Source organism: Kitasatospora sp. NPDC008050 (assembly GCF_042957465.1).
Lineage (GTDB): Bacteria > Actinomycetota > Actinomycetes > Streptomycetales > Streptomycetaceae > Kitasatospora.
The window spans coordinates 430,974-477,324 of sequence record NZ_JBIBIJ010000007.1 but is presented as its reverse complement, the minus strand read 5'-3'; the positions used below and the strand labels follow the sequence as shown (position 1 = coordinate 477,324).

General features: G+C 73.1%; 43 protein-coding genes (1 of these 43 running past the window's edge). 16 read left to right on the top strand and 27 right to left on the bottom strand.

Annotated features, from left to right (window positions below; genetic code table 11):
• The 3 genes from ACFZB9_RS17695 to ACFZB9_RS17685 all read left to right on the top strand — a co-directional run.
• The coding region (locus tag ACFZB9_RS17695) for an RHS repeat-associated core domain-containing protein (RefSeq protein WP_391448052.1) at positions 1-3,933 on the top strand (3,933 nt) is incomplete at its 5' end.
• A gap of 122 nt (positions 3,934-4,055) precedes the next feature.
• Positions 4,056-4,556 carry a hypothetical protein gene (locus tag ACFZB9_RS17690; RefSeq protein ID WP_391448050.1) on the top strand — a complete coding sequence of 167 codons (501 nt, stop codon included), beginning with the start codon at positions 4,056-4,058 and terminating at the stop codon, positions 4,554-4,556.
• A gap of 72 nt (positions 4,557-4,628) precedes the next feature.
• Entirely contained in the window at positions 4,629-5,036 is a 408-nt protein-coding gene (locus ACFZB9_RS17685; protein ID WP_391448049.1) for an AAA family ATPase, read from the top strand.
• 5 nt (positions 5,037-5,041) lie between these two features.
• Here ACFZB9_RS17685 and ACFZB9_RS17680 read toward each other — a convergent pair whose 3' ends face one another.
• The gene (locus tag ACFZB9_RS17680; protein WP_391448047.1) at positions 5,042-5,482 is read right to left on the bottom strand and encodes a group III truncated hemoglobin; all 441 of its coding nucleotides are present in this window, start codon (positions 5,480-5,482) and stop codon (positions 5,042-5,044) included.
• Between the two features lie 89 nt (positions 5,483-5,571).
• Here ACFZB9_RS17680 and ACFZB9_RS17675 point away from each other — a divergent pair, with 89 nt between their 5' ends.
• Positions 5,572-5,802 (top strand): RNA polymerase subunit sigma-70, encoded by a 231-nt coding sequence (locus ACFZB9_RS17675; RefSeq protein WP_391448045.1) that lies wholly within the window; start codon positions 5,572-5,574, stop codon positions 5,800-5,802.
• A 2-nt stretch (positions 5,803-5,804) separates the two neighbouring features.
• Complete coding sequence (locus ACFZB9_RS17670; RefSeq protein ID WP_391448043.1) at positions 5,805-6,398, top strand: Clp protease N-terminal domain-containing protein; 594 nt, start codon at positions 5,805-5,807, stop codon at positions 6,396-6,398.
• Positions 6,399-6,417: 19 nt separating this feature from the next.
• Here ACFZB9_RS17670 and ACFZB9_RS17665 read toward each other — a convergent pair whose 3' ends face one another.
• The gene (locus tag ACFZB9_RS17665; RefSeq protein ID WP_391448041.1) at positions 6,418-7,452 is read right to left on the bottom strand and encodes an LLM class flavin-dependent oxidoreductase; all 1,035 of its coding nucleotides are present in this window, start codon (positions 7,450-7,452) and stop codon (positions 6,418-6,420) included.
• 364 nt (positions 7,453-7,816) lie between these two features.
• Between ACFZB9_RS17665 and ACFZB9_RS17660 the strand changes: the two genes are divergently transcribed.
• Positions 7,817-8,806: an aldo/keto reductase gene (locus ACFZB9_RS17660; protein ID WP_391448039.1), complete on the top strand. Its 990-nt coding sequence runs from the start codon at positions 7,817-7,819 to the stop codon at positions 8,804-8,806.
• Positions 8,807-8,845: 39 nt separating this feature from the next.
• On the opposite strand, the gene ACFZB9_RS17655 is transcribed toward ACFZB9_RS17660, so the two are convergent.
• The 6 genes from ACFZB9_RS17655 to ACFZB9_RS17630 form a co-directional block, all read right to left on the bottom strand.
• A complete protein-coding gene (locus ACFZB9_RS17655; protein ID WP_391448037.1) occupies positions 8,846-9,931 on the bottom strand; it encodes an LLM class flavin-dependent oxidoreductase in 1,086 nt (361 codons plus the stop codon).
• 4 nt (positions 9,932-9,935) lie between these two features.
• Positions 9,936-10,832 (bottom strand): ABC transporter substrate-binding protein, encoded by an 897-nt coding sequence (locus ACFZB9_RS17650; protein ID WP_391448035.1) that lies wholly within the window; start codon positions 10,830-10,832, stop codon positions 9,936-9,938.
• On the bottom strand, positions 10,829-11,629 hold the full coding sequence (locus ACFZB9_RS17645) for an ABC transporter ATP-binding protein (RefSeq protein ID WP_391448033.1): 801 nt from the start codon (positions 11,627-11,629) through the stop codon (positions 10,829-10,831). Before ACFZB9_RS17645 ends, ACFZB9_RS17650 begins: the two co-directional genes overlap by 4 nt.
• Positions 11,626-12,474, bottom strand: a complete 849-nt coding sequence (locus tag ACFZB9_RS17640; RefSeq protein ID WP_391448031.1) for an ABC transporter permease — start codon at positions 12,472-12,474, stop codon at positions 11,626-11,628. The genes ACFZB9_RS17645 and ACFZB9_RS17640 overlap by 4 nt, the downstream gene beginning before the upstream one ends.
• Positions 12,474-13,523, bottom strand: a complete 1,050-nt coding sequence (locus tag ACFZB9_RS17635; RefSeq protein ID WP_391448030.1) for an NrtA/SsuA/CpmA family ABC transporter substrate-binding protein — start codon at positions 13,521-13,523, stop codon at positions 12,474-12,476. The genes ACFZB9_RS17640 and ACFZB9_RS17635 overlap by 1 nt, the downstream gene beginning before the upstream one ends.
• Before the next feature lie 106 nt (positions 13,524-13,629).
• A complete protein-coding gene (locus ACFZB9_RS17630; protein ID WP_391448028.1) occupies positions 13,630-14,637 on the bottom strand; it encodes an ABC transporter substrate-binding protein in 1,008 nt (335 codons plus the stop codon).
• 367 nt (positions 14,638-15,004) lie between these two features.
• On the opposite strand from ACFZB9_RS17630, the gene ACFZB9_RS17625 reads away from it, so the two are divergent.
• Positions 15,005-15,820: an IclR family transcriptional regulator gene (locus ACFZB9_RS17625; RefSeq protein WP_391448026.1), complete on the top strand. Its 816-nt coding sequence runs from the start codon at positions 15,005-15,007 to the stop codon at positions 15,818-15,820.
• 59 nt (positions 15,821-15,879) lie between these two features.
• Here ACFZB9_RS17625 and ACFZB9_RS17620 read toward each other — a convergent pair whose 3' ends face one another.
• The 6 genes from ACFZB9_RS17620 to ACFZB9_RS17595 all read right to left on the bottom strand — a co-directional run bounded on the left by ACFZB9_RS17620 (position 15,880) and on the right by ACFZB9_RS17595 (position 21,620).
• Positions 15,880-16,728 (bottom strand): winged helix-turn-helix domain-containing protein, encoded by an 849-nt coding sequence (locus tag ACFZB9_RS17620; protein WP_391448024.1) that lies wholly within the window; start codon positions 16,726-16,728, stop codon positions 15,880-15,882.
• A gap of 98 nt (positions 16,729-16,826) precedes the next feature.
• The gene (locus ACFZB9_RS17615; protein WP_391448022.1) at positions 16,827-16,955 is read right to left on the bottom strand and encodes a hypothetical protein; all 129 of its coding nucleotides are present in this window, start codon (positions 16,953-16,955) and stop codon (positions 16,827-16,829) included.
• A 196-nt stretch (positions 16,956-17,151) separates the two neighbouring features.
• Positions 17,152-17,757, bottom strand: a complete 606-nt coding sequence (locus ACFZB9_RS17610; protein ID WP_391448021.1) for an ATP/GTP-binding protein — start codon at positions 17,755-17,757, stop codon at positions 17,152-17,154.
• Positions 17,738-18,085: a DUF742 domain-containing protein gene (locus tag ACFZB9_RS17605; RefSeq protein WP_391448088.1), complete on the bottom strand. Its 348-nt coding sequence runs from the start codon at positions 18,083-18,085 to the stop codon at positions 17,738-17,740. Before ACFZB9_RS17605 ends, ACFZB9_RS17610 begins: the two co-directional genes overlap by 20 nt.
• Positions 18,086-18,306: 221 nt before the next feature.
• Positions 18,307-18,714 (bottom strand): roadblock/LC7 domain-containing protein, encoded by a 408-nt coding sequence (locus ACFZB9_RS17600; RefSeq protein ID WP_327065898.1) that lies wholly within the window; start codon positions 18,712-18,714, stop codon positions 18,307-18,309.
• Positions 18,711-21,620, bottom strand: a complete 2,910-nt coding sequence (locus ACFZB9_RS17595; RefSeq protein ID WP_391448019.1) for a nitrate- and nitrite sensing domain-containing protein — start codon at positions 21,618-21,620, stop codon at positions 18,711-18,713. Before ACFZB9_RS17595 ends, ACFZB9_RS17600 begins: the two co-directional genes overlap by 4 nt.
• A gap of 474 nt (positions 21,621-22,094) precedes the next feature.
• Between ACFZB9_RS17595 and ACFZB9_RS17590 the strand changes: the two genes are divergently transcribed.
• Positions 22,095-23,921, top strand: a complete 1,827-nt coding sequence (locus tag ACFZB9_RS17590; protein WP_391448086.1) for an AMP-dependent synthetase/ligase — start codon at positions 22,095-22,097, stop codon at positions 23,919-23,921.
• 195 nt (positions 23,922-24,116) lie between these two features.
• Positions 24,117-25,433 carry a chitinase gene (locus ACFZB9_RS17585; protein WP_391448017.1) on the top strand — a complete coding sequence of 439 codons (1,317 nt, stop codon included), beginning with the start codon at positions 24,117-24,119 and terminating at the stop codon, positions 25,431-25,433.
• 98 nt (positions 25,434-25,531) lie between these two features.
• Here the strand turns inward: ACFZB9_RS17585 and ACFZB9_RS17580 are convergent, their stop codons facing one another.
• From ACFZB9_RS17580 to ACFZB9_RS17570, 3 genes are all read right to left on the bottom strand, one after another.
• Entirely contained in the window at positions 25,532-26,326 is a 795-nt protein-coding gene (locus ACFZB9_RS17580; protein ID WP_391448015.1) for an SGNH/GDSL hydrolase family protein, read from the bottom strand.
• Positions 26,327-26,560: 234 nt separating this feature from the next.
• Entirely contained in the window at positions 26,561-26,920 is a 360-nt protein-coding gene (locus ACFZB9_RS17575) for a glyoxalase (RefSeq protein WP_391448013.1), read from the bottom strand.
• Positions 26,921-27,092: 172 nt separating this feature from the next.
• Positions 27,093-27,701: an NUDIX domain-containing protein gene (locus tag ACFZB9_RS17570; RefSeq protein WP_391448011.1), complete on the bottom strand. Its 609-nt coding sequence runs from the start codon at positions 27,699-27,701 to the stop codon at positions 27,093-27,095.
• 297 nt (positions 27,702-27,998) lie between these two features.
• On the opposite strand from ACFZB9_RS17570, the gene ACFZB9_RS17565 reads away from it, so the two are divergent.
• Both ACFZB9_RS17565 and ACFZB9_RS17560 read left to right on the top strand, forming a co-directional pair.
• The gene (locus ACFZB9_RS17565) at positions 27,999-29,168 is read left to right on the top strand and encodes an exonuclease SbcCD subunit D (protein WP_391448009.1); all 1,170 of its coding nucleotides are present in this window, start codon (positions 27,999-28,001) and stop codon (positions 29,166-29,168) included.
• Positions 29,165-32,335 (top strand): AAA family ATPase, encoded by a 3,171-nt coding sequence (locus ACFZB9_RS17560; protein ID WP_391448007.1) that lies wholly within the window; start codon positions 29,165-29,167, stop codon positions 32,333-32,335. The genes ACFZB9_RS17565 and ACFZB9_RS17560 overlap by 4 nt, the downstream gene beginning before the upstream one ends.
• 22 nt (positions 32,336-32,357) lie before the next feature.
• Here ACFZB9_RS17560 and ACFZB9_RS17555 read toward each other — a convergent pair whose 3' ends face one another.
• The 3 genes from ACFZB9_RS17555 to ACFZB9_RS17545 form a co-directional block, all read right to left on the bottom strand.
• Positions 32,358-32,576: a hypothetical protein gene (locus tag ACFZB9_RS17555; RefSeq protein ID WP_391448005.1), complete on the bottom strand. Its 219-nt coding sequence runs from the start codon at positions 32,574-32,576 to the stop codon at positions 32,358-32,360.
• A 14-nt stretch (positions 32,577-32,590) separates the two neighbouring features.
• Positions 32,591-33,013 carry a YjbQ family protein gene (locus tag ACFZB9_RS17550; protein WP_391448003.1) on the bottom strand — a complete coding sequence of 141 codons (423 nt, stop codon included), beginning with the start codon at positions 33,011-33,013 and terminating at the stop codon, positions 32,591-32,593.
• 108 nt (positions 33,014-33,121) lie between these two features.
• The gene (locus ACFZB9_RS17545; protein WP_391448001.1) at positions 33,122-33,388 is read right to left on the bottom strand and encodes a hypothetical protein; all 267 of its coding nucleotides are present in this window, start codon (positions 33,386-33,388) and stop codon (positions 33,122-33,124) included.
• Positions 33,389-34,007: 619 nt separating this feature from the next.
• On the opposite strand from ACFZB9_RS17545, the gene ACFZB9_RS17540 reads away from it, so the two are divergent.
• Entirely contained in the window at positions 34,008-35,072 is a 1,065-nt protein-coding gene (locus ACFZB9_RS17540) for a glycosyltransferase family 2 protein (protein ID WP_391447999.1), read from the top strand.
• 157 nt (positions 35,073-35,229) lie between these two features.
• Positions 35,230-35,898 carry a lysophospholipid acyltransferase family protein gene (locus ACFZB9_RS17535; RefSeq protein ID WP_391447998.1) on the top strand — a complete coding sequence of 223 codons (669 nt, stop codon included), beginning with the start codon at positions 35,230-35,232 and terminating at the stop codon, positions 35,896-35,898.
• On the opposite strand, the gene ACFZB9_RS17530 is transcribed toward ACFZB9_RS17535, so the two are convergent.
• The 6 genes from ACFZB9_RS17530 to ACFZB9_RS17505 form a co-directional block, all read right to left on the bottom strand.
• Positions 35,871-37,793, bottom strand: a complete 1,923-nt coding sequence (locus tag ACFZB9_RS17530; RefSeq protein WP_391447996.1) for an ABC transporter ATP-binding protein — start codon at positions 37,791-37,793, stop codon at positions 35,871-35,873. The genes ACFZB9_RS17535 and ACFZB9_RS17530 overlap by 28 nt on opposite strands.
• 149 nt (positions 37,794-37,942) lie before the next feature.
• Positions 37,943-38,716 (bottom strand): SDR family NAD(P)-dependent oxidoreductase, encoded by a 774-nt coding sequence (locus ACFZB9_RS17525; protein WP_391447994.1) that lies wholly within the window; start codon positions 38,714-38,716, stop codon positions 37,943-37,945.
• 109 nt (positions 38,717-38,825) lie between these two features.
• Entirely contained in the window at positions 38,826-39,875 is a 1,050-nt protein-coding gene (locus ACFZB9_RS17520; RefSeq protein WP_391447993.1) for a glycosyltransferase family 2 protein, read from the bottom strand.
• 113 nt (positions 39,876-39,988) lie between these two features.
• Positions 39,989-40,879 carry an SDR family oxidoreductase gene (locus tag ACFZB9_RS17515; RefSeq protein WP_391447991.1) on the bottom strand — a complete coding sequence of 297 codons (891 nt, stop codon included), beginning with the start codon at positions 40,877-40,879 and terminating at the stop codon, positions 39,989-39,991.
• The gene (locus tag ACFZB9_RS17510) at positions 40,876-41,901 is read right to left on the bottom strand and encodes an alpha/beta fold hydrolase (RefSeq protein WP_391447989.1); all 1,026 of its coding nucleotides are present in this window, start codon (positions 41,899-41,901) and stop codon (positions 40,876-40,878) included. The genes ACFZB9_RS17515 and ACFZB9_RS17510 overlap by 4 nt, the downstream gene beginning before the upstream one ends.
• Complete coding sequence (locus ACFZB9_RS17505) at positions 41,898-43,439, bottom strand: flavin-containing monooxygenase (RefSeq protein ID WP_391447988.1); 1,542 nt, start codon at positions 43,437-43,439, stop codon at positions 41,898-41,900. The genes ACFZB9_RS17510 and ACFZB9_RS17505 overlap by 4 nt, the downstream gene beginning before the upstream one ends.
• A 153-nt stretch (positions 43,440-43,592) precedes the next feature.
• On the opposite strand from ACFZB9_RS17505, the gene ACFZB9_RS17500 reads away from it, so the two are divergent.
• Positions 43,593-44,348, top strand: a complete 756-nt coding sequence (locus ACFZB9_RS17500; protein WP_391447986.1) for a MerR family transcriptional regulator — start codon at positions 43,593-43,595, stop codon at positions 44,346-44,348.
• Between the two features lie 33 nt (positions 44,349-44,381).
• Here the strand turns inward: ACFZB9_RS17500 and ACFZB9_RS17495 are convergent, their stop codons facing one another.
• Positions 44,382-45,263, bottom strand: coding sequence for an NmrA/HSCARG family protein (locus tag ACFZB9_RS17495; protein ID WP_391447985.1), 882 nt, complete (start codon positions 45,261-45,263; stop codon positions 44,382-44,384).
• A 65-nt stretch (positions 45,264-45,328) separates the two neighbouring features.
• Between ACFZB9_RS17495 and ACFZB9_RS17490 the strand changes: the two genes are divergently transcribed.
• Both ACFZB9_RS17490 and ACFZB9_RS17485 read left to right on the top strand, forming a co-directional pair.
• Entirely contained in the window at positions 45,329-45,808 is a 480-nt protein-coding gene (locus tag ACFZB9_RS17490; protein ID WP_391447983.1) for a MarR family winged helix-turn-helix transcriptional regulator, read from the top strand.
• A 116-nt stretch (positions 45,809-45,924) separates the two neighbouring features.
• On the top strand, positions 45,925-46,351 hold the 5' portion of the coding sequence (locus ACFZB9_RS17485) for an inositol monophosphatase family protein (RefSeq protein ID WP_391448084.1). 380 nt of this gene lie beyond the right edge of the window; the window shows 427 of its 807 coding nt (coding positions 1-427); it begins with the start codon at positions 45,925-45,927; its stop codon lies beyond the right edge, outside the window.

Sequence of the window (46,351 nt, the reverse complement as noted above, 5' to 3'; positions counted from 1 at the left end):
GACGCCTACACCGGCGACGGCGGCACCATCGACCACGCCACCGTCACCATCCCCACCATCATCGGCCCCACCGCCTCCCGCAACCGCACCGGACTCGCCCCGCTGACCGCGCAGATGGTGCGCCCGGCCACCAAGTACACCCGCCAGGCGGTCTCCTACGGCTGGCGCAACACCGAGACCGACACCTTCTCCAACACCACGCTCGGCCAGCCCACCACCGGCATGCCTCTCCAGGTCGACGACCGTGGCGAGCCGAGCGCGGCGGGCAACATCGCCACGTGCACCTTCACCCGCTACGCCGAGAACCCGGCCGAAAACCTGGTGGAGACCGCCGAAACGATCGTCACCGCACAGGACTGCACCAACGCTGGCGCCACCCCCAGTGGCGCGCTGGTCTCGGACAGCAGAACGTCCTACGACGGCAACGCCTTCACCTGGGACGGCGCCGGCGGCGGCACCGCTCCGAGCAAGGGCGAGGCCACGCTGACCGAAACCGCCTCGGCGAGCAGCGGTGCGAGCGCGACCGCGTACGTGGCCACCGCCCGCAACACCTACGACTCCTACGGGCGCACGGCGACCGTCACCCGCACGCCGAACTCCACGGCACCGGACGGATCCAGCCTGGCGCAGACCACCACGACCAGCTACACCCCGGCCACGGGCGCGCTGCCCACCGGCGTCGCCACCCAGGTCCAGGTCACCGGCGGCAGTTCACCGACCTACCAGACCACGACGGTCACACTGGACCCGGCGCGCGGTGTGCCGGTGACCAAGGTCGACGCCGCGAACCTGCGCACCGACCTGACCTACGACGCGCTGGGCCGCCTCACCGCGGTCTGGCTGCCGACCCAGTCCAAGGCCGCCAACCAGGCCGCGACGATGACGTACTCCTACGCGGTCTCCAACAGCGGACCGACCGCCGTAACCGCCAACAAGCTGCTGGAGAACGGCTCCTACGCCTCCACCGTGAGCCTGTACGACGCGCTGCTGCGCCAGCGGCAGACGCAGGCCCCGGGCGAGGACAACAGCACCACGGTCAACGACACCCAGTACGACTCGCACGGCTGGACCGTACTGACCAACAACTCCTACAGCGTCAACGGCTCGCCCGCCCCCTCGCTGGTGATGTCGATCCAGAACAACCTGCCCGACACCACCGTCACCGACCACGACGCGATGGGCCGCGCGACGACCACCAACGAGGAGCACAACAGCTCGACCCCGTCCGGGATGACGACGCAGACCGCCTACACGGGCGACACGTCGACGGTCGTGCCGAAGTCCGGCGGTGTGGTGACCCGCACGGTCACCGACGCCCGCGGCCGGACCACCGAACTCGACCAGTACAGCACCGCGCCGACGATCGGCGGCTCCGCGCTGTCAGGTTGGACGGCGAGCGGGGGCAGCTCCAACGCCACCAAGTACACCTTCACTCCGGCCGGGAAGCAGGCCACCACCACCGGCCCTGACAACGCCGTCTGGACCTCGGGCTACGACCTGCTGGGGCGGCAGACCTCGGAGGTGGACCCCGACACCGGGACGTCGAAGTACGTTTTCGACGACGCCGGCAACCAGGTGTCCACCGTCGATGCCCGGGGCATCGAGCTGGACTACAGCTACGACCTGTTGGGTCGCAAGCTGACCGCGACGGACAAGAGCAACGGCAATTTCAAGTTCGGGGTGTGGAAGTACGACACCCTGCAGGCCGGCAAGCTCACCTACTCGGCGCGCTACGTACCCGGCGTCACCGGCCCGTACGTCGTGCAGTCCACCGGCTACACCGCGCTGGGCCAGTCCACCGGCACCAAGATCACACTGCCGGCCGGCGAGGCGCCGCTGCCCACCAGCTACACCACCAGCATCGCCTACTCCGCCACCACCGAGGAGCCCCTCGACCAGCGCGACCCGGGCGTTGCCGGACTGCTGACCGAGGACGTCCTCTACGGCTACGACACGCTCGGCAAGCCGACCAGCATGCAGAGCGTCAACGCCTATGTCGGACCCGTGAGTTACACCCCGCTCGGGGAGATCTCGCAGATGACCTACGGCCCCTCCAACAACCCGGCCTGGTCGACCTACAGCTACGACGACCAGACCCGCCAGGTCACCGACGTGTCCACCAGCCGCACCCAGGCACCCGGCCCGATGGTCGACGACACCTCGTACAGCTACGACCCCTCGGGTAACCCGACCTCCACCACCAGCAAGCAGTCCGAGACCGGCAGCACGGTCACCGACACCCAGTGCTACCAGTACGACGGCCTGGATCGGCTCACCCAGGCCTGGACGGCGAACTCCGCCTGCCCCTCGGCCAACACCAGCCCCACCAGCGCCACCGTGGCGAGCGAGAACGCCGCCTACTGGCAGTCCTTCAGCTACGACGCGATCGGCGACCGCACCAGCAGCACCGACCACGCCGTCAACGGCGCCACCGGTGACACCACCACCAGCTACACCAACGGCTGCACCGGCACCTGCCCGAACGGCACCCAGCCGCACACGCTGACCGGCACCAGCACCACCGGACCCGCCGGAACCAGCACCACCGCCTTCGGTTACTCCGCCTCCGGCGCGATGACCGGCCGCACCCCCACGGTCGGCACCGGCCAGGTCCTGCACTGGAACGACGAGGGCCAGTTGGACCAGATCACCCAGGGAGGCAACACCACCCAGTACCTCTACGACGCGGACGGCAACCAGCTGATCCGCCGCGACCCCGGCCAGACCACGCTCTTCGCCGGCGACACCGAGATCGTCGCCAACACCTCCGTCACCCCGAACGTCCTGGCCGGCGCGGTGCGCACCTATTCGCTGGGCGGCAAGGTCGTGGCCGAGGCCTCCAACCTGCCCGGCGGCGGCGTGGACTACGTGCTCAGCGACCCGCACGGCACCGCCACACTCACCATGGACACCACCACCCAACAGGCCACCCGCCAGCAGTACACGCCCTACGGCGAGGTCCGCGGCACCACGAGTGCCAGTTGGCCCGACCCCACCCGCGGGTTCCTCAACAAACCCGTCGACACCACCACCGGCTACACCGACGTCGGCGCCCGCAAGTACGACCCCACGCTCGGCCGCTTCATCAGCGCCGACCCGGTGCTGGAGGCCAACAACCCGGGCGAGCTCGGCGGTTACACCTACGCGGCCAGCAACCCGGTGACCAACAGCGACCCGACCGGCCTGAGCCTCTACGACCCGGACACCGGCGCGGAGGGCGGCAACGTCCAGGCCATCGAGAAGCGGGAGGCAGATATCCGGTCCGCGCCCGACTACCACGACCCGGTTCCGATCTCCGATCCCCTCCCCTACTGCGGTCCGGGCACCCACCTCAGCGGCAGCACCTGCGTCTCGGACACCCCGCCCACGACGAAGGCCCCGGCGAAGCCCAAGAAGAAGAGCTCGCCGTGGGGTTGGGCCAAGTCGCTCGTTTCGGGCGCCAAGAAGGCGATGGACACGGTGTCCGCGGCAACACCGGCACTCGACATGCTCGCCCTCGGGACCGCCGAGATTCCGGGCTTGGGTGAGATCACCGGAGCGATCGCCATCGGCGCCACCGCGATATCGGTCGCCGACGGAGCTTGGAACGTCAAGGACGACCTGCAGAACAGTAAAACCTCAGGCCTCAAACTGGGGCTGGATATCACCGGAACCGCACTGGCAGCCGCCGGATTGTCGACGGCTTCGGTCGGCCGCCTGGGCGGGAAGCTGGCGGAAACCAAATATCTGCTGGCCTCGGCCGACTTGCGGGACGCCAGTGAGTTCGCCCAACAGATGCCTCGTTCCTTCAAACGCGTGGATGAGGTCGGGAGTGCGATGAGCGCCTACGTAGCTGCGGATTCGCGGAACCTCGCCACCATGGGCTTCAACCTGATGGCGGGGACGGCCTCCGATACGATCACGGAGTTCGAAAACGGGTTCAACGTCAACTAGCCAGGCCGGGCGCCGCGTCGGGCAGCTACCCGAGGCAGCGCCGCACCAGCTGTAGTCGATGCTCCGGCCGGAACCTCTCCGGAGGTTCCGGCCGGAGCCGAACAGAGTCAAGGAGAGACCCGGTGGCGGCCTTTGAGTTCGAGACGGCGTCCCGAGCGCGTGTCCTGGTGCCGAGGTTGCTCCTTCGGCTCCTCCAGCACGCAGAGCCCGACGCCGACGCGTGTGCGGAGGTGACGCGGCGAAATCCCATTCGGCCGGAGCGACTTGCCCGGGCGCAGACCTTCGCGGCCATCTTCTGGTTCGAGGTCCTGATGGGCTGCGTCATCCTGGCGCTCGCCGTCGAGGTGAGCGTCTGGAAGTCGACGGATTCCGCCGTCGGCCGCAAGGCCGCGGACGTCGTGTTCATGGCGCTGATCGCAGGCTTTCTCTATGCGACGGCGACGTACGGGGTGATCGTCATCAGGGCCTCGCAACTACGGCACGACTATCGGGCCCAGCTCGTCCTCTCGGGCACCCGGCAGGTCACCGCGGTCAAGGGACTGCCCAGGGCCTACGATCCCTGGATCGGTGTGGTGGTCGCGGTTCCGGTCCTCGCCATCGGGATCTACCACACGCTGGCGTGATGACGGTTCCCAGCGCACAGGGCAGTGGCCACGCACCGCAGCGGGTAGGCCCCTCACCTGAGGCCGGGCAGCATGCGCGGCTCGCTCACCCTGAGCAGTCGGGCGAGGAGGAGGAACAGGACCAGCATCACCCCACCGCCCGCGGCCGGCGACGGGATCCGGTTCCACGACCGCTCGCCGGTCTGCACCCATGCGTTGAGCGTCTTCCAAGGACGTCCGGTCTCGCCCGTGCTCGCCGCCGAGCTCGACCGGATCACGCGCGAGGGCGTGTACCAGCCGCAGGTCTTCTTCGTCCGCAATCTCGGCTTCTGCGAGCCCACGGCCGCCCGTCGGATCAGCTTCGCGGACTCGCTGGACTTCGAGCGGATCCACGAACAGAGCTACCGGGCCTTCGGGTTCGAGCTGATCGAGGTCCCGGCCGCGCCGCTCAGCGAGCGGGTGACCCTCATCCGCCGGGCCCTGGCCGGGCCCGGGGCCTGACGGGGTCAGGCGCTACGCAGCAGGACGGCGGAGAGCGGGACGAAGCCGCCGCTGCCGCCGGTCGCCGGATCCTCGCCGGAGGTGCGGCGCAGCATGGCCAGGGCGATGCGCTCGCCCTGGGCCCTGGCGCGGTCGGCGAGCGGGCCCTGGTGCAGGCCGTCGATGGTGGCGCTCCAGAGCTGGACCCAGCGGCCGAAGTGGGCGGCGGTGAGCGGCTCGCGCTCGTGCAGGGCGGCGTGCGGGGCGAAGGCGTTGCGGCGGTAGGCGGCGGAGCGCAGCAGGGCGCTCTCCCAGAAGTCGGTGATCCGCGGGAGGTGGGACTCCAGGTCCATCCGGGCGATCTCGGTGAAGTGCGGCCCGATCAGCGGGTCGGCGAAGGCGGCGGCGTAGAAGCGGCGCAGCAGGAGCTCCAGGTCGGACCGGGTGGCGATGTCCGGGTGCGGCATCAGGGGCCTCCTCTCCAGCAGACGCGTGGCACCAACCGTAACTGTCAACCTTGGTTGACATCCTCCGGGCGTCAACCTATGTTGACAGCATGAGTGAGACCAACCAGCTCGCCGCGGACGCGAGCAGCCGCGACCCCGCCGTCGGCCTGCGGGCCGTCCGGGCCCTGCGCGACCTGGCCGACCGGCTGGAGGACCTCCAGGTCGGCAACGCGCGGGCGCACGGCTGGTCCTGGCAGGAGATCGCCGCCTGCCTGGGCGTGAGCCGCCAGGCCGTACACAAGAAACATGCCCGACACCCGCTGTTCCTGGACGGAGAGTGACCATGTTCGACCGTTTCACCCCGGCCACCCGCCAAGCGGTCTCGGTGGCCCAGTCGGAGGCCGCCCGGCTGCACCACCCGTACCTCGGCACCGAGCACCTGCTGCTCGGCCTGCTGCACCACCCCGAGGATCCCTCGGTCGCCGTCCTGGTCGGGCTCGGCCTCGACCTGCCGACCGCCAGGGCCGGCGTGATCCGCCTGCTCGGCGACGGCTCGGCCACTGGCGACGCCGAGGCACTGGGGAGCATCGGCATCGACCTGACCGCGGTGCGCGAGGCGGTGGAGGCCGGCTTCGGCCCGGGCGCCCTGGACGGCCCCGCGGGCCGCTCGGCGAAGGACAGGAACACGGGCTCCGGCAGTGGCCGGGTGCGGTTCACCACCCGCGCGAAGAAGGCCATCGAGCTGAGCCTGCGCGCCGCGGTGGCCCGCAAGGACAGAGCGATCACGCCGGGCCACCTGCTGCTCGGCCTGCTCCAGGAGGCCACCCTCGGCCCGACCCGCGAGCAGCGCCAGGGGCTGGCGGCGCGGGTGATCCAGGACCACGGCCTGGCGGTCACCGCCGTCTACGCCGCCGTCCTCGCCACCGTCGACCGCTAGCCCCCGGTGGGGCACCCCGTCAGTCGCGCACCGGCGCGGGCAGCTCCCGACGGATCACCGGTGCCACCTCCGCGGCGAACAGCGCGAGTTGATCGTGCTGGACCTCCTCGGTCAGGGCGTCCACACCGATCCCGACCACCTCGTTGCCAAAGGCCTCGTGGTAGCGGTGGATCTTCTCGATCACCTGCTGCGGGCTGCCGACCAGCGCCGAACCGCGCTCCAGGGCGTCCTCCAGCGAGGCGAACGGCGAGTTGTTGTGCTTGCCGGCCGCCGAGTTGAAGAGCGCGTCCCAGTAGGGGCGGAAACCCGCCACCGCGTCCTGCGAGCGCTTGGCGAGGAAGAGGCCACCGAAGCCGGTACCCACCACGGCCTCGCGCGGGTCGCGGCCGTAGTGCGCCCAACGCTCGCGGTAGTGGTCCACCAGCGTCTGGTACTTCTCCAGCGGGTGGAAGCTGTTGGCGGAGAAGAGCGGATCCCCGTAGCGGGCGGCCAGATCGGTGGACTGCCGGCTGGTGGCGCTGCCGTGCCACACCGGGATCGGCTGCTGGTAGGGCCGCGGGTAGCTGGTCACCTCCGTCAGCGCCGGGCGGGTGCCGCCCTCCCAGGTCACCCCCTCCTCGCGCCAGAGCCGGTGCAGCAGGCCGTAGTTCTCCGCGAGGGCGTCCCACTGCTGTTCCTCGCTCAGCCCGAACAGGTCGAAGTGGCGCGGGTCGTTGCCCTTTCCGATGATCAATTCGAGGCGCCCGGCCGAGAGTTGGTCGAGCATCGCGTAGTCCTCGGCGACCCGGACCGGGTCCAGGACGCTCAGTACCGTCACCGTGGTGAAGAGCCGGATGGCGCTGGTCCGGGCGGCGATGGTGGCCAGCAGCACCGGCGGCGCCGGCGACAGGAAGGGCGCGCCGTGGCGTTCCCCCACGCCATAGCCGTCATAGCCCAACTCCTCGGCGGTGACGGCCTGGTCGATGACGTTCTGGTACTTCTCGTACGCGCTGTACTGGCGTCCGGTGACCGGGTCGGGGCCGTTGGAGAGCAGGGACGAGACGATGAACCGCATGGCGGTGGCTCCTCGCTGGACTGAGAAGGGAGGGAAGGGGTGAAGCAGGGCCGGGCAGGGCGGCGCAGCGCGGGATGCGTGGCGGACCGGAGCCGGGGTGAGCGCTCCTCAGCGGGCCGGACGCGTCAGCGAACCGACCGCGTCAACGAGCATGACGTGTCAACGAGCCGAACGCGTCAACGAGCCGCGACAACAACAGCGGCGCGGGAGGCGGCCTGCGGTCGAACGCATCGGACCCACCCCTCCCGCTGAGCGACAGCAAAGATTGGACAAAATTCAACTGATCTTAGTTCGCCCCCCGCCCTCGCGGCAAGGGCCCGTGGCGCCGGCCCCGGCACCAGGCGCGACCTGGCAGGATGCCCGCATGAGCTACCTCGCGGCCGAGTCCCGCTACACCTCGATGACCTACCGCCGCGCCGGACGCAGCGGCGTGCAGCTGCCCGCCATCTCGCTCGGGCTGTGGCACAACTTCGGCGACACCCACCCACTGGAGGTGCAGCGCGCGGTGCTGCGCCGCGCCTTCGACCGGGGTGTCACCCACTTCGACCTCGCCAACAACTACGGCCCCCCGTACGGGTCGGCGGAGAAGAACTTCGGCACGCTCTTCGCCCAGGACTTCCGCCCGTACCGCGACGAGTTGTTCATCGCCTCCAAGGCCGGCTACGACATGTGGCCCGGCCCGTACGGCAACGGCGGCAGCCGCAAGTACCTGCTGGCCAGCCTGGACCAGTCGCTGGGCCGGATGGGCCTGGACTACGTGGACGTCTTCTACTCGCACCGCTACGACCCCGACACGCCCCTGGAGGAGACCATGGGCGCGCTCGCCTCGGCCGTCCAGCAGGGCAAGGCGCTCTATGCGTCGATCTCCAACTACCCGGCCGAGCAACACCGCGAGGCGGTGGCGATCCTGCGCGAGCTGGGCACCCCGGCACTGCTCAACCAGTCCAGCTACTCGATCCTGGACCGCCACGTCGAGGACGGCGTGCTGGACGCGGTGGGCGACACCCAGACCAGCCTGATCGCCTACTCCCCGCTCGCCCAGGGCCTGTTGACCAACCGCTACCTGGGCGGCGAGGTGCCGGACGGCTCGCGGATGTCGGTGGGGCACTTCCTGCGGCAGGAGGCGCTCACCGACGAGAAGCTGGAGCGACTGCGGGCGCTGGACAAGCTCGCCGGGCAGCGTGGGCAGAGCCTGGCCCAGCTGGCGCTGGCCTGGGTGCTGCGCGACCCGCGGGTGGTGTCGGTGATCATCGGGGCCAGCAGCGTGGCGCAACTCGACCAGAACCTCGACGCGTTGGCGGCCGGACCGCTGAGCGCCGAGGAACTGGCCGAGATCGACCGGCTGTCCGCCTGACCGCCGACTGACCCCACCGACCGCACCGACCGCCGGCTGTCAGCCGGTCGCCCGGTCGGTGCCCCGCAGGGCCGGCAGCACCGTCTCGGCCACCCGGTAGGCCTCCTCCAGCAACGGGTTGCCGGAGAGGATGAACGTGTCCACCCCCAGGTCCTCGAACTCCCGCAGGCGCTCGACGACCTGGGCGGTGCTGCCGACCACCGCGGTACCCGGCCCCGGGCGGAACAGGCCCATCCCCGGCCAGAGGTTCGGCGAGGTCTCCAACTCCCGTGCCCTGGCGGGGACCTGTCCGCCGTGCTGACGGAACTGGCGCTGCCAGCCGACCCCGTCCTCGGTGTCCCGGCCGCCGAGCCGGCGGGCATAGGTGGCCTGGCTGGTGACGTCGAGCAGCCGGTCGGCCGCGGCCCAGGCCTGCTCCTCGGTGTCCCGCACGATCAGGTGCAGGCGCAGGCCGATCCGCAGGGTACGCCCGTGCGCGGCGGCCCGCTCGCGCACCCTGGCCAGCTTCTCCTTGAGCAGGTGCGGCGGTTCGCCCCAGGTGAGGTAGACGTCGACGTGCTCGGCCGCCATCTCGATCCCGGCTGCCGAGGAGCCACCGAACCAGAGCGGGATGTGCCCCTCGCGCTTGGGCGCCAGCTCCCGCAGGCTCGCGCCGGCGTTCTTCAGCCGGTAGAACTCGCCCTCGTGGTCGAAGACTTCACCGGAGGTCAGGCGCTTGACCAGGCTCCAGTACTCGGCGCTCAACCGGTAGCGGTCGTCGTGCTCGACGTCCAGCCCGTACTCGCGCAGCTGGCCGGTCGAGCCGTTGACCACGTTGAACCGCAGCCGGGGGCCGTGCAGATGCTCGAAGCTGAGCGCCATCTTGGCCAGCAGCGTGGGCGAGACCAGCCCCGGGTGCACCGCGAGCAGCGGCTGGAAGCCGGGCCCGGTGGCGGCGGCCACGGCGCTGCCCAGGGTCCAGACGTCGTACAGGTCGGTGGCCAGCAGCGCGCCGCTGTAGCCGAGCCGTTCGATGTCGGCGGCCAGGCGCTGCAGATAGCCGAGGTCGACCGGACGGCGCCCGGCCGGCTCCCACGGGTAGTGGCCCTCGCGCGGGATCAGGTACCAGAGGAATTCGCTGGCCATCGGGTCAGTTCCCTTCCAGCGCGGCGGCCACGGCAGCGGCCAGCTCGGGCAGGTGCGCGTCCGCCTGCCGGACCGGGCGGTCGATGAAGCCGACCGCGTGGAAGATGTCGGCGGCCTCCTGCTGCTCGGCGATGAACGCGGCGCCCACCGCCTCCAGCCGCCAGGGCAGCCGGGACAGCGCCTCCCGGTGGTCGGCGATCTCGCCGCCCCGGTCGGCGGCGGCGAGCGCGGCGGCCTCGTCCAGGTGCTCGGCCACCCATCGGTCGGCGCGGTGCAGCGCGGCGGTGACGGCGCCGACCACCTCGGGCCGCTCGGTGGCGAAGTCCCGGCGGGCGAAGAAGACCGAGCGGTCGGTGATCACCTCGCTGGTCCGGATCAGCACCCGGACCTGGCCCTCGCGCAGCGCCCGGACCAGCTCGGCGCCCTGCGCGACCCAGCCGGCGATCTCGCCGTCGCGCAGCCGCTCGGCCTCGGTGCCCACCGGACGCTCCGCGGTGAGGTCGTCACGGTAGGACAGGCCCGCCCGGTGCAGCGCCTTGGCCAGCAGGTGGGTCTGCCAGGAGCCGACGCCGAGCACCACGGTGGCGCCCTTGAGGTCGGTGACGGTGCGGACCGGGCCGTCCGCCCGCACCAGCAGCGCGCCGTGGTCCGGGCGCGGGGCCGAGACGGCGGTGTAGACCAGGTCGTACCCGGCCGCCTGGGCGGTGATCGGCGGGGTCGAGCCGGTGCCGCCCAGGTCGATGGTGCCGTCCGCGAGCAGGGCGCCGGTGCGGGTGCCGTCGCTGTAGTGGTGGAACCGGCCGCTCTCCCCGACCTTGGCCAACTCCTCCTCCAGGTAGTCGAGTCGGGAGAGGTAGTAGAGCGAGGGGTTGCTGCGGTGGACGCCCAGGGTGATGGTCATCGGTGTGCTCCGGTGGGAAGTTCGGGACGTGCGGGACGTGCGGGACGTTCGGGACGTGCGGGGGCGGGAATCGCGGGGACGGGCGAAGGCTGGGCGACCCCGAGGTCGGCGAGCAGCCGGCGGCGCAGCGCCGCGAACGCGGGGTCCGCCGGGTCGCGCGGGCGCGCCACCGCGACCCGCTCGTCGCGGATCAGCCGGCCGTCGCGCAGCACGGCCACCCGGTCGGCCAACCGCACCGCCTCGTCCACGTCATGGGTGACCAGCAGAACCGCGGGCCGGTGCTTGCGGCACAGTTCGCCGACCAGGTCCTGCATGCGCAGTCGGGTCAGCGCGTCCAGGGCGGCGAACGGCTCGTCCAGCAGCAGGAGTTCGGGCTCACGCAGGAGCGCCCGGGCCAGCGCGACCCGCTGCGCCTCGCCGCCGGACAGGGTGCTCGGCCAGGCGTCGGCCTGCTGCTCCAGGCCGACCTCCGCCAGTGCCCGGCGGGCTCGCAGCTCGGTCTCCCGGCCGCGCGGCAGACCCAGCCTGACGTTGGCCAGCACCCGCTTGGACGGCACCAGCCGCGGCTCCTGGAAGACCACGGTCCGGGCCTCCGGCACCAGGACCCGGCCCGCGTCGGGCGCGTCGAGCGCACCGAGGATCCGCAGCAGGGTGGTCTTGCCGGTGCCGCTGGCCCCGAGCAGCGCGGTGAACTCGCCGCGGGCCAGGTCGAGATCGAGATCGTCCAGCACCGCCCGGCCGGCGAAGACCCGCCGCAGGCCGCGCAGTTGGACGGCGAGTGAAGGCTGGACGGTCATCGGCCCGCTCCCGCCGTGCGCCAGGGCATCAGCACCCGTTCCAGCAGCCGCACCAGCAGATCGGCGAGCAGCCCGAGCAGCCCGTAGATCAGGATACAGACGGCCAGGATGTCGGTCCTCGCGTAGTTCTGCGCCTGGGTCATCAAGTAGCCGATTCCTGCGGTGGAGTTGATCTCCTCGGCGGCGATCAGCGCGATCACGCTCAGCGTCATCGACAGCCGCAGGCCCGCCAGCAGTGCGGGCAGCGCGGCCGGCAGCACCACCTCGCGGACCAGCGCGAACCGACCGAGCCCGAAGGCGCGTGCCGCCTCGATCAGCTTGCGGTCGGTGCCGCGCACGCCCTGCGCGGTGTTGACGTACATCGGGAAGGTGGTGGCCACCGCGATGATCACCACCTTGGCGGTCTCGTTGATCCCGAACCAGACCATGAAGAGCGGGACGAGCGCCAGGAACGGCACGGTACGCAGCACTTGCATCGGCGAGTCGAGCAACTCCTCGCCCAGCCGGGAGAGTCCGGTGGTGATGCCGAGCAGCAGCCCGGCCGTCAGGCCGAAGAGCAGGCCGAGGCCGGAGCGGGTGAGCGAGACCGTGAGCGCGTCGCCGAGCTGGCCGTTACCCCACAACTCCCCCACCGCGCGGACCACACCGGCCGGCGAGGCGAGCACGTCCGGGGTCAGCAGCCCACTCGCCGAGGCGGCGCTCCAGGCACCGAGCAGCGCGAGCGGGCCGACCGCGCGCAGGGTGAGCGAGAGGGTGCGGGGCCTCGGCCGGGCCTGCGCGACGCGCGGGGTGACCAGGCCGGCCACTGCGGCGACCCGCTCGTCGGGGCCGGCGGTTGTCGTCATCAGGCACCACCCGACGGGCCGGCGGCAGCCGGGCCGCCCCCGGCGGCCGGCAGCTTGGTGATGTCCAGCAGGTCGGGCCGGACCGCCACCTGGCTCTTGGTGATCTTCTGGTCGGCGTAGAAGGCGGCGACCCGCTCGAAGCGCGCGGCCACCGTGTCGTCGATCGGCCCGAGCACGCCGTTCTGCCGGCCGAAGTCGACGCTGATCTGCTTCGTCTTCCCGTTGACCGCCTGCGGTCCGGCGTCGGTGAAGACGTTGAGGTAGGCCGCCGGGTCGGCCTTGGCCTTCACATCGCCGTCGTGTAGGTACTGGTAGAGCGCCCGGGTCACCTCGGGGTGCTGCTCGGCGAAGGCGGTCCGCACCGCCCAGACGCTGTAGTTGTCCGAGCCGAGCGCCTGGCCGTTGGCCAGGAAGTGCGCCCCGGATCCGGCCAGCGCGGCGACCGCGTAAGTGCTCCAGGTCGCCCAGGCGTCCACCTGGCCGGAGTTGAAGACCGGGGCCGACTGGTCGGGGCGCAGGTAGACGCGCTGCACCTGGTCGGCCGGCACGCCGTTCCTGGCCAGCGCCTGGAGCAGCAGGTACTCACCGGTTCCGCCCTGGTTGACGGCGACCTTCTTGCCCGCCAGGTCCTTGACCGAGCTGATCGGCGAGCCGTCCTTGACCAGGATGCCCTCCCCCACCGGGTCGGGGTCGGTGGCGGCGAAGAGCTTGAAGCCGGGCCTGGTGGCGAGCGCGGTCACCGCGGAGGTGATCGAGCCGAGCGCGAAGTCGAGCTGGCCGGCGTTCAACTCCTGGGCGGCGGGGGCGAACGGGCCCGCGCTGCCGGTCCACGCCACCTTGGCGTGCACGGCGGACAGCGCGCGGTCCAGCGAGCCGTCCTTCTTGCCGAGGGCCAGCACGCCGGAGTTGCCGGGGTCGGGGATGCGCAGGGTCACCTCGGCGGCACCGGTGCCGCCGTGACCGGTGGCCGGGGAGGAGGAGCAGGCGACGGCGAGCGAGAGGGTGAGCAGCGCGGCGGCCGCGGTGCGCAGGGTTCGGGAGAGGTTCACTTCGGGCTCCGGGTCAGGGATCGGCGCGGGGCGGGCACGGGAGGCCGCCGGGGCGCACGGCGCGGGCGGACGGCAGGCGGGGGCGGGCGGCACGAGGCGCCGCCGCTCAGCCGCGCGCGGCGAGCAACGCCTGGGCGGCGCGCAGTGGTTCGGGGTCAGCCCAGGCGGCCACGTCCACCGGCTCCGGCAGGAAGCCGTGGTGGCGCAAGAGCCGCTCCTGCTGGGCGAGCAGGTCGAGGCGGTCGGGTGCGAGCGAGAGGTGCAGGGTGCGGTGGCTGCCGGCGGCGTACGCACCCGCGACGCCGGCCGCGCCGGCGCCGGTCTCCGCGCTGAGGATCCGGGCCACCTCCGCCGGCCGCTCGGCCGCCCAGTCGGCGGCCTTCAGCAGCACCGCGAGGAACCGGGCGACCAGGTCGGGCCGGCTGTCCAGCAGGTCCTGATGGACCGTCACCGGGCGCGGTGTCCCGTTGTTGACGCGGGTGCGGGGGTCCGGCTCGGCGTCCAGCTCGACGGCCACCTCGGCCCCGAACCGCTGTGCCGCCTCCACCGCCAGCGCACCCTTGACGTAGACGGCGTCCACCCGGCCCTCGCGCAGCGCGGTCAGCTCGGCGGCCCACTGGCCGGCCCCCGGCTCGGCCGCCACCTCGGTCAACTCGGCGTCGGCCAGGGTGAGTCCGACCGATCCCAGCGCCCCGGTGAAGCCGGCCAGCGCCATCGCCTGCCAGAAGTCGATGCCGATCCGGTGCCGCGGGACCGCCAGCCGCAGGCCGCGCAGCGCACGGGCGCCGCGCAGACCGCTGCCGGCCCGCACCAGCACCACCTGGCGCTCCTCGATCCAGGTCAGGCCGATCAGCCTGGTGCGCTCGCCACGCGAACGGGCCCACAGCGCGGGGACGTTGCCGCCCTCACGGAAGAGTCCGGGCAGCGCGTGGGTGTAGTGGTGGTCGGTGGCCTGCTCGGCGGGGACGTCCTGCAGCGAGCGGACGGCGATCCCCTCGGCGGCGAACTCGGCGGCCAGCCAGCCCTGGTCGGCGGCGATGCCGGTGGCGGTGGGGACCGGGCAGCGGGTGAACCAGAGCGTGTCGGGTGCCTGGGCTGGGGCGGGCGTGGGCATGGTGGCGGAACCTTTGCTGCTGGTTTCGGCTGACGTCCGCTGCTGGCGCGGCGGTCACGGCGGTGCCGCGAGTCCGGCCGCCAACTGCGGTCGGGGGCACCGGGATGAGAGGGGGCGGCCCGGGGAGAGCGGCGCCGCGATGTGCCGAGCGTTCCACGGCCCGATCGGCCAGAGCAAGCTTTGCCACATGATGGGATGCACTGTTCATCAATGCCATGGTGATGAAACATTGCCGCCACAGTGCGGCAGCCGAACCTCCCATAGGCTGGGAACCGATCACTCCGCACCCGGGCCACCGCCACCCCCGGTTCCCCTCGTGCGGAGGTACGGCTCCCCGTCATCCCAGCAGCAGAGGACCTGAGCACCCATGGCCGAGGCCGTCGCCGCCACGCCCCCGCCGCCGGCCGCCCGCACCCCGCCCAGCGGCGCGCAGGCGGTCCAGCGCGCGCTCGGTCTGCTGCACTGCTTCCAGGACAACGGACCGGAGTTGAGCGCCTCCGACCTGGCCAGACGCACCGGGCTCTCGGTCTCCACCGCACACCGGCTGGCCCGCACCCTGGTCAGCATGGAGTTCCTGGAGCAGAACCAGCTGACCGCCCGCTACCGACTCGGGCCCGCGGTCGCCGAACTGGGCCAGCTCAGCTTCCACCAGCGGGGCCTGCACCTGGCCGCACCCGAGCTGGCGGTGCTGGCCCGGCGCACCGGCGCCACCGCGGACCTGGCGATCCGCAGCGGACAGCACGCGCTGATCCTGGTGGGCGACTCGGTGCGCCCGGACTCCGGCCTGGGCCTGCGCCGACCGCTGCACTCCACCGCGCTGGGCAAGGTGCTGCTGGCCTGGCCGGACCCGGCCGACCCGGTGCCCGGCCTGCCCGCCGGCCATCCGCTGCGCTCCTTCACCGCCCGGACCATCGTCGATCCCGCCCAGCTGGCAGCCGAGTTGGACCGGGTCCGGCAGGCCGGGCACGCGCTGAACGACCGCGAGTCAGCCGACGGGGTACGCACCGTGGCCGTGCCGGTCCTGGACGCCGAGGGGCAGGCCAGATTCGCGCTCGCCGTGCGCTCCACGCCCGAGCGGCTCACCGCCGAGCGGCTGCCGGAGGCGCTGCGCGAGGCGCACGGCTGCGCGGCCGCGCTGCGCGTCCTGCTGCTGCCGCCGGACCAGCGACCGCGCCCGCAGTAGCCGTAGGGTCCGGCCCCGCGCGGGAGCCGGACCCTACGGCCACCAGCTATGACGCAGCGTCAGCCGCGCCCGATCGGCGCGTACTTGTAGCCGACCCGCCGCACCGTGACGATGCTGTCCCGGTGCGCGGCCCCCAGCTTGCGGCGCAGTCGCGCGACATGGACGTCCACCGTCCGGCCGTCGCCGACGTGACCGTACCCCCAGACCGCGGAGACCAGGTGGTCACGGGTGTGCACCCGCTGCGGGTGCTGGGTGAGGTGGGCGAGCAACTCGAACTCCAGGTAGGTGAGATCGAGCAGCTCGCCGTCGACGTAGGCACTGCGCCGCTCCAGGTCGACGCTGATGCCGCGGCCGGCCTGCCGGACCGGCCGCTGCACCGCCGGCTCCGGTGCGAACTCGGACAGGAAGGACGCGACCGGCTCCACCGGGGCCGCGCGCTCGGCCACGGCCTGCGGCACGAACTCCGGCAGCGGGGCGTAGTCGGGCACCGGCACGTACTCGGGTGCCGGGGCGGGCGGGGCGGTGGGCGGCGCCAGCGGCGCCAGGCCCAGCGGGGCGACCGCGCCCGGCACGGACTCGGCCGACACCAGCACCAGGTAGCCGACCAGCGGCCGCCCGGTGCCCTGAGTGCCCAACTGGGCTCCGTACTGGGCGAGTAGCGCCTGCGGCAGAACGGACTGCGGCAGCGCGGCGACGACGGTGGCGCCCTCGGGGAGCGCACCGAACAGCTCGGGTGCGACGCGGCCCGTCACCGCGGAGGAGGTTGGCGCCGCGGCAGGCGTCGACGGGGGCCCGGCGGCGGCCGGATGCCAGCGGTCGCCACCTGCGGGCACCGCGGTCACGGAACGGACGGCCCGCAGGTGCGGGGTGGCGGCGGGCGGGGTCAGGATGGCCGAGGAGGAGGACATATGGCAGCTCTTTCGCACAGGACGCTTCGGGTGGACGTCGTCTGCGCGTCGGACCGGACTCAGCTGTCCGTACCTGATCCCAAGTCGGTGACCTGGAGTCAGCTGCGGGCGAACCGGGACGCGCTGGGCGAGCCCGGACAGGTCTGGTCGAAGAGGTGCGGCTGCCGGGACGGCCAGAACGGCTCGAGGTCCTGACGGCCTCGGCTGCTGTCCACGGTGGTGTGCATGCCCCCATTGAAGCAGATCCGCCGGGCGCCGTGCCGCGCCACCCGGCCTGGAAGGTATCCCCGCTCCGCCGTCATGGTGCTGCCCTCCCCCGGGTGGATCGGCCGGACGCGCTGGTCGCGCCGCGGCGTGCGATCCGAGGGTTCCATGCCGACCGGGCTCAGGGCAAGCGTCGGTCCGCAGGCCGGACGGGCCACTCTACGACCGGAGCCGGGCCGCGTGCTGCACCAGCCGGATCAGCACCTCGCGGCCGTCCTCGCGGCGGCGGGCGTCACAGAGCAGCACGGGGACGTCCGGATCCAGGTCGAGCGCGGCCCGCACATCCTCGACGTCGAACACCTCGGTGTCCTCGAAGCAGTTCACCGCGACCAGGAACGGCAGACCGCGCCGTTCGAAGAAGTCCACCGAGGGGAAGCAGTCGGCCAGCCGACGGGTGTCGGCCAGCACCACGGCTCCCAGCGCGCCCAGCGCCAGCTCGTCCCAGACGAACCAGAACCGGTCCTGTCCCGGGGTGCCGAAGAGGTAGAGCGCGAGCCCGGGCCGCAGATCGATCCGCCCGAAGTCCATCGCCACCGTGGTGGTGTGCTTGGCGGTCACCGCGCTGGTGTCGTCCACCGGGCGGCCCAGCTCGCTGAGCCGCTCCTCGGTGCGCAGCGGCCGGATCTCGCTCACCGCGCCGACCAGTGTGGTCTTGCCGACCCCCAGGCCGCCGGCCACCAGGATCTTCAGCGCGGTCGTCGGGGATCCGTCGGGAGCCCGGAACGGTACGGAGACTGACGGTCCGTCAGAGAGCGCGGAGGCCATTGATCACTTCTCGCAGCAGGCGCTCGTCGGGCAGTTCGGCGAGCGGGACGGGTCTGGTGACGTGGATCAGCTCGGCATCGTCCAGGTCACCGAGCAGCACCCGGACGACACTCACCGGCAGGTCCGTATAGGAGCCGAGTTCGGCCACCGAGAGCGGGCCGTCGGCGCACAGGTCGAGGATCGCCTGGTGCTCCGGGTCCAGCACCGGCTCGGACTGGAACGGGTCCCGAGCGGCGGGGTCGGCGAGCGAGATCATCGAGATCAGGTCGAAGAACCCGTCGCCGACCGGTCTGGCCCGGCCCCTGGTCAGCGCGAAGAGGCGCACCATCGGGCCCGCCTCGTCGTCGAACCACTGCTGCTCGTCAGGTGGTTGACCGGCCTCGTCGGCGGCCTCCGGCAACTTCCCGCCCCCGAGCGGCTCGACGGTCCCGACGGGCTGCGCGGGCTCGACGGTCCCGACCGAGGACGCGGACCCAACCGAGGACGCGGACCCGACGGGCTGCGCAGGCTCGGCGGACCCGCCCGGAACCCGCCGCGGCGGCCGGCCGGTCATCCGGCCGGGTGCCGGGGCTCGGCGGCCAGGTGCTCCCCGACCCGCTTGACCAACAACGCCATCTCGTAGGCGATCTGACCGATGTCGGAGTCCGCGTCGCTCAGCACGGCCAGGCAACTGCCGTCGCCCGCAGCCGTGATGAAGAGGAAGGCCTCGTCCAGCTCGACCATGGTCTGCCGCACCCCGCCGACCTCGAAGTGGCGGCCCGCGCCCTTGGCCAGGCTGTGGAAGCCGGCCGCGACCGCGGCCAGATGCTCGGCGTCCTCCCGGCCGAGCCCCTGCGAAGCCCCGGTGGCCAGACCGTCGCTGGAGAGGATGACCGCGTGGCGAAGAGCCGCGACGCGTCCCACCAGGTCGTCCAGAAGCCAGTTGAGGTCGCCGGCGGGCTGGGTCATTGCGGTCATCGATCAGGTCCTTCCGATGCTGCGGGTACTGCGGGGCGTGGAGCGGCCGGCAGGGCCGCCGGTACGGGCGGGGCCGCCAGCGCGCGGCGGGCCTCCGGGGAGAGCGAACGGACCTCGATGGGCGAGGGCGCGGCGGGCAACGGTACAACGGAAAGCGAGGCCGCGGACGGTGATCCGGACGCCGGTTCGGGCGGCGAGGCGGACAGCGGCGCACCCGAGGGCGCACTCGACGGCGCGGTGCTTCGCGACCGCGACCGCGACGGCGATGGCGACGGCGACGGCGAGGCACCGGGCGCGACCTCCGCCCGACCCCGACTGAAGCCGCGCTGGAACGAGCTGAAGGCGGCACGCGCCTCCTCCGGCGACCGCTCCGCCATCGGCGGCTCGGCCGCGCGGTGCGCCCCTCGCTCTGCCCGACGGGCGGCCGCCTCCTTCAACTGCGGCGCGAGATTGGCCTGCCGGACCCGGCGCGGCAGCAGCCCACCGGCCGGTCGCTCAACCTCGGCCGCGGGAGGCATAGCTGACGGTGCATCAACCACGGTGCGGGTCTCCTGCCGCCGGTGGCGCCCGCCGCCCCTGCCCCCGTCGCCACCCGCGGAAGCACCACCCACAGCGGCACCGCCGACAGCGGCGCCCCCGACAGCAGCACCCCCACCCTCGGGCGCCGGGACCAGCACCGGCCCACCGGCCGCCCGCCGTCGCGGCAGCCCGCCGGGGGTACGGGCGGGCTCGGCGTCGGCCGGCTGCGGCCCGGTGGCCGGGCGCTGGTACGCGCCACGCGGGCGGACCTCGCCGCCACGCCCCCTGGGCTCCCCGAGCCCCTTGGCCGTTTCACTTCGGCGCGGCGACTCCGCCCGCGCCCCACCGGCGACCGCCACCAGATCCCGCTGCCGCGGCACCCCCTGACCGGCCGCGCCGCCGGCCCCACCGGCCCCACCACCGACACCCGCGCCGGCACCACCGGCACCACCGGCACCACCACCGACACCAACACCCCCGGCAACGCCCCCCGGTACCTCCGCCAGCAGCTCCCTGGGTATCAGCACCACCGCCGTGGTCCCCCCGTACGGCGAGGCCCGCAGGCTCACCCGGATCCCGTGCCGCCGCGCCAGCCGGCTGACCACGAAGAGCCCGAGCCGGTCGGTGTCGGTCAGGTCGAAGGCCTGCTCGACCTCCAGACGCTGGTTGATCTCGGCCAGCGCCGGCTCGCTCAGCCCGAGCCCGCGGTCGTCGATCTCCAGCGCGAAGCCGTGCGCCACCACCTCGCCCTGGACCGTCACCTGGGTCTGCGGCGGCGAGAACACCGCGGCGTTCTCGACCAGTTCGGCGATCAGGTGGGTGACGTCGGCGACCGCGCTGCCGAGCAGCCCGGTGCCGGGGAACGGGCGCACGATCACCCGGGCGTAGTCCTCCACCTCGCCGACCGCCGCGCGGACCACGTCGACCATCCGCACCGGCTTGCGCCAGGCCCGTCCGGGCGAGCCGCCGGAGAGGATGATCAGGCCCTCCGCGTGCCGTCGCATGCGCGTGGTCAGGTGGTCGAGCTTGAAGAGGTCCTCCAGCTCGGCGGGGTCCTCGGTGCGCCGCTCCATGGTGTCCAGCAGGGTCAGCTGCCGGTGCAGCAGGACCTGGCTGCGCCGGGCCAGGTTGACGAAGACCGCCGAGACCCCGCGCCGCAGTTCGGCCTGTTCGACCGCGGCCCGCACGGCGGTGCGCTGGACCTGGTTGAAGGCCCGGCCGACCTGGCCGATCTCGGCCGGGCCGAAGTCGAGTTCGGGCGCCTCGGCGGCGACGTCCACCGGCCGTCCCTCGCGCAGCCGTTGCATCACCGAGGGCAGCCGGGCGGCGGCCAGGTCGTTGGCGGCGTTGCGCAGGCCGATCAGTTCGCGCACCATGCCGCGGCCGATCCGCAGTGAGACCAGTACCGAGATGACGATCGCCAACAGGCCGACCACACCGGCGATCCCGCCGCGCCAGAGCAGCCCCATCGCGTAGGAGTCGGCCCGGTCCGCCTGGACGCCGGCCAGCTTGCCGTTCTCCTGCGCGAGATCGCCGAGCACCCGGCCGGCGGTCTGCCGCCAGCTGTCCTCGCTGATGTTGTGCTGCGCGTCGGTCGGCGAGGCCGCGCTCTGGAACTCGCGCTCGAACATGTCCAGCGCGCTCCAGTCGGAGCTGCCGCGCAGCGCGGTGTAGTCGCTCTGGTCGGGCTGGTCCAGCTCCTCGATGAAGACGGTGTAGAGGGCCTGCTGGTTGTGCATCGGGTCGAGCACGGCCTGGTACCCGGTGGCGTCCGGGGCGCTGGGGCCGAGCAGCCCCTGCATCGCCGAGTCCTCCTGCGCCAGGTACTCCCTGGCCCGGTTGAGCTGGATCAGGACCTCGCCCTGACGGGGCAGTTGGCCGGCCTGCTGGCTGACGAAGGAGGTGAAGAAGGAAAACGAGGGCTTGACCAGTTCGCTGTACTGGCCGATCGCGTACTCCCAGTTGATCGTCTGCTGCCCGACCTGGCCGCGTAGCTGGGTGAGTTGGCCGGCGACCTTCAGCACGTTCTGCAGCTGGGCCCGCTCGGCGCCGTTCAGCTTGCCGGCGGACGACCCGGACGCCATCTGCTGCAGCAGCTGCAGGTCCTGGTCGGTGGTCTTCTGCGCGGCGAGGTAGTCGTTCTGCACGTCCTCGGCCTGCGGGCCGGCCAGCCGGGCGACCGCCGCCGTGCGCTCGGCCTGCAGGTCGCGGGTGACCTGGTCGACCGGCGCGGCGAAGGCGCGGATGGCCGAGGCCACGTTCAGCTGGTTCCAGAAGTCGCTGGTGGTGACCAGGGTGGCGTAGGCCCACAGGCCGACCAGCGCCACGATGGGCACGAGGAGCAGCGCGATGATCTTCGCGCGGATCGAGCTGCTTCGCAGACGCATGAGGGCCCTCGGTCGGGTGTGCCCGGGTGGGATTCTGCGCGAGCTTACTACTCGATCCTGACGTGTTCGACGCCTCTTGGAGATCGATCCTGATCTGTTGTTAGCCGTTGTCTGATCCGCTGCCGACCACCCCCGAACCGGACCGCCGAACGCCCCTCAACCGGACCGCCGAACGCCCCTCAACCGGGCTGCCGAGCGCCCCTGAACCGAGCTGCTGAGCACCACCCCTGGACCGGACCAACCACCGCCCCTGGACCGGACCAACGACCAGCACCGGAACCCGCCGCACGCCGGTGCGAAAGCCCTGGCACGAAATACCCCTGACGGTGACTTTCCGGTGGGGGAATCGCGCAACCCTGGGCAGCGCGGCGGCGATCCGCTACCGTCGCCAGTGAGCCCCCGGAAGGTCACCAAAGGTCTCCGGACGGGCCACGGAGCGTGGTCGTGGCGGGGCCGGAGAGGGCCGGGACGATGCTGCGCGAGCTGAGCACCCCACCACTGGCGCCACCGGCGCCCGGTGGGTTGGCCGACTCGGTCTACGAGAACGCCGAACTCACCCCCGCGCTGGTCCAGTTCTCCCGCCGCTCACGCCCCACCGCGCGCTGGGCCCCGGTCACCGCCGCCGCCTTCCGGGACGAGGTGCTGGGCCTGGCCAAGGGCCTGCTGGCGCGCGGCATCCGGTTCGGCGACCGGGTCGCGCTGATGTCCCGGACCCGCTACGAGTGGACCCTGTTCGACTACGCGCTCTGGTCGATCGGCGCGATCCCGGTCCCGGTCTACCCGACGGCCGCCGCCGAGCAGGTCCGCTGGATCCTGGCCGAGACCGACGCGGTGGCCTGCGTGGTGGAGGACGAGGACCACGCGATGACGATCGGCGCGGTCTGCGACGCACTGCCCAGGCTGACCGGGATCTGGCAGCTGGACCAGGGCTGTGTCCGCACCCTCACCGCCGACGGCACCGGCGTGCCGGAGAGCCTGGTGCACCGTCAGCGCTCCGCCGTCACCGCCGACTCGATCGCCACCGTGATCTACACCTCCGGCACCACCGGGCACCCCAAGGGCTGCCTGCTCACGCACGGCAACTTCACCGCCGAGGCGGACAACGTGCTGGCGGGCTGGGGCCCGGTCTTCAGCGAGGGCCCCGGCGAGCAGGCGGCCACCCTGCTCATCCTGCCGCTGGCCCACGTCTACGGACGGATGGTGCAGGTGGCGGCCGTGCGCGGCGGGATGCACCTGGGCCATCTGGCCGACCTCGGCGCCCGGCCGCTGCTGGACGCCCTCGCCTCCTTCCGGCCCACCTTCCTGCAGGCCGTCCCCTATGTCTTCGAGAAGCTGTACACCTCGGCGCGGCTGGCGGCCGAGACGGCCGGGCGCGGCGACCACTTCGCCCAGGCCACCGAGACGGCGATGCGCTGGGCGGAGGCGACCGAGCGGCGCGGTCTGGGGCACGGCCCGGGGCCCACCGCCTCGTTGCGGATGCGGCACCTGGCCTACGACCGGCTGGTCTACCAGAAGCTGCGGGCCGCGCTGGGCGGGCGGGTGCGCAACATGATCTGCGGCGGCTCCGTGCTCAGCCGCGACCTGGGCCTCTTCTTCGCCGGCGCCGGCATGACCATCTACGAGGGCTACGGACTGACCGAGACCACCGCGGCGATCATCGCCAACCCGGTCGGGCGCCCCAAGTTCGGCACCGTGGGCCGCCCGGTCCCCGGCGCCGCGGTGGCGATCGCGGCGGACGGCGAGGTCTGGGTGCGCGGGCCCGGGGTGTTCGGCGGCTACCTCAACCACCCGCGCTGCACCGCCGAGGCGCTGCACGAGGGCTGGCTGGCCACCGGCGATCTGGGTTCGCTGGACGAGGACGGGTATCTGAGCATCACCGGGCGCAAGAAGGAGCTGATCGTCACCAGCAGCGGCAAGAACCTGGCGCCCGCCGCCCTGGAGGAGCGGGTGCGGGCGCATCCGCTGGTCGCGCAGTGCCTGGTGGTGGGCGACAACCGCCCGTATGTGACGGCGCTGATCACGCTGGACGCCCGGGCCTTCGAGCACTGGCAGCTGTCCCGGCGCCGGGCTCCGGTGGACAGCTGGACGGCGCTGGCGGACGAGGAGCTGCACGCGGAGGTCCAGCGCGCGGTGGCGGCCGCCAACACCGCGGTCTCCCGGGCCGAGTCGATCCGCGCCTTCCGCCTGCTGCCGGGCGAGTTCACCGTCGAGCAGGGGCTGCTGACGCCCTCGCTCAAGCTGCGCCGGCAGGCCATCATCCAGCGCTTCGCGGCGGACATCGAGGCGCTCTACCGGACCTGACCCAGCATGTGACCGGCCTCTGAAGCGAACCTTAATGAGTCTTAATCCAGGGCCCGAACTCTTGACCTCACAGTTGGTCTAGTCCACTTTATTGGGCACGGGTCTCTGCCGATCCGGTAGGCGACACCCGCCTCCGCGCTCCCCCACAGCGCGCCCGAGGCGGTCCCCCACTGCCCTTGTCCTGGAGAGGTTCCGATGGAACGCGCCCAGCTCCCCCCTGCCGCCACCGCGGCGGCCCCGGCACCCCGGCACCGCCGGCGCCGCACCACCGCCCTGACCGGGCTGGCCACCCTCGGCCTGCTGGCCGGCGCCCTCACCACCCTGGCCGGCGGCGGCTCGGCCCTCGCCTCCAGCACCGCGCCTGCCACCGGTGGCGCCCTGAGCAGCAACTGGTACGCCTCCGCGCCGTACCTGATGCCCGAGGACAACAGCGCGCCGGACGCCGGCGCGGTGATGGACGCCACCGGCCAGAAGGCCTTCCAGCTCGCCTTCATCCTCGACTCCGGCGGCTGCAACCCCGCCTGGGGCGGCACCTCCTCGATCGACACCGACACCACCATCCCGGCCGTGATCCAGGAGATCCGTGCCAGGGGCGGCGACGTCTCGGTCTCCTTCGGCGGCTACGGCGGCAACAAGCTCGGCCAGGACTGCGGCACGCCGGAGGCCACCGCCGCCGCCGAGCAGAAGGTGATCGCCAAGTACGGGCTGCACGCGATCGACTTCGACCTCGAGGAGCCGGAGTACGAGAACACCGCGGCGATCCACAACGAGATCGGCGCGGCGAAGATCCTGCAGGCGAGCAACCCCGGCCTCTACATCTCGATCACCACCGCCGGGACCACGGCCGGCACCGGCTGGTTCGGCACCCAGATGCTGAACGAGGCCAAGTCGCAGGGCTTCACGCCCGACAACTACTCGATCATGCCCTTCGACGGCGGCTTCAACGGCGGCGCCGCCCAGGTCGCCGCGCTGACCGCGTTCAACGGCATCCTGCAGACCACCTTCGGCTGGAACGCGGCCACCGCCTACGCCCACGAGGGCGTCTCGATGATGAACGGGCGCACCGACACCGCCGAGTACTTCAGCCAGGCCGACTTCCAGACGGTGCTGAACTTCGCGACCACCAACGGGCTGGCCCGCTACACCTTCTGGTCGGTCAACCGGGACCGCCAGTGCACCCCGGTGGTCGACCCCGGTCTGTCCGGCTCCTGCTCCGGGGTGACCCAGAACCCCTGGGACTTCACCAAGTTCACCACCCAGTTCGCCGGCGCGACCCCGCCGGTGACCCCGCCCACGACGCCCCCGGTCACGCCCCCGGTCACCCCGCCGACCACCCAGCCCAGCTCCCCCGGCACCTGCACCACGCCGGCCTGGAGCGCGAGCACCACGTACGTGTCCGGCGACAAGGTCTCCTACAGCGGGCACAACTACCACGCCAAGTGGTGGACGCTGAACGAGGTGCCGAGCGCCAGCGGCCAGTACGGCGTCTGGGCCGACGACGGCCCCTGCTGAACCCGGACCGCACGGCGGTACACGGTACGGCGAAGCCGCACGGGTGCCTGGTGCACCCGTGCGGCGGCTGCGCTATAGTGCTGACGAGGCGTCAGGAATCAGAGGGAGTTGGAGAAGACGGGCAGATAGCCCTGCGACTGTCCGTCCGCGGTGGGGTGGTAGCTTTCGTCGATGGGCAGGGTGGTGCTGTGCAGCCACTCGTCGTCGCTGCAGATCTCGTGCCCGCTGAAGGCATTACGCACGTCGGCGAAGGTGAAGCCGGCGTTGGCCGCCGCCTTGGCGATCACGCCGTCCAGCGTGTCGGCCGCCCCGTTGATGGCGGTCCGTGAGGTGTCGCTGATCCCGAACCAACAACTGCCCGGGACTTCGTAGAGGTTCGGGTAGCCGAGCACCACGACCTCGGCGCTGGGCGCCTTGGATCTGATCGCCTGGTACAGGTTGCTCAGCTGGCCGGGCAGGGTGTTCGTGGCGTACGACTCGGCGGTGGACACCGCGCTCTGACAGGCGCTGGTGCCGTCCAGTACGCAGGTCTCCATGGTGCTGGAGAACCCGGCGTCGTTGCCGCCGATGGTGAGACTGATCAGGTTGGTGCTGGAGTTGACCGCGGAGAGCTGGGTGTTGAGCACATCACCGGTCTTCGCGCCGGAGCAGGCGACGAAGCTGGAGCTGGCCGGACTGTTGGCGGCGGCCCACAGTTCCGGGTAGGCGTCGTAGCTGCGGCTGCAGTTGCCGCTGGAGCTGTCGTAGTTGCCGGCCCCCACGCCGGCCGAGTAGGAGTCGCCCAGGGCGACGTAGTTGACGCCTGCGGCGCCGGCCGGACCGGCGAGGAAAATCGTGCCGGCGGCGAGCAGCGACGCCACGGCGGCACCGGAGACAACACGAACGGGGCGCATTGCACCTCCACGGGAGAGTGTTGGGGTTACTCCGTGGTACCAGTGGCGCCGGGTCTCGGGAAGTGCCCATGCCAAAGATGTTGACGGGAATTCTCACTCCAGCAGCAGAAGTTGGCCCCGATGTCAGCCGACTGTCGACTTCCTGACGAATCGTCGGAAATGTGCTGGCAGGACGCTGAGCGCGCGCTGAGTGGCGGCTGGGTACCCTCCCGTGACCGATTGCGTCAATCCCTGTCAGTCACAGACCACTTCCAGCTCGAATCCCTGACCGTCGACCAGGTGCACCGTCTCGCCGGTGTCCACCCGCAGCGTCCAGCCGGCCGCCAGCGCGGCGCCGACGGCCGCACGCGACCCGTACACCGCAAGGTGGTTGAGCCCGGCGCGCAGCCGGTCGTGCCCGCCGGGGCGCAGCGCCGGCGACTGTTCGATCACCAGATAGCTCTCGCCGAAACGCCAACTGCGCCCGGCGGCCCAGCTCTGGAACGGGGTGCAACCGAGCGCGAGCAGCACCGGAGCCCACTGCTCGGCGGCCAACACCAGGTCGTCCACCCAGAGTTCGACGTGATGGATGAGACAGCCGCGCGGCCCGGACATGGGCGTCCTCCCTCGGATCGCCACCGACCCTAGCCGACCGGCTCCCGCCGCTCACCCGAAACGCGCACACCACTCACCCGGAACCGGCACACCCGGCGGCCGCACCCCAGCCGACCAGCGGGAACACCCCAGCCGACCGGCGGCCGCACCTCAGCCGACCAGCGGCCGCACCTCAGCCCACCAGCGGGAACACCTCGCACCCGGTCAGCGGCAGCTCCTCTATCACCTCGTTCGCCGCCGCCGGCACCCCCAGCTGCGCCACCGCCGTGCGCACCGCCGCCCGGGCCTGCCGCAGGCCGGGCGGGCCCCAGCCGAGCAGCTCCACCGCCAGCCCCGGCGCCACCAGCAGCCGCCGGTAGTGCCGCCCGGAGGCCGGATCGGGCTCGCTCGGCCCGACCGCGCGCAGCGCGGCGGCCATCCGCACCCGGGCGCACTCGTGGCCGCCGTTGGCCGAGCCGACCCGGTCGTAGAGGTAGCCCAGGTAGTGCGCGGGGCCGATCAGTGCCTGCGCCTCCTCGGCCGCCTCCCGGGCCAGCGCCGCCGCCGGATCGCCGCGGTCCTCGGGCTCCAGCGAGCCGCCGGGCAGGCTGACGATCCCGTCCCTGGGGTTCACCAGCGTCAGCACGCGCCCGTCCGGTGCGAAGAGCCAGCCCCAGGACTGCTTCACCGGCAGCCCCGGCGGCACCTCCTCGCCCGGCCGCCAGGGCCAGCCGGCCGCCGGGCGGCGCCGGATGCGGCCCAGCAGCTCGGCGATTTCCGCGCTGTACTCGATCCGCTGCATAGCTCTCCCTCCGGGGTCGGGCCCGCCGGGCCGGTGGTCGTGGTGCGCTGGCCGGCACCGGCGCGGGGATCAAGGGGCCGCGCGGGGTCCGACCTGTTGATCTTCCCCGAACAGGAGGTCGATGAACAGCCCTCACGCCCGCTCGGGGCACCCCCCGGCATCAGCTGTCCCAGGTCGCGGGGCGGCAGCGCCGAAGACGTTCCCGGACCAGTGTGCCGGGCCCGGGGCCGCCGCTACTGGATCTTGCCGGGCGTCGGGACGCGTGGGTTGTCGGCGCAGCCCGTTAGGGTCGACGCCATGCGTCTGCTGCATACCTCCGACTGGCACCTGGGCCGCTCCTTCCATCGGGAGAGCCTGCACGAGGCCCAACGCGCCTTCCTCGACCACCTGGTGGCCGTGGTCCGGACGCATGGCGTGGAGGCCGTGCTGGTCGCGGGCGACGTCTACGACCGGGCGCTGCCCGGCCTGGACGCGGTCACCCTCTTCGACGAGGTGCTGCACCGGCTGGCCGACCTCGGCGTGCCCACCGTCTTCATCAGCGGCAACCACGACTCGGCCCGTCGCCTGGGCGTGGGCGCCGGCCTGATCCAGCGGGCCGGCATCCACCTGCGCACCGACCCCGACGGCTGCGGCACCCCGGTGCTGCTCGCCGACCAGCACGGCCCGGTCGCGGTCTACGGGCTGCCCTACCTGGAGCCGGCCCTGGTGCGGGAGCGGTTCGGGCTGGCCCGCGGCGGCCACGCCACCGTGCTCGGCGCGGCGATGGACCAGGTCAGGGCCGATCTGGCGGCCCGTCCCGCGGGCACCAGGGCGGTGGTGCTCGCGCATGCCTTCGTCACCGGCGGTGCCCCCAGCGACAGCGAGCGGGACATCGCGGTGGGCGGGGTGGCCAGTGTGCCCGCGGGCGTCTTCGACGGCGTGCACTACGCGGCGCTCGGCCACCTGCACGGCGCCCAGACCCTCGCCCCGCACCTGCGCTACAGCGGCTCGCCGCTCGCCTACTCCTTCTCCGAGGCCCGCCAGCGCAAGACCATGTGGCTGGTCGACCTGGCCGCCGACGGCGAGGTTTCCGCCGAGCGGATCGACTGCCCGGTGCCGCGCCCGCTGGCCTGCCTGCGCGGCCGGCTCGCGGAGCTGCTGGAGGAGCCCGGGTACGCCGAGCACGAGCAGTCCTGGGTCCAGGTCACCCTCACCGACCCGGGGCGCCCCAGCGAGCCGATGGAACGGCTGCGCCGCCGCTTCCCGCACACCCTGCAGCTGCTCTTCGAGCCGGCGGAGCAGCCCGCCGAGGCGCCCGTCTCCTACGCCGCGCGGGTGCGCGGGCGGGCCGAGCTGGAGGTGGCCGAGAGCTTCGTGCGGCACGTCCGCCCGGGCGTCGAGCTGGCCCCCGGCGAGCGCTCCCTGCTGCGCGCCGGGTTCGAGCAGGTCCGGCTGGACCAGCACGACCGGGCGGAGCTGCCCCGATGAGACTCCACCAGCTGACCGTCACCGCCTTCGGCCCGTTCGCCGGCCGCCAGCAGGTGGACTTCGACGCGCTCGCCGCCGGCGGCCTGTTCCTGCTGCGCGGCGCCACCGGCGCGGGCAAGAGCAGCGTGCTCGACGCGGTCTGCTACGCGCTCTACGGCGAGCTGCCCGGCAGCCGCCGGGCCAACCGGATGCGCAGCGACCACGCCGATCCGCACGAGCTCACCGAGGTGACGCTGGAGCTGACCCTGGGCGGGCGGCGGCTGGAGATCACCCGGCTGCCCGAGCAGCCGCGCCCCAAGAAGAAGGGCAGCGGCTGGACCACCGAGAAGGCCCAGACCCTGCTGCGCGAGTGGGTCGCCGACACCGGCCAGGGGCAGCCCGGCTGGCAGGCGGCCAGCCGCTCGCACCAGGAGACCGGCGAGGAGCTGCTGCGCCTGATCGGGATGAGCCGCGAGCAGTTCTGCCAGGTGGTGCTGCTGCCGCAGGGCGACTTCGCCCGGTTCCTGAAGGCGGACGCCACCGCGCGCGCCGAGCTGCTCGGCCGGCTCTTCGACACCGAGCGCTACCGCCGGGTGGAGTCCTGGCTGACCGAGCGCCGCCGCGAGCACGAGGCGGCCGTCCAGGCCGACCGGCGCCGGCTGCGCGAGCTGGTCGGACGCACCGAGCAGGCGGCCGGCCCCACCGCCCACCCGGCCGAGCGGTGGCTCCCCGCCGACGGCGAGCCGCACCCCGAGGACGGCACCCGGCGCCGGGCGGCGATCCCCCAGCAGCCGGCCGCCGGGCCGACAGCGCGGGTCACCGAGACGGACCTGGCCCAGGCGGCCCTGGGCTGGGCCGCGCTGCTGCGCTCCGACGCCGCCGAGGCGCGCACGATCGCCCACGCCGCGCTCACCACGGCGGAGGCCCGCCACCACGACGCCGAACGCGAGCTGGCCGCCCGCCAGGAGCTGGCGGGCCGGCAGCGGCGGCACGCCGAGGCGCTGCGCCGCTCCGCCGAGCTGGCCCGGACGCTGGATCAGGAGAACGCCGAGCAGCAGCGGCTGGCCCTGGCCCAGGCCGCCCTCACGGTGGAGTCCGCGCTGCGCCGGCGCTCGGCCGCCACGGCGACCCGCCGGCGCACCGAGCAGGCGGCCCAGGCCGCCCGGCGTGCGCTGGCACCGCTGTGGAGCGCGGCCGGGCAGCCGGGCGCCCTCGACGCAACCCAAAGCGCGGCCGAAACCGAGCCCGCAGCCGGAGCCCCCGTCGAGCACACCGGACAGGCCCTGGTCGCCACCGAGGCCGCGGTGCGGGCCGCGATCGGGCGGCTGGAGTCGGCGACCGCCGACGAGCGCCGCGCCGCCGCGCTGACCGCCGAGGGGCAGCGCGAGAGCGCCGAGCTGCGCCGGGCCGAGGAGGCGGCGCAGGAGGCCGAGCGCTGGCTCGCCGCCCAGCAGGCCGAGGCCGAGGAGCGCGAGCAGCGCGAGGAGGCCGCCCGGGCCGCCGCCACCCGCGCAGAGCAGCTGCGGCCCCGGCGCACCGAGGCCGAGCAGCGGCTGGCCGCCGCGCACCGCCGCGACGAGCTGCGCACCGCGACCGAGCGGGCCGAGCGCACCCTGCTGGACCACCGGCAGCACGCGCTCGACGCCCGCGAGCACGGTCTGGAGCTGCGCCGCCGCCGCCTGGACGGGATCGCCGCCGAGCTGGCCGACCGGCTGCGCGGCGGCGAGGCCTGCCTGGTCTGCGGCTCCACCGAGCACCCGGCGCCCGCCGCCCCGGCCGGGGCCCCGGTCCGCGAGGCCGACGAGCAGGCGGCCGCCGCGGCCCAGCAGCGCGCCGAGCGTGCGGTCACCGGCGCCGAGACGGAGCTGACCAGACTCCAGGTGGCCGCCGCCGCAGCGGACGCCACGGCGGGCGAGCAGCCGGTCGCCGTGCTGGCCGGGCAGCTGGACGAGCTGACCCACCAGCTGCGCGGCGAGCTCCGGGCCGCCGAGCAGCTGACCGTGCTGCTCCAGCAGCGCGAGCGGCTGACCGAGCAGCAGCAGCGGTACAGCGCCCAGCTGCACGAGAGCCGCGAGCGGGTGGCGGCCGGCACCGCCCGGCTGGACACGCTGGCCGCCGAGCGGGCCGAGCTGGCCGAGCGGGTCGCCGAGGCACGCGGCGACGCCCCGTCGGTGGCCGCCCGCGCCGAGCGGCTGGGCCGCCTGGCGCAGGCGCTGGCCGCCGCCGTCCAGGCCGACCGGGCGGCCGAGCAGGCCGCCGACCAGCTGTGCGAGGCCGAGCAGGAGCTGGCCCTGACCGCCCGCACCGCCGGCTTCGCCACGGCGGACCAGGCGGCGGCCGCGGGGCTGCCCGCCGAACAGCTGGCGGCGCTGCGCCGACGCCTCACCGAGCGCGCGGCCGAGCGCCGCGCCGTCGCCGACGAGCTGGCCCGGCCGGAGCTGGTGGCCGCCGCCGCGCTGCCGCCGGCCGATCCCGCGCTGGCACAGCAGGCGCTGGACGCGGCCACCGGCGCGCTGCGGGCCGCTGCCGCCGCCGAGCACGCCGCCGACGGGCGCCGCCGTGAGCTGGCCGCCCTCGGCCGCCGGCTGGCCGAGCTGGCCGCCGACCTGGCGCCCCGGCTGGCGGCGTTCGGCGAGATCAACCGGCTCGCCCAGCTGGCCGGCGGCACCAGCGGCGACAACCGGCTCAAGATGCGCCTGGAGTCCTACGTGCTGGCCGCGCGCCTCGAACAGGTCGCGGCCGCGGCCAGCGCCCGGCTGGTGCGGATGTCCGGCGGGCGCTACACCCTGGTGCACAGCGACGAACGCGGCCCGGGCGGCCGGCGCTCGGGGCTGTCCCTGCTGGTGGTCGACGCCTGGACGGGCACCGAGCGGGACACCGCCACGCTCTCCGGCGGCGAGAGCTTCTTCGCCTCCCTGGCGCTGGCCCTGGGCCTGGCCGACGTGGTCACCGACGAGGCGGGCGGCATGCCGCTGGACACCCTCTTCATCGACGAGGGCTTCGGCACCCTGGACGAGCAGGCGCTGGAGGAGGTGATGGACGTGCTGGACGGGCTGCGCGAGCGCGATCGCGCGGTCGGCATCGTCAGCCACGTCGCCGACCTGCGTCAGCGCGTCCCCGCCCAGCTCCTGGTCCGCAAGACCCGGCACGGCTCCACCCTGCACCTCACCGGCCCGGAAGCGGGCTAGCCGGGGCCGCGCGGAGGACGGCTCAGCCGGAGCAGGCCCCGCGCTGGGCCTGCTGCCAGGCGCAGCGGGCGCACAGGGTGCTGCCGGGGGTGCCCGCCGGGTACTCGGTGACCTCGCCGCACAGCACGCAGTCCGCCCGGGGGCCGGCGGTGGGAGGGGCGGAGCCGGCGAGGGCCAGTGCGGTCAGCGCGGCATCGGCCGCGGCGGGAGCGGGGCAGTAGGCGGCATCGTCGTCGGACATGGGGTCCATCCTCCTCAGCCCAGAAAGGAGAGCCGCACCGTGCGGCGCGGGTTGTCCCCGTTGGTGTCGATCAGCACCACCGACTGCCAGACCCCGAGCGCCATCCGACCCTCGATCACCGGCAGCGTGGCGTGCGGGGCCACCAGGCCCGGGAGCACATGGTCGCGGCCGTGGCCCGGGCTGCCGTGCCGGTGGCGCCAGCGGTCGTCGGGCGGCAGCAGGTCCCGCAGCACGGCGAGCAGGTCGTCGTCACTGCCCGCACCGGTCTCCAGCACGGCGACGCCCGCCGTGGCGTGCGGGACGAAGACGTTCAGCAGCCCGTCGCGCCCGGCCGCCACCTCGGCAAGGAAGTCCGCGCAGCGCTCGGTGATGTCCAGGGCGACCTCGCGGTCGCCGGTGGTGATCTCGAAAGTCCGGGTCTGGAACATGTCGGCCATAGCGCCATCCTGCGCTGCCACGCCGCCGTGGGACAACCTCCGCCTGCCCTACCGGGCACGCACCCGCCCGACAGGATCGGCCGGACAGGCCCAGATGACGGACAGGGCCTAGTGACGGCTCCCGAAGAGGCTGCGCTTGAGGCGGCGCAGCGGAGCCAGCAGCAGCACCCGGGTGGTGCGGCGCGGGGCCGCGTGCGGGCTCACGCCGCGGGGCGTCAGCTCCCTTATCAGGCCGAGGGCCTCCGCGGTGTCGACCACGGGAACGGCGGGCGCGCCGAGTACGGACAGGTGGCGTTCGATCCGCCGCCCGGTCGCGCCCACGCCGCATTGAATGGCCGGCACGCGGGGCCTGTTCCGCACTTGCAACTGTTCCATGACTATTCCCACCCCTACGAGGCGCCAGGGCCGTGAGGCGAAGACTATCCGGGAGAGACGGTCCTCACGCAACCGTCCTGGAGTTCTGCCACCGTATCGTGTGATGACAACTCACGTGGCATCAGGGACCCCTGGCTCGGTCACGAGTGGGCATCGATACGGGCAAACCCGACCGAACCCGCACACGATCCGAGCCACTGACGAAGCGTCAAGCCCACGGTACGTCAGGCCCGCCGCCACGAGAACCCCGCCTCAGGCGCATCAGGGCTGCCACACCCCCACCCACCTCCCCCTCGATCGTTCGGGAACTGAATACTTAAGGGGGATTGACGGGCTCGACCCGTCCAAGCAGTATCTGTTCCAGCAGGAGCAGTCGCCGCCCAGCCGACCTGAGCGTTCGACTGATGAACACAAAACCTGAACACGCATGACCACTGAGCCTCCAGCTCAGCTTCCACCACTTCCTGAGTCCACTGTCGGGCCTCCCCAATGTTGCGGCGGCCAGGCTTCAGGCAGTGGAGGATCGGCGGCCGGCCGCTGAGGGTCGGCCAGGCCGCCAACGGTCGCCGGTGCCGCCCGCTTCCCGGCGCGGCACCGGCGCCTCTGTACAGTGACCGACGTGCCAGTCCTCCTCAGCATCGTCCTTCCCGTCCACGGCGTGGAGCGCTTCCTGCCCCGCTGCCTGGACTCCCTGCTCGACGGGCAGGACGCCACCGACTTCGAGGTGATCGCGGTCGACGACCGCTCCCCCGACGACTGCGGCACGATCCTGGACGAGTACGCCGCCCGCGACTCCCGCCTGCGGGTGCTGCACCTGGCCGAGAACCAGGGCCTGGGCGGCGCCCGGATCGCCGCGCTGCCCGAGGCGCACGGCGAGTACCTCTGGTGCGTGGACAGCGACGACTGGCTCCCCGAGGGCGCCCTCACCGCCGTGCTGGCCGAGCTGCGGGCCGAGCGGGAGCGCGCGGCGGCCGGCGGCACCCCGCTGGACCTGCTGATCACCGGCTTCAGCCACGTCTACCCCGACGAGAGCACCGAGCCCAACCCCTGGCGCCACCTGCTGGCGGGCTCGCCGCTGGAGAGCGCCGAGGGCTGCACGCTGCGCGAGCACCAGCCGCTGCTGCGCACCGTGCTCTCGGTCTGGAACAAGGTCTTCCGCCGCGCCTTCCTGGACGGCCTGGAGGTCTCCTTCGGCCGCGGCTTCTACGAGGACATCTCGGTCACCTACCCGGCGCTGCTGACCGCCCGCCGACTGCGCTACCTCGACCGCTCCTGCTACAACTACCGCCGCGGCCGCCCCGGCGCGATCACCGCCACCGCCTCCGCCAAGCACGCCGACGCCTTCGCCCAGTACGACGCGATCTTCGCCTTCCTGGACCGCCACCCGGAGGCGGACGGGCTGCGCACCCTGGTCTTCGAGCGCACCGTCAAGCAGGCGCTGACCATCTACGACACCCCGGGGCTGGTCCCCGCCGAGCTGCGCCGGGACTTCTTCGGCCGGATCGCCGCGCACTTCGCCGCCCACCGCCCGGCCGGCTACCGCTACCCCGGCGGCGTCGCCGGCCTGCGGTACCGGCTGGCGGCCCGCGACTCCTGGCGCGGCTACGGCGAGCTGCGCCGCGCCGCCCGGCTGCCCCGCACCCTCAAGTCCGGCGTGCGCAAGGGCCTCGGCGGCGCGAAGTAGCGGTGTCACGCCCCGGGTGGCCGCCCGGCAGAACCACCGTGACTCCGCTCACCCTGCGGCGGCGCCCCGGCGTACTGATGGTAAGAAAGGTCGTTCCAGAAAGTTCGCCAGCCGGGAAAGTCGACATCTGCAGGCCCGGCTCCCCGGGGAGGGTCCCATGATCAAGATCATCACCAAGCTGGTGCTCAAGCCAGTGGCGAAGGCCGTCTACCGGCCGGTCATCGAGGGTCTTGACCAGGTACCGCGCAAGGGCGGGGTGATCCTGGCGATCAATCACCTGTCGTTCATCGACAGCGTGGTGATCCCACTGACCGCCCCGCGGCCGATCAGCTTCCTGGCGAAGGCCGAGTACTTCACCGGCACCGGCTTCAAGGGCCGGCTCTCCCGCTCGTTCTTCCGCGCCATCGACGCCGTCCCGGTCCAGCGCGGCGAGGCCCACCTGGCCCAGGCCGCGCTCAACGCCGCCCTGGAGATCCTGGAGGGGGGCCGGGCCTTCGGCATCTACCCCGAGGGCACCCGCTCGCTGGACGGGCGGCTCTACCGGGGCAAGACCGGTGTGGCCTGGCTGGCCCTGACCGCGGGCGTCCCGGTGGTGCCGGTGGCACTGGCCGGCACCGAGAAGATCCTGCCGGTGGGCAAGCGGCGGCCCCGGCTGCGCAAGGTGACGGTGAAGTTCGGTGAGCCGCTGGACTTCTCCGACCTGCACGGCCAGGCCGGCTCGGCCAAGGCACGCCGTCAGGTGACCGACGAGATCATGCGGGCGATCCAGCAGCTCTCCGGCCAGGAGCCGGCCGAGGTCTACAACGAGGTGCCGAAGGCCGCTTGAAGCGCCGGCTCGGCCGCCTCCGTGACCCCGCCGGGCACCGCCGTGACCCCGCCGGGCACCGCCGCGCCCTCGCCGGGCGCCTCACCGGGCGCCTCACCGGGCGCCTCACGGCGCAGCAGAGCGGCGTAGCGGCCGTCCAGCGCCAGCAGCTCCTCGTGGGTGCCCAGCTCGACGACCCGGCCGTGGTCCAGCACCGCGATCTGGTCGGCCCGGCGCACGGTGGAGAGCCGGTGCGCGATGGTGATCGTGGTGCGGCCTGCCGCCAGGGCGTCGATCGCCTGCTGCACGGCCCGCTCGGTCTGGTTGTCCAGCGCGCTGGTGGCCTCGTCCAGGATCAGCACCGGCGGGTTGCGCAGCACGGTCCGGGCGATCGCCAGGCGCTGCTTCTCGCCGCCGGAGAAGCGGTAGCCGCGCTCGCCGACCAGGGTGTCGTAGCCGTCCGGCAGGCTCGCGATGTGGTCGTGGATCTGGGCCGCCCGGGCCGCCTCGACGAGCTCCTCGTCGGTGGCGTCGGGCTTGGCGAAGCGCAGGTTCTCGGCGACCGAGGCGTGGAAGAGGTAGGTCTCCTGGGAGACCACGCCGACCGCCGCCGAGATCGTCTCGAACGCCAGCTCGCGCACGTCGACGCCGTCGATGGCGACCCGCCCGCCGGTGACGTCGTAGAGCCGGGGCACCAGGTAGCTGAGTGAGGTCTTGCCGGAGCCGGTCTCGCCCACCAGCGCCAGCGAGCCGCCGGCCGGCACCGTCAGGTCGATGTCGGCCAGCGTGCCGGCCGGGCGCTCGGGGTCGTAGCCGAAGTCCACGTGCTCGAAGCGCACCTCGCCGCGCACGGCGGGCAGCCGCACCGGGTCGGCCGGCTCGGCGATCTCCACCGGCAGGTCGAGGTACTCGAAGATCCGCTGGAACAGCGCCAGCGAAGTCTGCACGTCCACGCCGGTGGAGAGCAGCTGGACCGAGGGGCGGAAGAGCGCCTGCTGGAGCGTCACGAAGGCGACCAGGGTGCCGATCGAGACGATCGGCGTGCCACCGCCGCCGGCGGTCAGGCCGGCCGCCCAGTAGATGAGGGCGGGCATCGCGGACATCACGATCTGGATCACGTTCATCCGCCAGCGCCCGGCCATGCTGGAGCGGACCTCCAGGTCGGCCAGCTCCTCGCTCTGCCGGCTGAAGTCCCCGGCGAGCGAGTCGGAGCGGCCCATGGTGCGGCCGAGCAGGATGCCGCTGACCGAGAGCGACTCCTGGACGGCCGAGGAGAGCTTGGCGAGCTGCCGCTGGCGCTCGGTGGTGATCCGGCGGCGCTCGTTGCCCACCCGGCGGCTGATCCAGACGAAGAGCGGGAGCAGCAGCAGCGAGACCACGGTCAGCCGCCAGTCCAGCGCGGCCATGGCCACCACGGTGGCCACCACCGTGGTCAGGTTGGAGACCAGCGAGGTGGCGGTGGAGGTGACGGTGGACTGCATGCCGCCGATGTCGTTGGCGATCCGGGACTGCACCTCGCCGGTGCGGGTCCGGGTGAAGAAGGCCAGCGACATCCGCTGCAGGTGGCCGTAGACGTTGGTGCGCAGGTCGTGCATGACCAGCTGGCCGACGGTGGTGGAGATCAGCGTCTGCAGCACGTTGAAGACGCTGTTCACCACGGCAGCGGCGATCATGCCCAGCGCCAGCAGGCTCAGCAGCCCGGTGCGGCCCTGCGGGATCGCCACGTCCAGCACGGCGCGCAGCAGGAACGGGGTGGCCACCGAGACCACGGCCGAGGCCGCGACCAGCAGCCCGACCACGGCCAGGCGCCCCCGGTACGGGCGGAACAGCGCCAGGATCCGGCGCAGCTGCGCCGGGGGGCGCGGCTCGTCCGGATCACGGGTGGGCGGCGTCCAGTCGATTCTGTCGGGCCTCATGGAACCTCCAAGCGGAAGGCGACATGGCGAGGATAGCTCATTGTTAGGTGAGCTAATAATGAGCTATCCCCGAAAACCAGCGCCACCCCGCCGGCATTCCGTGCACCGCAGGCCGGTGCTCGCCGCCGGAGGTCCCTGCTGCCGGGAGCTCAGTCCTTGCCGTACGTGCGCGCGGCCTTGGAGGAGAGTCCACCGAAGCGGCCGGCCGGCAGCACCCGGGCCAGTGCCACCACCGCCTTGTAGCGCTTGCTCGGCACCGAGAGGCTCCGCCCCCTGGCCAGGTCGCGCAGCGCCTCGTCCACCACCCGCTCCGCGGACAGCCAGCCCCAGGCCGGCACGTTCTTGGTGCCCATCCCGGCCCGCTGGTGGAACTCGGTGCGGGTGAAGCCGGGGCACAGCGCCAGCAGCCGCACACCGCTGCCGGCCAGGTCGCGCGCCACGCCCTGGGTGAAGTTGACCATCCAGGCCTTGCTCGCCCCATAGGTGCCGCGCGGCACGAAGGCCGCGACCGAGGCGACGTTCACCACCCCGCCGAAGCCGCGCTCGCGCATCCCGGGCAGCGCCGCGCTGGTCAGCCGCAGCACCGCCTCGATGTGCACCTTGACCATCTCCAGCTCCTGCTCCAGCGGGACGCTCAGGTAGCTGCCGCGGTTGCCGAAGCCGGCGTTGTTGATCAGGATGCCGACCGGCCGGGTGCCGTCCGCAAGGCGCTGCTCGACCGCACCGATCCCCTCCTCGGTGGCCAGGTCGGCGGTGAGCACCTCGGCGTGCACCCCGAAGCGGGACTCCAGCTCGGCGGCGGCCTCGGTCAGCCGCCCGGTGTCGCGGGCGACCAGCACCAGGTCATGGCCGTCCGTGGCCAGGCGGCGGGCGAAGGCGGCACCGATTCCGGCGGTCGCGCCGGTGATGAGGGCAGTTGTCATGGCGCGACCGTAGCGGGTCGCGCCGCTGATGGGCAGTCAGGGTCCGCACCTGCCAGGGCCTGCGGCAGCCGGCCCCCGAACGGGCAGGCCGCAGGGCGTGCAGGCGCGGCTAGGCCCGGGCGGCCGCCGCGCGGGCCTTGAGCCGGGTCACCCGGCGCCGGTAGGCGCGGTGCACCCGCTGCAGCGCGACGAACTCCTCCATCCGGTTCGTCAGCGTGAGCTGGTACTTGACCCGCAGCGGGGCACGCAGCGCGCGCAGCCGCTCGGTGCCGATCAGCCGCAGCAGCCGGCTGACGTGCTCCTGGTAGACCGCGCGGTAGGCCCGGTCGCCGTCCGGCACCCACCAGAAGAACATCGGGATCTCCTCGACCAGGCAGTTGTGGTCGTAGGAGCGCAGGTACTCGCGGAACTTCGGCTCCGGCCGGGCCAGTAGCCACTCGCGGACCAGCTCCATCGAGCGGACCCGGTCGGCCAGCCCGCGCGGGTTGGTGCGCCCCTGGGTGATCGACGGGTCGTCGAGCTCGCGCTCGCGCCAGTGGTAGATGTGCTCGCAGAGCACGTCCACGCTGACCGCGAGGTAGTGGTGCGGCACGCTGACCGGGGCGTCCTCGTACAGGATCCCCTCGGGGTACAGGATGCCCGCGGCGTCGAAGAAGCCGCGCCGGTAGACCTTGTTCCACGCGGTGCGGTCGGTGACCAGTGACGGGAGTTCGGTCACATGCGTCTTGAGCCTGGTCTCCCGGAACGGCTTGATGTGCGCGTTCGACTGGTAGGAGCCGGTCGAGCGGAACCGCAGCACGTTGCCGGCCACGAAGTCCGAGCCGCTCTGCTCCAGCGTGCTGATCATCAGCTGGTAGGCGCCGGGCGGCAGGCTGTCGTCGCTGTCCACGAAGGCCAGGAACTCGGTGCCCTCGGTCAGGTGCCGCCAGCCGGTGTTGCGGGCCGCCCCGAGGCCCTTGTTCTGCTGCCGGACCAGCCGGAACCGCGCGTCCTTGGCGGCGAACGCCTCGGCGATGGCCGCGCTGGAGTCGGTCGAGCCGTCGTCCACCATGACGCACTCGAAGTCGTCGAAGCTCTGGGCGGCGATCGAGTCGAGGCACTCGTCGAGGTAGCGCTCGACGTTGTAGATCGGGACGACGACGGACAGGCGGGGGGCCATCGGCTGCGCGGGCCTTTCGATCAGGGGTGTGCCCAGATCCTACCGCCCGCCCGCCGCGCTCCCCCGCCCCTGCCCCGCCCCAGCACGGCCCCTGCCGCACCTCCCCGCCCGGCCTACCCCCGCACGCCGCGCGTGGCCTCGTCGGCCGCCCCGCCCGCGCCGACCGGGCGCAGCCGGGCCGCCGCGGTGGCCGCCAGCCGCGGTGCCAGCCGGGCCACCTCGCGGGAGCCGACGGCGGCGATCAGCGGCGGCAGCAGCCAGCGGGCCGGCTGCATGCCGCGCAGCCAGGCCTGGGCGTAGACGTGTGCCGAGCGCCGGGCGATGCCGGCCACCAGCCGGTCCACGGCCGGCTCGATCGGGTAGGTGCGGTTGGCCGGCCAGGGCAGCTTGGCCCGCATCTCGCGCAGCACCTCGTCCTGGTCGGCCCCGCGCACCATGTCGGTGTCGGTCCAGCTCAGGTAGCCGACACCGACCCGCACCTGCTGATAGGCGACCTCGGCGCGCAGCGCGTGGGCGAAGGACTCGACGCCCGCCTTGCTCGCGCAGTAGGCGCTCATCAGCGGCGCGGGGGTGATCGCGGCCAGCGAGGCGATCTGCAGCAGGTAGCCCTGGCTCTCGATCAGCGCGGGCAGGAAGGCCCGGGCGGTGGTCACGCTGCCGAGCAGGTTGACCTCGATCACCCGGTTGTAGGCCGCCGGATCGCTGTCCAGCAGCGGGCCGCCGATCGCGATGCCGGCGTTGGCCACCACCGTGTCGATCCGCCCGTAGCGCTCCTTGACCTGCTGGGCCACGGCGCTGAGCGCGACCAGATCGGTGACGTCGGCCTCCCAGGCGGACGCCTCGGGGCCGCACTGCTCGGCGGCCGCCTTGAGTTCGTCCGGCTCCAGGCCGACCAGCGCCACCCGGGCGCCCCGGTCGGCCAGCTTGCGGGCCATCAGCGCCCCCAGGCCCCGGGCGGCGCCGGTGACGACGACGACCTGTGCGTGCAACGGCGGAACGGTCATACGACCTCGGTCCTCTCACTGGTCGGATGAGCACTGGTCGGATGAGCACCGGTCGGATGAGCACCGGTCAGCTGGTCACCGGCCAGATGGGTGTGCACGAGGCGGCGGAGCTCCGCGGTGACCTCGTCGGGGCGTTCGATCGGCGCCATGTGGCCGGTGCCGGGCAGTTCCCGCAGGCCGTCGGGGCGGCGCAGCGCGGCGTACATGGCGTGCGCGTGCGGCGGCGGGGTGAGCTTGTCGCGGCTGCCGACCATGATCGCGGTGGGCGCCTCCAGCATGGTCAGACCGGGGCGCACGTCCAGGTCGCCGAGCATCCGCGCGGCCCCCGCCCGCACTCCGGCGGGGCAGGCGTGCACGATCCCGGCGCAGGCGGCGACCTGCTCGGCGGTGGCGCCGGGCCCCATCGTGCCCTGCTTGAGCAGCGCCTTGGACAGCGCGGTGACCGGGCCCATCGGCAGGGCGGACTGCAGCACGTGCCGGTGCAGCGCCCGGCGCAGCGCGGGCGGGCGGACGAGGGGCGGCAGTACCCGCAGGTGGTCGGTGAGGTCGCTGGCGCCGGTGCTGCACAGCAGGACCGCCGCCGTCCGTTCGGCCACCGCGTGGCGTCCGCCGGCGGCCATGATGGTCATCCCGCCCATGCTGTGGCCGGCCAGCACGGCCCGTCGGCCCTCGGGGACCAGCCGGGTGACCACGGCCTGGAGGTCCTCGGCCAGCGCCCGGGTGCTGTAGCCGGAGCGGCTGACCGGGATGTCGCTGCGGCCGTGGCCGCGCTGGTCGTAGGCGATCACCTGGTGGTCGGCGGCCAGCCGGTGCACCACCGGGGCCCAGAACGCGGTGTTGCAGGTCCAGCCGTGCACCAGCACCACGATCGGCGCGCCGGTCGGGCCGAAGGTCTCGGCGTTCAGCCAGCTGCCGTCGGCGGAGCGGACCCGCAGCCGCTGGGCCGGCTCGGGCAGGACGAACTCGTCCGTGCCGAACCCTGGTGGGACGGAGGCGGGCGGGACGGACGCGGACCGGCTCACGCGGGGACCTCCTCGGCGGCGGTGGCGGGGACCTGGCGCTTGATCAGGTCGTACTCGGCCAGGTCGAGGCGGCGGGTGGCGCGGCGGAAGGCGCCGGTGGAGCCGGGCCAGAGCGTGGTGTTCTTGCCGTCCTCGGTCAGGTACCAGCTGCGGCAGCCGCCGGTGGTCCACACCGTGCGGGACATCCGGTGCTGGAGGCGCTGGTTCCAGTGCCGCTGGGCCCGCTCGGTGGGCTGCAGGGCGGTGGCGCCCACCGAGCGCAGCGTGGTCAGCGCGTCGATGAGGTAGTTCAGCTGGGACTCGATCATCAGGATCATCGAGCTGTTGCCGAGGCCGGTGTTGGGGCCGATCACGAAGAAGAGATTGGGGAAGCCGCGCACGGTGGAGCCGCGCAGCGCCTCCATGCCTCCCTTCCACTCCTCGGCCAGGCTGCGTCCGTCGGCGCCGAAGACCCGGGCGCCGATCGGCATGTCGGTGACGTGGAAGCCGGTGCCGAAGATGATCACGTCGGCCTGGTGCTCGCTGCCGTCGGCGGCCACCAGGGTCGAGCCGCGCACCTCGCGCAGCCCGGGGGCCACCTCGCTGTTGGGCGCGGCCAGCGCCGGGTAGTAGGTCTGGCTGAGCAGGATCCGCTTGCAGCCGATCCGGTAGTCGGGGGTGAGCCTGGCCCGCAGGGCGGGGTCGCGGACCTGCTGGGCCAGGTGCCGTTCGGCCAGCTTCTGGACCAGCTTGAGCGTGCCGGGGCGGCGCACGAAGGCGTCCACCTGCAGCTCGCGGACGGCGTAGAGCACCGCCCGGCGCAGCGCGGTGGTGGCCGGCACCGCCCGGTGCAGCCGCTTCTCAAAGGCGCTGATCTCCCGGTCCACCTTGGGCAGCACCCAGCCGGGGGTGCGCTGGAAGAGCGTCAGCCGGGCCACCTCGGGCTGGATCGAGGGCACGATCTGGACCGCCGAGGCACCGGTGCCGACCACCGCGACCCGCTTCCCGCTGAGGTCCAGCTCGTGGTCCCAGCGCGAGGAGTGGAAGACCTGCCCCGGGAACCCGTCCAGGCCCGGCAGCGCGGGGATCTGCGGTTCGGAGAGCGGACCGGTGGCGGAGACCAGCGCGTCGGCGGTCCACTCCCCGCCGGTGGTGGTGACCCGCCAGCGGGTGTGCTCGGGCTCCCAGCGGGCCTCGGTGACCTCGTGGTGGAAGCGCAGGTGCGGGCGCAGGCCGAAGGTGTCGGTGACCTGCTCCAGGTAGGCGCGGATGTCGCCCTGGCCGGAGAAGCTGCGCGGCCAGTCGGGGTTGAGCGCGAAGGAGAAGGAGTAGAGGTGCGAGGGCACGTCGCAGGCGCAGCCCGGATAGCTGTTGTCCCGCCAGGTGCCGCCGACCGAGCCGGCCCGCTCCAGGATCACGAAGTCGGTGATCCCGGCTCGGCGCAGCCGCACGCCGGCGCCGATACCGCCGAAGCCGGAGCCGATCACGGCGACCGTGACGTGCGGGGTGGCGTCAGGTGCCTTGGGCCGGGTGCGTTTCGCGGAGCTGCTGGCAGCCATGCGGCAGGTCCTCTCTGGGGGGCGCCTAAGCGTACGAGGAGGCCAATCGCGCCAGTGATTACTGGCATGATTGGCAGGGTAGCTGTTGACAGCGTGTCTAGGAAGACGTCCGACCGACCCGGTTTCCCGCCCTCGGCGCCCTATGCTGACGGCGTGGCGGAGATCGAGAACGACGTGGCCGGCGACCGCGAGTACCGGGTCGCGGAGCTGGCCTCGGCCGCCGGCATCACCACCCGCACGCTGCGCTTCTACCGCGAGCGCAAGCTGCTGCCGCCGCCGCGCCGGGAGGGCCGGATCGCCTGGTACGGCCAGGCGCACCTGGCCCGGCTGCGGGTGATCGCCGAACTCCTGGAGCGCGGCCACACCCTGGGCGGCATCGCGGAGCTGATCGGCGCGGGCGAGAGCGGGCGGGACGTGGCCGAGCTGATCGGCCTGGAGGCCGCCATCATCTCCCCCTGGTCGGACGAGACACCGGTCTCGGTCAGCTGGGACGAGCTGGGCACGGCCTTCGGCGACCAGCTCACCGAGGCCAACACCGCCGAGTCGCTGGCCCAGGGCTACATCACCGTGACCGAGGACGGCATCACCCACGTCAGCCGCCGCCTGATGGACGCCACCACCGCGCTGATCGCCGAGGGCATCCCGCTGGCCGCCGTCCTGGACGCCAGCCGCAAGGCACAGGAGTACGCGGACGCGGTGGCCGAGGTCTTCGTCGGCCTGATCCGCGACCAGCTGCTCGGCGCGCTCACCGGCGAGGAGCCGCTGCCGCCCGGCGAGGCCGCCCACCTGACCGAGCAGCTGACCCGGATCCGCCCGCTGGCCCGCACCGTCGCGGACGCCCAGTTCGGCCTGGCCCTGGACCGCCGGGTGCACGCCGAGTACGACGAGGCCCTGCGCCGGCGGCGCTGAACGCACCGCCGGGACACGGCCCGGGCCGGCCGGTCAGCCGGCCAGATCCCAGGTCCGGGCGGCCGCCCAGCCCTCCATGGTGTGCCAGTCCACCTCGGGGTGGTCGCGGTGCAACTCCTCGACGTCCACCTCCAGGCCGACCTCCTGCATGTACCGGAACATCGCCGCCAGGTCCGGCGAGTAGCCCTCGACCTCCGCCAGCGGCACCTCCCGGTGGACGATCTCGCGCCCGCTCGCCGCGCTGATCGCCGCCGCCAGCTGCACCGGGGTGCGCCACTGCGAGGCGAGGTCGATCCGGCGGCCGGCGAAGCGCTCGGGCTGCGCCAGCGCGAGGGCGGCGAAGGCGCCGATGTCGTCCGCCGCGACCACCGGCAGCGGGCTGTCGCCCGGCATCGGCAGGGCGAAGACGCCCTCGCGCAGCGATTCCAGCGTCCAGTCGCCGGCGTAGTTCTCCATGAAGGCGCCCGGGCCGAGCACCGTCCAGGCGAGGCCGAGCGTGGCCAGGTGCCGCTCGATCACCTGCTTGCTGTCGAAGTGCGGGATGCCGGTGCTGCGGTCGGCGTTGGTGGCCGAGGTGAAGACCACGTAGCGGACGGTGCCGCCGGCCACCGCCGCGTCCAGCAGGCCGATGCCCTGGGCGGTCTCGGTGGCGAGGTCGGTGCCGAACGGCGTGGACATCGCGAACAGCGCGCCGGCTCCGGTGAGCGCGACGCGCAGCGAGTCCTGGTCCGAGAAGTCGGCCTGGACGACTTCCGCGCCGAGCTCGCGCAGTTCGGCAGCGGCGGGCGACTGCGGGGAGCGGGTGAGCGCGCGGACCGGCAGGCCCGCGCGCAGCAGGGCGCGCACCGTGGCGCCGCCCTGGGCGCCGGTGGCTCCGGTGACGGCAACGGGTCCTGAGTAGAATTGCTGTGTCATGCAGCAAACGTAAAACGCATTACCTGCGTGGCGCAAGTAATGATCGAAACGGGAAGAAGCCCACCATGAGTGACACGACGGGTGACGACCTGCTGGCCGAACTGCGCGCCGCCTCGCGCCGCTACATGGCCTCCTACGTCCTGTTCAACCAGGCGGTCGCCGACCATTTCGGCCTGCACCCCACCGATGTGCAGTGCCTCAACCTGCTGTCGCTGGAGTCCGGACCGGTCACCACCGGGCGGATCGCCGAGCTGACCGGCCTGACCAGCGGCTCCGCCACCCGGCTGGTGGACCGGCTGGAGAAGGCCGGCTACCTCACCCGGGAGCGCGACACCCACGACCGGCGCCGGGTCCTGGTCCGGCCGGTGCCCGCCGCGATGGCCCGGTTCGGCGAGCTCTGGCGCGAGCTGAGCGCCGACTGGGACGAGCTCTTCGTCCGGGACAGCGAGCAAGAGCTGCGGCTGCTGATCCGGCACATGCAACGGACCACCGAACTGGGGCGCCGTCAGATCGCCGAGCTGACCGCGCGCCGCACCGCCGGCTGACCGGGCCGCCCCTGCCGTCCCTTGGACAGCCCGGTTCCACTCCCTGGTCGGCGCAGGTCGGATCGGTGCAGGCGTGCGAGAGTGGAGCCGAGTGAAGGGAGCGCACCGGCGTGCTGATGGAGAAGGTGGCCGAGATCCTCACCGAGGCCGCGGCCCAGGCCGTCGAGCCGCGCTTTCGGGCGCTGACGGCCGGCGAGGTGATGGAGAAGGCCCCCGGCGACGTGGTGACCATCGCCGACCGGGAGGCCGAGGCGATCATCACCCGTCGGCTGCAGGAGCTGCTGCCGGTCCCGGTGGTCGGCGAGGAGGCGGTGGCCGCCGATCCCGCGCTCGCCCGGGCGCTGCTCAACGAGCCCGCCTGCTGGCTGGTCGACCCGGTCGACGGCACCGCCAACTTCGTCGCCGGTCGGCCGGACTTCGCCGTGATGGCCTCGCTGGTGCGCGACGGCCAGGCGGTGGCCGCCTGGATCTGGCAGCCGATGACCCGCATCGCCTACGCCGCCGAGCTGGGTTCCGGTGCCTGGCGCGACGGGCACCGGCTGA

Excerpts from the sequence above, each read along its gene's own strand:
- ACFZB9_RS17660 (WP_391448039.1), top strand. The coding sequence starts at position 7,817 with ATGAGCTACCTCGCGGCCGAGTCCCGCTACACCTCGATGACCTACCGC.
- ACFZB9_RS17595 (WP_391448019.1), bottom strand. The coding sequence starts at position 21,620 with ATGCGTCTGCGAAGCAGCTCGATCCGCGCGAAGATCATCGCGCTGCTC.
- ACFZB9_RS17605 (WP_391448088.1), bottom strand. The coding sequence starts at position 18,085 with ATGGTGCGCCTCTTCGCGCTGACCAGGGGCCGGGCCAGACCGGTCGGC.
- ACFZB9_RS17550 (WP_391448003.1), bottom strand. The coding sequence starts at position 33,013 with ATGGCCGACATGTTCCAGACCCGGACTTTCGAGATCACCACCGGCGAC.
- ACFZB9_RS17525 (WP_391447994.1), bottom strand. The coding sequence starts at position 38,716 with ATGACAACTGCCCTCATCACCGGCGCGACCGCCGGAATCGGTGCCGCC.
- ACFZB9_RS17620 (WP_391448024.1), bottom strand. The coding sequence starts at position 16,728 with ATGTCCTCCTCCTCGGCCATCCTGACCCCGCCCGCCGCCACCCCGCAC.
- ACFZB9_RS17490 (WP_391447983.1), top strand. The coding sequence starts at position 45,329 with ATGAGTGACACGACGGGTGACGACCTGCTGGCCGAACTGCGCGCCGCC.
- ACFZB9_RS17505 (WP_391447988.1), bottom strand. The coding sequence starts at position 43,439 with ATGGCTGCCAGCAGCTCCGCGAAACGCACCCGGCCCAAGGCACCTGAC.
- ACFZB9_RS17650 (WP_391448035.1), bottom strand. The coding sequence starts at position 10,832 with ATGACCATCACCCTGGGCGTCCACCGCAGCAACCCCTCGCTCTACTAC.
- ACFZB9_RS17610 (WP_391448021.1), bottom strand. The coding sequence starts at position 17,757 with ATGGCCTCCGCGCTCTCTGACGGACCGTCAGTCTCCGTACCGTTCCGG.
- ACFZB9_RS17680 (WP_391448047.1), bottom strand. The coding sequence starts at position 5,482 with ATGCCGCACCCGGACATCGCCACCCGGTCCGACCTGGAGCTCCTGCTG.
- ACFZB9_RS17630 (WP_391448028.1), bottom strand. The coding sequence starts at position 14,637 with ATGCCCACGCCCGCCCCAGCCCAGGCACCCGACACGCTCTGGTTCACC.
- ACFZB9_RS17665 (WP_391448041.1), bottom strand. The coding sequence starts at position 7,452 with ATGCGGTTCATCGTCTCGTCCCTGCTCTCCAACGGCCCCGACCCGGTC.
- ACFZB9_RS17600 (WP_327065898.1), bottom strand. The coding sequence starts at position 18,714 with ATGACCGCAATGACCCAGCCCGCCGGCGACCTCAACTGGCTTCTGGAC.
- ACFZB9_RS17585 (WP_391448017.1), top strand. The coding sequence starts at position 24,117 with ATGGAACGCGCCCAGCTCCCCCCTGCCGCCACCGCGGCGGCCCCGGCA.
- ACFZB9_RS17565 (WP_391448009.1), top strand. The coding sequence starts at position 27,999 with ATGCGTCTGCTGCATACCTCCGACTGGCACCTGGGCCGCTCCTTCCAT.
- ACFZB9_RS17575 (WP_391448013.1), bottom strand. The coding sequence starts at position 26,920 with ATGTCCGGGCCGCGCGGCTGTCTCATCCATCACGTCGAACTCTGGGTG.
- ACFZB9_RS17670 (WP_391448043.1), top strand. The coding sequence starts at position 5,805 with ATGTTCGACCGTTTCACCCCGGCCACCCGCCAAGCGGTCTCGGTGGCC.
- ACFZB9_RS17535 (WP_391447998.1), top strand. The coding sequence starts at position 35,230 with ATGATCAAGATCATCACCAAGCTGGTGCTCAAGCCAGTGGCGAAGGCC.
- ACFZB9_RS17520 (WP_391447993.1), bottom strand. The coding sequence starts at position 39,875 with ATGGCCCCCCGCCTGTCCGTCGTCGTCCCGATCTACAACGTCGAGCGC.
- ACFZB9_RS17560 (WP_391448007.1), top strand. The coding sequence starts at position 29,165 with ATGAGACTCCACCAGCTGACCGTCACCGCCTTCGGCCCGTTCGCCGGC.
- ACFZB9_RS17645 (WP_391448033.1), bottom strand. The coding sequence starts at position 11,629 with ATGACCGTCCAGCCTTCACTCGCCGTCCAACTGCGCGGCCTGCGGCGG.
- ACFZB9_RS17640 (WP_391448031.1), bottom strand. The coding sequence starts at position 12,474 with ATGACGACAACCGCCGGCCCCGACGAGCGGGTCGCCGCAGTGGCCGGC.
- ACFZB9_RS17570 (WP_391448011.1), bottom strand. The coding sequence starts at position 27,701 with ATGCAGCGGATCGAGTACAGCGCGGAAATCGCCGAGCTGCTGGGCCGC.
- ACFZB9_RS17655 (WP_391448037.1), bottom strand. The coding sequence starts at position 9,931 with ATGGCCAGCGAATTCCTCTGGTACCTGATCCCGCGCGAGGGCCACTAC.
- ACFZB9_RS17555 (WP_391448005.1), bottom strand. The coding sequence starts at position 32,576 with ATGTCCGACGACGATGCCGCCTACTGCCCCGCTCCCGCCGCGGCCGAT.
- ACFZB9_RS17515 (WP_391447991.1), bottom strand. The coding sequence starts at position 40,879 with ATGACCGTTCCGCCGTTGCACGCACAGGTCGTCGTCGTCACCGGCGCC.
- ACFZB9_RS17685 (WP_391448049.1), top strand. The coding sequence starts at position 4,629 with ATGCGCGGCTCGCTCACCCTGAGCAGTCGGGCGAGGAGGAGGAACAGG.
- ACFZB9_RS17615 (WP_391448022.1), bottom strand. The coding sequence starts at position 16,955 with ATGCACACCACCGTGGACAGCAGCCGAGGCCGTCAGGACCTCGAGCCG.
- ACFZB9_RS17580 (WP_391448015.1), bottom strand. The coding sequence starts at position 26,326 with ATGCGCCCCGTTCGTGTTGTCTCCGGTGCCGCCGTGGCGTCGCTGCTC.
- ACFZB9_RS17530 (WP_391447996.1), bottom strand. The coding sequence starts at position 37,793 with ATGAGGCCCGACAGAATCGACTGGACGCCGCCCACCCGTGATCCGGAC.
- ACFZB9_RS17675 (WP_391448045.1), top strand. The coding sequence starts at position 5,572 with ATGAGTGAGACCAACCAGCTCGCCGCGGACGCGAGCAGCCGCGACCCC.
- ACFZB9_RS17545 (WP_391448001.1), bottom strand. The coding sequence starts at position 33,388 with ATGGAACAGTTGCAAGTGCGGAACAGGCCCCGCGTGCCGGCCATTCAA.
- ACFZB9_RS17495 (WP_391447985.1), bottom strand. The coding sequence starts at position 45,263 with ATGACACAGCAATTCTACTCAGGACCCGTTGCCGTCACCGGAGCCACC.
- ACFZB9_RS17625 (WP_391448026.1), top strand. The coding sequence starts at position 15,005 with ATGGCCGAGGCCGTCGCCGCCACGCCCCCGCCGCCGGCCGCCCGCACC.